Here is a 55,222-nt window from a genome sequence, read left to right on the forward strand (position 1 = left end):
CGTGAATTCTCGTTCGACGTCCTGTCGTCGAACATGATCCAGCGCACCGACGTGTACAAGTCGAGCGTTCCCGAACTGCAGGAAGGCGGCATCCGCGCGACGGTCAACATCATCACCGCCCGGCCGCTCGATGGCCGCAGCGGCTTCCACCTCGCCGCGTCGGCCGGTGGCATCTACGACACGCTGCGCGAGAAGCTCAGCCCCGACCTGTCGGCGGTCACGTCGCTCACCAACGATGCCAAAACGATCGGCATCGTCCTGTCGGGATCGTACACCGACCGCCGCAGCCAACTGGACTATGTGCAGACCGATGGTTGGCTGTTCGGTCCGCAGAACGTCGTCAACGGCAACGCGAATTCGACCGGGCTGACCACCGCCGCGCTCGGCAATACCGGCGCGACGGTCAACGTTCCCCAGAATCTCGCCTTCGCACGTCAGGAGGACCGGCGTCGGCGGATCAATCTGGCCGGGGCGTTGCAGGCGAAGCTCCGCGACCAGCTGTTGCTGACCGTCAACGGGATCTTTTCAAAGTTCGATGTCTTCACCCACCGCAATATCTTCGCGAATTTCTATTCGTCGCCCCATATCGGGTTGCAGGTCGACGAGACCGGCACGGCGACCGGGTTCAACCGCCCCGGACAGTAGTTCCTTGCCGCCAATCCGTTGCTGTCACAGCGGGTGTCGCTGTCGCAGGACGACAATATCGTCAACAACAACGATCGCCGCACCGAAACCTATCCGGTCGGCCGCAACCTGAAATGGAACCCGGCGGACGATGTCGAGGTGCGGTTCGACGCGTCGACGTCGAAGGCGAAACAGCGTAACCCGATCCAGTTCGTCGTTGTCGGGTCGCTGGCACAGACCAGCCCGCGTTTCGACCTGAACAAGGGCGAGGATCTGCCGACCGCGTCCAACTTCGGCAACATCACCGATGCGTCGCTGATGCGGGCACATTATACCGGCGCGGAGAACAACCGGGTCAGCGATCGCAGTTCCGAATTCCACCTCGATACCGACTATCAGATTCAGAACAGCATCCTGAAGACGGTACGGATCGGCATGGCCTATTCGGACCGGACGAAGCAGCGGCGCTTCTTTTACAACTTCGACGGGGGTTGCGCCTATTGCGGCTACGACATTCCGATGGATACGTCGCTGCTATCGCCGTTCAAGCTCGACAACTTCCTGCCCGGCGTATCGGGCAGCCAGAACGTGCCGCAACAATTCTTCACCTATGATCCGAATGCGGTGATCGCGTTCTTGTCGAACCCGACGAACCTCGCCCGGGCGCGTCAGGGGCGGACGGCGGCTGAACAGGCTGCGGAGGCTGCACGGCTGCTGGCATTGCCCGGCGGTCCGTACGGGGTCCGCGAGAACCCCGGCAGCCAGCTGAACGTCAACGAACGGCTGCTCGCGACGTACATTGCCATGTCGTTCGGCGGCGATAACTGGAGCGGCAATGCCGGTGTCCGCGTCGTGCGAACCCAAACGGAGTCGCGCGGCTTCGCGCAGCCGGTCCTCGACATTACCAACACCCGCGGCGACGATACGCTGGTCTTCACCTATGGCGCGTCGACGCTGGTCTCGGTCGGCAACAGCTATGTCAACGCGCTGCCATCGGCCAACATCAAGTTCAATGTCACCGACAAGCTGATCACCCGCGCCGCCTTCTCCTAGACGATGACGCGGCCGACGCTGACCGACCTCGGGGTCGACAATTCGTTCGGCCGCCGCATTTCCGTACCGCAGTCGAGCGGCGGGAACCCGACGCTCGAACCGTTCAAGTCGACGAACTACGACATTTCGGTCGAATATTATCTGAATTCGATCAGTTATGTAAGCGCCGGCGCGTTCTACAAGAAGCTCGATAACTTCCTCGAACTCCAGACGCTGCCGATCCAGCGGTTCGGACGGACGTTCCAGGATACCCGGACACGTACCGGGCAGACCGGCTATATCCGCGGTATCGAAGTCGGGGGCCAGTACACGTTCGACTGGTTGCCGAGCGTGCTGTCGGGCTTCGGTGTCGCTGGCAACTATACCTATGTCGACAGCAAGGCCGAGCGTGACTCCGCGCTGGCCGATTACGACTGCGGCTATAACGGCCTGTCGCCACATTCGGCGAATGGCAGCGTGTTCTTCGAGAAATACGGCATCTCGGCGCGTACATCGTACAACTGGCGATCGGAATATCTCCGCGCGTGTCGTTCGGATCATGGTCGTCCGCGCAATCGTTCGGCCTATGGGCAGCTCGATTTCAACGTCGGCTATGACTTCACGCCGAACGTGCAGGTCTATGTGCAGGGGGTGAATGTCACCAACCAGCGGATCCACGAATGGTCGGCGATCAAGGATCGCTTCCTGCTGCTGCAGGAGACGGGCGCGCGGTATAATTTCGGCGCCCGGGTGAAGTTCTGACGAACGGACACCCGCCGGCCGTTCGTCGGCGGCTGGCGGGTGTCCCGATCGGTCGCCGCGTTACCGCGATCGGTCAGGCATAGGCGTAGGTGCCGCCCGCCTTCAGTGCTGCCTGATAGGCGGGACGCGCGTGGATGCGATCGAGCCAGGCGATGGTGCGGGGGCGGGAAGCGTCGAGGCCAGCGCGGCTGCGCGCGGCTTCGAGGGGGAAGCTCATCATGACGTCGGCGGCGGTCATCTCGTCGCCGGCGAACCATTCGTTCGCGGCGAGATGCGATTCGACATAGTCGAGATGGACGTCGATCATCGGCTGGATCTTCTTCTGCGCGGCCTTGCCCAGCAGCGGCACGCGGCCGAGCACCAGCTTTACCAGCAGCGGCGGCATCAGCGAGCCTTCGGCATAGTGAAGGAAGTGGCGATAATGGAGCGCGGCGCGGCGATGGGCGGGCGTGCCGAGACGGCCATCCGCCTTTTCGACCAGATATTCGACGATCGCGCCAGTTTCGGCGACGACCAGCGGACCGCCGCTGCTGCCGGCATTGCTGTCCTCGATCACCGGCGACTTGCCCAGCGGATGGATGCGGCGCAATTCGGGCGGTGCCAACATCGTCGCCTTGTCCCGCTCATAGCGCTTCACTTCATAGGGAAGCCGCAATTCCTCGAGCAGCCAGAGGACGCGTTGCGAGCGGGAATTTTCGAGGTGGTGGACGACGATCATCGGAACATCCCTGTGTGCGGTCAGCGGCTTGGCCGAACCAATGCCGCATGCCGACGTAGGTTGCACGATAGGGAAACGGGATCGGCGGAAGTTGGCGAAGGTTACACGAAACGAGCCATCGCAGGCCCCGTCCCGTTCAAGAAAAATCGTTTCATTGCAGTCGTTAAGCTACAACGCAAAGTGTATCGGGCGGCACGTTGGCCGCCCGATATTGGCACCGATTACAGGTCGTCGTCACCATCGTCGGCGTCGGGACCGGCCATCATCTCCTCCGCGACCTTTTCGGTGCGCTGGCGGATCGCGGCCTCCAGCTTGTCGCGCAGTTCGGGATGTTCGGTCAGGAAGTTCTTCGCGTTCTCACGCCCCTGCCCGATCCGCACGCTGTCATAGCTGAACCACGCGCCCGATTTCTCGACCAGACCCGCCTTCACACCCAGATCGAGGATCTCGCCGATCTTCGAAATGCCCTGCCCGTACATGATGTCGAATTCGACCTGCTTGAACGGCGGTGCGACCTTGTTCTTCACCACCTTCACGCGGGTGGTGTTGCCGATAATCTCGTCGCGATCCTTGATCTGCCCGGTGCGACGGATGTCGAGGCGGACCGACGCGTAGAATTTCAGCGCGTTGCCGCCGGTGGTCGTCTCCGGGTTGCCGTACATCACGCCGATCTTCATGCGCAGCTGGTTGATGAAGATCACCATGCAGCGCGAGCGGCTGATCGAGCCGGTCAGCTTGCGCAGCGACTGCGACATCAGACGCGCCTGCAGGCCGACATGACTGTCACCCATCTCGCCTTCGATTTCCGCACGCGGGACCAGCGCGGCGACCGAGTCCACCACCAGCACGTCGATCGCGTTCGAGCGGACCAGCGTATCGACAATTTCGAGCGCCTGTTCGCCGGTATCGGGCTGCGACACGATCAGTTCGTCGATGTTGACGCCCAGCTTCTTCGCATAGACCGGATCGAGCGCATGTTCGGCGTCGACAAAGGCAACGGTGCCACCGCCCTTCTGCGCCTCTGCCAGCACATGCAGCGCCAGCGTGGTTTTCCCCGAGCTTTCCGGGCCGTACACTTCGATCACGCGTCCGCGCGGCAGGCCGCCGACGCCGAGCGCGATGTCGAGGCCGAGCGAGCCGGTCGAGATCGCCTCGACCTGCATCGCTTCCTTCTGGCCCAGCTTCATCGCCGAACCCTTGCCGAACGCCCGATCGATCTGCGCCAGCGCGGCGTCGAGCGCCTTTTGCCGTTCGCCCGCCGCCTTGTCGTTTGCCGCCGCCATCTTGCTATCGACCGCCTTCAGATTTGCCGCCATGTCCAGCCTTTCGCGTAGAGCAACCGCGTCGAGGGTTCAACGCGTCTGTTGGATTTGCATGTATTCGTTTTGTTCCCGTTCCGCAATAGGGCGGTGTATCCTTTGCGGGTAGCGGATGACCGGATTTGAGAGAGAAAACGCTCGCTGACGCGAGCGTGCAAGCCTTCGGGCTCGCTTCGCCCCTCTCCCGACCTGCGCTAGCCAGCTTCGCTGGCAAGCTTCGGTATCCCTCTCCCCTTTCCAGGGGAGAGGGCTGGATCAACTGCCATGGCCGATCTGGCCATTGTCGGCGTCGAGGTCGCGCAGGTCGCGACCGCGGGTTTCGCGGCCGAACCACGCGACCAGCATGAGCGACAAGGCGGTCGGGACCATGACCATCAACGACGACGCCCCCATCGACAGTGCGATGCCGGCGATCGTCAGCCCCTGTGCGAGCAGGCCGCCGGCCTTGGTACAGGCGGCGACCCAGCCGGTCGCGCGGCCCCGGACGCGCATCGGGAAACTCTCGGCGGCATAGGGCAGGACGATGGCGATCATGCCGTTGGTGCCGACGATCAGCAGCGCGACCGGCAGAACCGGACTGCCGCTGCCCGCCAGTTCCAGCCGCAACACCAGCAACAGCCCGGCGAGGGTCAGCGCGATCATGACGGCGAGCGACCATTTCGTGCTCCACCGGCTGTAGAGAAAGGCGGCGAGGAAGACGGTGGGAAAGGCGATCAGCGCGCTTTCGGCGAGCAGGCGGCTCGACACGCCGACCGAATATCCCTTCGCGACCAGATCGGCGGGCAGCCACAGCAACAGGCCGAAATTGACGAGGCCCCAGGATAGCGCACAGATGCTCAGCGCGGCGAGCTTGCCGTAGAGCTTGACCCCGGTCAGCGCGGCCGCACGCGGGCCGGTAATCCGGACGGACGCGCGGGTGGCGGTCGCGCCGAAGCGGCGCATCACCGCCTCCGCCTCCTGCACCCGGCCGCGCGCCAGCAGGAACTTGGCGGATTCGGGGATCAGCGCGCCGAGCAGGACCAGCGTCAGCCCGGTCGGCAGGTTGGCCAGCCACAGGATACGCCAGCCGAAGATCGGTTGCAGGATCGCCGAAATACCGCTGGCGGCGAAATAGCCGCCAACCGCGCCCAGCCCGCCAACCAGCACGAGGCTCCAGCCGCGATGGCGGTTGGGCATCATTTCGGCAAGCAGCGCATAGGTGACCGGCAACATGCCGCCTGCCGCCGCGCCCATCATGAAACACATGGCGATGTTCCACGCGAGGCTGGGCATCGCCCCGCAGATCGAGGTGCCGACGAACATCACCGCCGACAACAGGATCGACGCCTTTCGCCCATAGACGTCGGCGATCCAGCCCCACAGCACCGATCCGGTGACGGTGCCGGCGAGCGCGAAGAACGGCACCAGCGACACGGTGCGTTTGGGAACGCCATATTCGGAAATCATGCCGGGCACGGTGAAGCCCAGCGAGGCGGGCTTCATCACGTCGATGACGAGCGCCACGACCAGGACCGCCATCAGGCCCCAATGGGCGGGGCTCAATGCGGCATCCTCGGGCGCGGCGACGACGATGTCGGCAGCCGCGGCGCGCTGGGCGGCGAGGTTGCGCGGGAGCAGGCCATAGGCGGCGACCAGCGTGCCGAGCACGATCAGCACCATGCCACCGATCATCATGCCGTCCATCGGCATACCTGCCAGATGATAGCCCATCGACCGCGCCATCGCGAACATCGGCAGATGCGCGACGACCCCGATCGTCACCGCGACGCAGCCGAGCGCGAACGCCCAGACGGCCTGCCGGTCGGACAATGTACTGTTGATCGAACCCATCGCCTGTCACTCCCCGATGCCGGGGTAGCGGGTGGCGGTCCTGCCGAGAAGGCGGAATTATCGGAGTGGCGGCATCCGGATCAACCGGTCGTGGTTTGCTGCGCCGTGCGGCGTTTGTGGATGTCGCTCAAAGCCTCGGTCTCGGTAAGGTCGACGATGTGGGTGGTGAGCGTGCCCATGCGTCGCTGGATCCGTGTTCCAATGGGCGTGCCGATGGTCGCGCGCACCGTGAAGCGGTCGATGCGATACAGGCCGGGATGGTCGGCGGTGACGCTGAGCGGCACATAGCGACGGTCGGCGACCTGCTTGACGATGCCCGAACGCCATTGGCCGAGACCGGCGTCGCGCAGCACCTCCACGCCCGCGGTACGGCCATCGGGGCGTATCCAGTATCCGACATCGGCAAAGCGGATTTCCGAATCGTGCCACTGGTCCTGATTGCTGGCGAAATTGATGTCGAATACCGGTTCGGAAAAGAGCAGCCGCGGTTGTTCGTCGACCGACTGACGCAACCTGGCAGCCAGCGCGTCGATCGCGCCGTCATCGCCCCTGGTTACGGCGATACGGGCGTCGAGCATCGCGCGCAGGTCGGCCAGCCGCCGGTCATCCGGCCCGGCCAGCGCCACGGCGTCGTCGGCGAGGCGGCGTGCCGTCCGGTAATCGCCGCGTGCCGTGGCCACCAACGCGCGGCGGAAAACGGCACCGGCCGCCATCGCCGGGTGACCGGCGGCAAGCGCCAGCCGCTGGACCATGCGATACGCGTCGTCGGCCGCGTGGCTCTGTCCGATGCCCAGCATCGTGTCGCCGAAGGTCAGCTGCTCGGTCAGGGTCGCGAGGTTGGCAGTACCGAGATGGCGACGCAGGATCAGCAGGTTGTTGCGCGCCGACGCGGTCCATAGTTCGCGGTCGCCCTCATGCTCGGCGACGGTCGCCAGCGTCGCATACAGGCTGGAGACCGGACCGGGCAGCTGCACGGCATGGTCGCGATTGCGCCGGATCGCCGCCTGCAACGTCTTGCGCGCGACGCCGTAGCGGCCGCCGGCAAATTGTTCGACCGACGCCTGGAGCGATGCCTCCACTTCCTCGGCGGGCGAGCAGCTGCGCGCGAGGCAGGCAGCGAGCGCGTCTTCGGCACGGTGGCCGACGACGACGATCTCGTCGGGGGCTGCCGCCGGAGGCTGGGCGATCTGGGCGAGCAGGAGCAGGGCCAATCCGGACATGACCGCAGGCTCGTTCCGGCCCCGCTGCTTGTCAAGCGGCGGTATACGAAATCAGTACGGCTTTCGATCCTGTTGCAACACTGTCATCGCCCTGCGGGCGACCAGTGGAGTCCGTTTGAAAACGCTCGGCTGTGCGTTTCGAACAGCTAGCCGAGGTCGTTCAGCGCCTTTTCGACGGCGTCCATCGTGAACGGTTTCGAGAGGACCGGACGATCGCGGTGCACGGGCTCGATCATGTCGCCCGACCCGCCGGTCGCCAGCACGAACGGGATGCCCGCCGCCGCCAGCCTGTCCGCGACCGGCCAGCTTTTTTCCCCGGCGCGCAAATGCACGTCGAGGATCACCGCATCGATACCGCCGCGATCGACGGCCGCCAGCGCCGACCCGACATTGTCGGCGGTACCGGTGACGGTTCGACCGAGCAGGTCGAGGAAATCCTCGAGCATCATGGCGATCAGGGGTTCATCCTCGACGACGAGGATACGCGCGGGCGAAGTCATACGACGCGGTCCTTAGCGGTCAAAGCGGGAACACCGCAACATGATTCCACGTCCCGTCAGCTATTTGACAACGCATCGCGCGCCGCCGTGGCAAGTTGCTGAACGGAAAACGGCTTCGGTAGAAACGAAACTTGATCCAGATCAATCGATCGGCGCAATTGCTCTTCGGCGTAGCCCGACATGAACAGGATCGGCAAGGTGGGATAGACTTTGCGTACGTGGCCGACCATCGTCGGGCCGTCCATCGTCGGCATGACCACGTCGGAGATGAGCAGATCGATGTGCGGCCGGTCGGCGAGCAGTTCGAGTGCCACCTCGCCATTTTCGGCGGTCATCACGGTATAGCCCTGTCGGGTGAGCGCGCGTTCGGCGATGGCGCGGACCATGTCCTCGTCCTCGACCAGCAGGATCGTGCCCGATCCCCATGCCGGCACGGTTGGTTCGGTCTTGAGCTTCGGATTGGTGCCGAGGCGCGGCGGTTCGGCGGCGGCGGCATGAACCGGCAGGTGGATGACGAAGGTCGCGCCGCGCCCGGCACGCGATTCGGCAAAGATATAGCCGCCCGACTGTTTGATGATGCCATAGACGGTCGACAGGCCGAGGCCGGTCCCCTTGCCCACTTCCTTGGTGGTGAAGAAGGGTTCGAAGATCTTCGACAGGATGTCGGGCGGGATGCCGGTGCCGGTGTCGGACACCTTCATCGTCACATAATCGCCGATCGGCAGGACGTCGTCGTCCATCGCGCGGACTTCCTGCGCGCTGGTCGCCAGCGTTTCGATGGTCAGCACGTTGCGGCTACCGCCCTGCGACAGCATCGCGTCGCGGGCATTGACCGCAAGGTTGACGACGACCTGTTCGAGCTGCCCCGGATCGGCGCGCACCGACCCGAGACCGCGACCGTGGTTGACGACCAGTTGCACCGTCTCCCCCAGCAGCCGCTTGAGCAGGTTCGAGACTTCGGAAATGACGTCGGGCAGCTGCAATACCTGCGGGCGCAGCGTCTGCTGGCGCGAGAAGGCGAGCAGCTGGCGCGTCAGGCTGGCCGCGCGGTTCGAATTGGCGCGGATCTGCTGGATATCGTCATAATCGCTGTCGCCGGGCGAATGGCGCATCAGCATCAGGTCGCAATGCCCGATGATCGCGGTCAGGATGTTGTTGAAATCATGCGCGACGCCGCCGGCGAGCTGGCCGACCGCCTGCATCTTGGTCGCCTGCGCCACCTGCCGCTTCAGCTTGCCCTCCTCGCCCGTATCGCGCAGTGACAGGACGACGGCCGCCTCGCCAAGGCCGCGCGCACCGGCGATGGTCAGCGCGATCGGTTCGTCGGAACGATCGGCCAGCCGTACCGCCATGTCGGCATTGTGCTGCGCACCACCGGCGAACCGGCGGACGGCATCGGCCAGCGCCGCCTTGTCCTCGCGCACCACCAGATCGCCCGGATAGAGCGGCGGCGCGACCGGATTGACGCCGGTCGCGCGGATGAAGGCGTCGTTCATGTGCAGGAAGCGCCCGTCGCGATCGACCAGCGCCATGCCGACCGGCAGCAGCGACACGAGCGCGCGCACCTGCCCCGCCGATCCCGGCGCGGCGATCGGCATCAGCCCGACCGGCGCCTCTTCCTCGTCGAGCAACGCCACCAGCATCGGCCCGGCGGGATCGTCGGTGATCGGGACCTGCACGATGCGCAGCGGATCGCCGCCCAGCCCCTCGCGTTCGAAGCGCACCCGACCGCGATGGTCGGTGACTAGGAACCGCGCGAAATCGCGGCCTTCGATCGCAGCTTCCTCATTGCCCACGGCGCGGGCGCGGAACACGCGGTTGGCGGCGCGGATACGGCCATCGGGGCTTAGCAACGCAAGCATCACCCCGGCGACGCCCAGCCGGTCACCGGCGGTGCCGGCGATCATGGTGCGCATCGTCATCGCCTCGGCAATGACCTGCCCGCCTTCGAACTGCCAGACGAGCATGTTGTCGCCGGCGCGGCTGATGGTCACGTTGAGCGGGGCATCGCCCTGTCGCACCATGGCCCGCGCCTCGCCATCGCGCCATGCCGACCGGGCGGCCCCAGCCAGCGTGTTGGCATCGACCCCGTCGCCCAGCACGCCCGGCGGCGTCGGATATCCGCCGAACATCGTCGCGAACCTGTCATTAGCGCTGACCAGCCGCCCGGCGCGGTCGGTCACCGCCAGCGCGAGCGGACAGGTGGCGGCGATCGCCTGAACCAACGACCAGTCGACGCTCGGCTCGACGGGTTCGCGGGTGTCGGTCCAGTGCAGCACCGCCTGCGCCACGCCGGCCAGCACCACCGCAGCCGCAGCGAAGCCGGCCGCTACGGCCACGCTGCCGATCATCCACAGGACGATGGCACCCGCAACGACCCCGGCGGCAAGCGCGGTGATCAGCGGCAGGACCGGCGACGGGCCAGCGGAAAATTTCGGCAGCATGATTAGGCTGTTGGGGTGGTTGGCCCCCGCACGTCAAGCGTTGTGCGGGTGACAGGGTGTGGCGCGCCGGCCGGATGGCGGCAAACGGAATGTTTGCTAGTGGAAATTCGCGTTCGTCGCAGTTCGGCCCCTCTCCCCTGGATCGGGGAGAGGGATACCGGAGCTTGTCAGCTTGGCTGGCTAGCGCAGGTTGAAGCGGGGCGAGCCTTGCGGCTCGCGCGCTCGCTCAGGCGAGCGGATCCCCTCTCCCAGCTTCACCAGGCCTTTGCTCGCGCAAAGACCAAGTCTGCGCATCCCTCTCCCCTGACGGGGAGAGGAAGCGGGCTTACCAGATGCGGACGCGCTGTTCGGGAGGGAGGAACAGATATTCGCCCGCCGCCGGCTTGTAGCCCGAATACCACGGGTCGAGATTGCGGACGACCCATGCGCGCTGTTCGGACGGGCTGTGCGGATCGGTCAGCAACCGCTGGCGCAGATTCGCCTCGCGGTAGCTGCGCCGCCACACCTGCGCCCAGCCGAGATAGAAACGCTGTTCGGGGGTGAAGCCGTCAATCGCCTTCTGCTCGCCCGGATAGGCATGGGTATAGGCATCCCATGCCGCGGTCAGCCCGGCCAGATCGGCAATATTCTCGCCCAGCGTCAACTCGCCCTTCACATGCATACCGGGCAGCGGTTCATAGGCGTCGTATTGCTTGACCAGCGCGGCGGTGCGCTCGTCGAACCGCTTCACGTCCTCGGCGGTCCACCAGTCGGTCAGGCTGCCGTTGACGTCGTATTTGCGACCCTGATCGTCGAAATGGTGGCTGATCTCGTGCCCGATCACCGCGCCGATCGCGCCGTAATTGACCGCCGGATCGGCGTTCGGGTCGAAGAAGGGCGGCTGCAGGATCGCGGCGGGGAACACGATCTCGTTCATGACCGGGTTCGCGTACGCGTTGACGGTCATCGGCGTCATGAACCATTCCCATTTCTGGATCGGTTTGCCGAGATGCTGGACGTTGTAGCGCTGCTGCCACTGGTTCGCGCGGACCATGTTGCCCAACGCATCGCCCGGCGTGATCGTCAGGTCGCTCATGTCGCGCCACTGGTCGGGATAGCCGATCTTCGGCGTGAACGCGGCCAGCTTGGCCCGTGCCTTCGCCTTGGTCTCGGGCGCCATCCAGTCGAGATTGTCGATCCGGCGGCCCATCGCCTCGGTCACGTTGCGGACCAGTTCGTCCGCCGCCGCCTTGGTCGCGGGCGGGAAGAACTTCGCGACATAGGCCTTGCTGACATCGTCGGCTACCGCGTCCGACGTGAAATCGACCGCGCGCTTCCAACGTTCCTCCTGCTGCGGCGTGCCCGACAGGACGGTGCCGTAGAAGGCAAAATTCTCGGCATCGAACGCCTTGGGCAGCACGCTCGAGAAATTGTCGAGCGAGCGGAGCAGCAACTGGTCCTTCAGCACCGCGATCGGTGCCGCCCCGATCACCTTCGCCATGCCGGTGAAGGCGGTCGGCTGGGCAACGATCACATCGGGCGTGTTCGCGCCGAGATCACGAAAATAGGTCGCGAAGTCGAAGCCGGGCGCCCGCCGCTGCAGGTCGGCGACCGTCATTTTGTTATAGGTCTTGTTCGCGTCGCGGCTTTCGATCCGGGTCCAGTGCGCGCGGGCGATCTTCGTTTCGAAATCGACGACCGCCCTCGCACGGGCGGCGGCATTCGGCTCGCCGGCCAGCGTCAGCACCTTGGCGAGATGGGCCTCATAGGCCTTGCGCGTTTCGACCAGCTTCGCGTCGGTCGACAGATAATAATCGCGGTCGGGCAGACCGATACCGCCCTGCGCGGTCTGCAGCGCATAGACCTGAGGCTGCTTGTCGTCGGGACCGACATAGGCACCGAACGGCCCACCGACGCCGGTCTGCGATGCCTTCGCCGCCAGCGCGGCATAGCCGGCCTTGGACGACAGGCCCTTGATCTCGGTCAGCCACGGCTGGATCGGGGCCAGCCCCTTCGCCTCGATCGCGTCGCTGTCGAGGAAGGTCGCATAGGCGACCCCGATCTTGGAGTTGGGATCGCCCTTCGCGGCATCGAGCAGCTCGCGGGTCCGCGTCTTCGACAGGTCGTCCAGCGCGGTGAACATGCCGTAGCTCGACTTGTCGGCGGGGATCGGCGTGATCTTTTCCCACGTGCCATTCGAGTATTTGTAGAAATTGTCGCCCGGCTTCACCGCGCGGTCCATGCCGGTGACGTCGAAGCCGAAGTCGCCGATCTCGGGCTTAGGTGCCGGCGCGGGCTCGGCCATGGCGGTCGCGGGGGTCGGCGTGGCCGTCTCGACGGGCGGCGTGGTCGCGCAGGCCGACAAAGCGGAAGCCGCGAGCAAGGTGGTCAGGACGAAACTACGCCGCATCGGGAAAGCCTCTTCGTATCGGGTGATACGGTCATGCTGCACCCCGGCATATCGATCGTCAATATCTGGTTTGACCCAAAAGGCCCTCTCGCGTCCTTTCCTTCTCCGTTTGCTTCGAGCGCAGGTTCGAGCTTGTCGAGAACCGTAGTCGAGAGGGGGTTGCCCCAAACACAGGGTTCTCGACGGACGCTTCTCGACAAGCTCGAAGCTGCTCGAACCGAACGGAGATGCTATAGGGAAGCCCGCGCTCCATGCCCCCGCCGCTTCCACTTGGCGGCGATCCACCATCGCCAGCCGAGCGCCGCGATCGCATAGCCGAGCACCGCGCCGATGACCGAACAGACGACCATGCCGAGCGCGGTCGCCGGGCCGACCTCCGCCACCAGCCATTCGAGCCAGCCCGGCGGCGTGGCGACGGCGTCGCCGATCGGCCGCCCCGGCACGACGCGGTCGAGGTGGAGCAGCCATGCCCCGACCTTGTAATAGAGGATAAACAACAGCGGCGTGGTGATCGGGTTGGTGAAGAAGGTGGTCAGCGCCGCCGCGGGCACGTTGGCGCGCAGCGGCAGCGCCAGGACCGCCGAGGCAGGAATCTGGCCCAGCGGGATCAGGATGCCGGTAAACATGCCGAGCGCAACGCCGCGCGGGACCGAGCGGCGGGTGAAGCGCCACAATTCGGGCGCGAGGACACGGTGTGCGACCGGCCGCAGGAAGCGGTTGGCCTCGATCGATTCGCGCGTCGGCAGGTTCGCGCGGACCCAGCGCAACGCACGGCTGCCCAGCCCCCGGTCCTCACCAGCGGGATCAGCCACGGTCGCGGAGCAACCTTCCCTGTTCACGCTTCCAGTCCCGCTCCTTGATGTGCTCGCGCTTGTCGTGGGTCTTGCGCCCCTTGGCCAGTGCCAGTTCGACCTTCGCCCGCCCCTTGCCGTTGAAATACACCGATAGCGCGATCAGCGTCATGCCGTCGCGCGCCACCGCGCCGTGCATCTTGTTTATCTCACGCTCGTGAAGCAGCAGTTTACGCGGGCGACGCGGTTCGTGATTGAAGCGGTTGCCGTGGCTGAATTCGGGGACGTTCGAATTGATCAGCCACACCTGTCCATCGCGGACATCGGCATAGCTTTCGGCAATCGATCCCTCGCCGAAGCGCAGCGCCTTCACCTCGGTACCGGTCAGCGCGATGCCGGCCTCGTACACGGTGTCGATCTCGTAATCGAACCGCGCACGGCGGTTTTCGGCAACGGTCTTTTTCTTGTCGAACAGCTGGGGACGCGGACGGCTCATGCGGGGGACATAGGAGGTCGGGGCGCGCAGGGGAAGCGGACGCTGAAAGATCCTCCCCGCTCCGCGGGGAGGATTCAGGCGTCCAGCGCTTCCCGCACCTTCCTTGCCAGTTCATCGACGTCGAACGGCTTGGGCAGCAACCGCGTGCCCGGATCCAGCACGCCGTTATGCACCACGGCATTGCGGGTATAGCCGGTGGTGTAGAGCACGCGCAGTCCGGGCCGCATCGCCAGCGCCCGGTCGGCCAGTTCGCGGCCGTTCATGCCGGGCATGACCACGTCGGTGAACAGCAACGTCACGCGAATGCCGGTTTCGAGCAGTGCGATCGCCTCCGGTCCGTGCGAGGCGTGATGGACGGTATAGCCCAGATCGCGCAGCACCTCGACCGAGAAGCTGCGGACGCGCGATTCGTCCTCGACCACGAGGATCGATTCATGCGCCGCGCCGCCCCGCACCGGGGCCAGCGCGGTGCGCGCGGTCGGGGTAGGTGCCTCGCCATAGAAGCGCGGCAGATAAAGGCGAACGGTCGTGCCGACATCGGGCTCGCTATAGATGCGGACATGCCCGTGCGACTGACGGACGAAACCGAACACCTGGCTGAGCCCCAGCCCGGTGCCGCGCCCGACCGGTTTGGTGGTGAAGAACGGGTCGAATGCCTTGGCCAGCACCTCGGGCGGCATGCCGGTGCCGGTATCGCTGACCGCGATCAGCACATATTGGCCCGCCGCCATGTCCGCCTCGCGCGCATAATCGTCGCCGACATGGGCGTTGGCGGTCTCGATCGTCAGCCGTCCGCCGTCGGGCATCGCGTCGCGGGCGTTGACGGCAAGATTGACGATCGCATTTTCGAGCTGCCCGCGATCGGCCTCCGCCCGCCACAGGCCGGCACCGAGCACCGTTTCCACCACGATGCGTTCGCCAAGCGTCCGTGCGAGCAGGTCGGTCAGGTCGGCGATCAGGCGGTTGCCCTCGACCGGTTCGGGCGACAGCGGCGACTGACGCGAAAAGGCGAGCAGGCGCTGGGTCAGCGCGGCGGCGCGGGTCGCGCCTTCCTTCGCCGCCTCGACATAGCGGCCGACATCATTGCGGCCGCTGGCCAGCCGCCGGTCGATCATGTCGAGGCCGCCGATGACCACCGCCAGCATGTTGTTGAAATCATGCGCGATGCCGCCGGTCAGCTGGCCCACGGCCTCCATCTTCTGCAACTGGCGGACCTGCGTTTCGGCAGCGGCGCGGGCGGAGGCAGCGTCGTGGAGTTCGGTCGCGACGCGTTCGAGCTGCGCGCCCTGCCGCCCGACCTTCGCCTCCAGCCGCAGCAGCGCATCGGCGCGCTGGATCGTGACCCAGCTGATTTCCGCCACCTCCTGCACCAGCGCGATTTCGCCGGGCAGCCAGTGACGGGGCTCGGCATGGCCGATGATGAGCAGCCCTTCGAGCCGCCCGTCGCGACGCAGCGGTACGGCAAGGCCCGACCTCGCGCTGTAGCTGGCGACGGTATCGGGTTCGAACCGGTTGTCCTGTGCAAACGCGTCGGACACCACCGTCCGGCCGGCGCGCAGCAGCGTCGTGTTGCTGCGTCCCATCCGGTCGATCGAATGATCGCCCCGCAGCGGCGGCAGCGCGCCGTCGTTCCATCCGGCGATATAGCGGACCTGATTTTCGCCGACCCGCGCAAAGCAGACGCGGTGGACGTCGAGCCGTTCGCCGAGCGCGCGGGCGGTGAAACGCATGATCGTATCGGGATCGGTCGCCGCGCGCTGGCGGGCGCTGAGCGACAGGACGAACTCGCGCTCGACCCTGGCCGCCAGCGCCGCCAGTTCGGCCTGTTTGCGGTCGTCGATATCGTAGCTGACGCCGGGGAAATGGGCGGGGCGGCCTTCGTCGTCGAAGCTGCACCGGCCCTGCGCCGAGACCCAGCGGCTGGTCCCGTCGGCGCGCAGCACGCGATATTCGGAGATGAAGGTGCCGTCGCCCGCCGGGTCCATCGCCGCCGCGATCTGCCGTTGCGCATGCGGCAGGTCGTCGGGATGGATGGCGGCGAAGAAGGTGCCGATCGGCGCCCCCGCCTCCGCCTCCGCCGGGTCGACGCCGTAGAGCAAGGCGAAGCGGGAATCGGCGCGGACGATGTCGCCCTGCACGTCCCAGTCCCATGCGCCGATATTGCGGCCCGCCGACAATGCCTGTTGCAGCCGTTCGTCGGCGGCGGCGCGCTCGCGCTCGGCCACGACGCGCGCAGTCGTCTCTCCGGTGACGCAGAGCAGACCCGCGACCCGGCCGTCGTCGTCGAAGACAGGCGAATAGGTGAAGGTCCACCAGCTGTCCTCGGGCTCGCCGGTGCGGGCGAGGTCGAGTTTCATGTCGGTCGCGGTGATATTGCCGCCGGCCATCGTCTTCTCGACCAGCGGCAGCAGTTCGTCCCAGATGTTCGACCAGACGATGTCGAACCGCTCGCCCAGCGTGCCGGCGATGCGAATGCCGAGCAACGGTCGATAGGCATCGTTATAGAAGCAGCGCAGCTCCGGCCCCCACGCGAGGAACATCGGCGTGGGGCAGGACAGCATCATCGCCAGCAGCGAGCGGAGCGACACCGGCCATGATTCGACCGGACCGAGCGGCGTGCTCGACCAGTCGCAAGCGGCGATCTCGCGACCGGTGACGGCTTGCTGCGACAGGTGTCCGTCAGGCATATAACCGACATTTTACGATCGGCGTGGCGCCGCCGCAATACCGTGTATCGAACCCGGACTGCATGTCAGCCGACCAGACCGGCATGGGCCAGCGCGGCATCGACCGCCGCCCGCGACGCCGCCGACGGTGGCGTCATCGGCAGGCGCAGATCGGTCGGAAAGCCCGGACGGACCCGACCCAGCGCGTATTTGACCGGTCCCGGCGAGGCATCGCTGAACAGCGCGGCGTGGATCGGATAGAGCCGATCCTGTATGGTCAGCGCCCGGCCATAATCGCCCGTCGCACACGCGTCCTGAAATTCGGCGCACATCGCCGGCGCGACATTGGCGGTGACCGAGATTGCGCCGACCCCGCCCATTGCCATGAAGGCGAGCGTCATGTCGTCATTGCCCGACAGTTGCGCAAAACCGCTGCCGCAGCGGGCGCGATGTTCGGACACCCGCGCCATCTGTCCGGTAGCGTCCTTGATGCCGACGACGACATCCGGAAATGCCTTCACGATGCGCTCGACTGTCTCGACCGCGATGTCGGTGATGGTGCGACCGGGGACGTTGTAGAGGACGATCGGCAGCCCGCCCCCCTGCGCCAGCACCTCGAAATGGCGGAACACGCCCTCCTGATTGGGGCGGTTGTAATAGGGCGGGACCAGCAGCGCGGCAGCGGCACCCGCTGCCTTGGCGGCATGGATATGGTGCAGCGCGACCGCGGTGTCGTTCGATCCGCAACCGGCGATCACCGGCACGCGCCCTGCGGCCTGATCGACGCAGACGCGCACGACATGGTCATGCTCCTCGATCGTCATCGTCGCCGCTTCGCCGGTGGTGCCGCACGGGACCAGCGCGCTAGACCCGCTTTCCACCTGCCAGTCGACCAGCGCGCGGAACGAGGCTTCGTCGAACGTGCCGTCCGCAAACGGCGTGACGAGCGCCGGGATCGAGCCGGAAAACATGGTGGTTGCGCTCCGTGGACAGGGATTCGAGCCGAAAAGGTGGCGACAGATAGGGCGGGCTTCCATATCATGTCCAGTATGCTGACCACCGTGTTCAAGAGCGCGTTCCTGCTCACCGGCGTCGCGAGCGCCGCCATGGCCACCGGGCTGTTCCAGACCGCTCCGCAGATGCCCCTGCCCGCCAACCCCCTGCCCCGCGCGCAACCGGCCATGCCGGTCGCGCAGCCGATGGTGCAGCCGGTACCTGCACCGGTCCCCTATGATCCGATCCAGCCGGTGCTGTCCGAATGGAAGCGCCTGCAACAATCGGACAATTATCCGTTCGCCGACTATGCCCGGTTCCTGCTGGCGCATCCGGGCTTTCCGGGCGAGACCAGCCGGCGCGCGGCGGCTGAAACGGTGCTGCCCGATGGCGGACAGGATGCGGCGACGGTGCTGCGCTTCTTCGACAAGTTTCCGCCGCGGACGGCCGCCGGACAGTTGCGCTATGCCGAGGCACTGTTGACAACTGCCGAGCAGATGCAAGCCGATCTAAATAACGATTTGCGAACTCTGTCAGATCCTAACAAGTTCAGGATGAGACAGCATTCAACAAACCTCGTAATAGGCGGTACCTTAGATGCGGCATATGAAGCTGCCGAAGCGGCTTGGCGGCGGGGCGTGCTGCGCCCAACGGACGAAACGAAGTTGCTCGCGCGGTTCGCGAAGGGACTGAGGCCCGCCGATCACGATGCGCGAATGGACAGGCTGTTGTGGCAGGGGGCGACGACCGCTGGCCTGCGCCAGATGGCCTATGTTTCGGCGGCGATGCGGCCGACGTTCGACGCGCGCATGGCGTTCCGCACCAATGCCGCCGATGCCAGCGTCCGCGCCGAACAGCCGGGCGTCGATCGCGCCGATCCGGGCTATATCGCCGACCGCGCCAGCTGGCTGCGCGGATCGGGCCAGTCGGGGGCGGCGCGTGCCTATCTGGCGCAGCCGCGCCGGTTGTCGCGAAGCCCGGGCGATGTCGAGGAATGGCTCGAAGTCCTGCTGACCAATGCGCGCGCGGCACAGGCGGACGGCCAATATGATCTCGCCTATCGCATCGCGTCGCAGATCGACGATGCGTTTCCTGCGGGCACGGTCGTCGCCGATGCCGGCTATGGCGAGCGCGACGACTATACCAGCCTTGCGTGGCTGGCCGGCACCGTCGCGCTCCAGCAGCTGAACCGTCCGAGCGATGCGACCGGCATGTTCGCGCGCTATGCCAGCGGATCGCGCACCCCGACCGTACGGACCAAGGGCTATTACTGGGCGGGTCGCGCCGCGGAGGCGGCGGGCAATCGTCCGACCGCCGATCGCTGGTATGCGCAGGCCGCCGATCTGGGCGACCTGTTCTATGGCCAGTTGGCGAGCGAACGGATCGGTCGTCCGCTGCGCGCCCCGCCCGCGACCGCCGTCGCCACGGCGGTGCCGGCCGATCTTCGCACCGCCTATATGAACGGCGAGATCGCGCGGGCCGTCCGCTATCTGGGCCGCACCGGCCAATATGCCGACCAGAGCCTGTTCATCCGCAAGATTGCCGAGGATGCGCGCAGCGACACCGACCATGCACTGGCGGTCGAACTGGCCAAGACGATCGACCGGCCCGATCTGGCGGTGATGGTCGGGCGCAGCGCGCTGCTGAACGGGCATAGCGACTATACGCTGGCGGGCTATCCGTCGGTGCCGGTGGGCGGGCCGCAGCAGGACCAGTTCACGCTGATCCACGCCATCGCCCGACAGGAAAGCCAGTTCGACCGCACCGCCGTCAGCCGCGCCGGCGCGCGCGGGTTGATGCAGTTGATGCCCGGCACCGCGCGCGAGACCGCGACCAAGCTGGGCCTGACCTATAGCCCGACCGCGCTCAACGACCCGGCGTTCAACATGGCGTTGGGGTCGAGCTATATTCAGCGGATGCTCGATTATTACGGCGGCAGCTATCCGCTGGCGATCGCGGCATACAATGCCGGGCCGGGCAATGTGAACAAGTTCCTGCGCGCCAATGGCGACCCGCGCACGCCGGGCGTCGACATGGTCGAATGGATCGAGAAGATTCCGCTGTCCGAAACGCGCGGCTATGTGCAGCGGGTGCTCGAAAACGCCGTCGTCTATGACCTGATCCATACCGACAAGGCGCGGTCGCGCGGGCCGAACAATCTGAGCTGGTATCTGGGGAAGAACCGACCGGGATGAACGAACCGCGTCCGAACTATATCACCCCGGCAGGCTATGCCGTGTTGAAGGCCGAATACGACCAGTTGCTGGGCAGCGAGCGACCGAAGCTGGTCGATGTCATCGCATGGGCCGCGGGCAATGGCGACCGGTCGGAAAATGGCGACTATATCTATGGCCGCAAACGGCTGCGCGAGATCGACCGGCGGCTGGGGTTCCTCGCCAAGCGGATGAAGGCGGCACGGGTCGTCGACCCCGCCGCCCAGACCGAACGCGGGCGGGCCTGGTTCGGGGCGACAGTGGTCATCGGCGACGAGGACGACAACCACCGCACGCTGGAACTGGTCGGCGACGACGAGGCCGATGCCGGCCGTGGGCGGATCGGCTGGAATTCCCCGATGGCCCGCGCCCTGCGCGGCAGCGCGGTCGGCGACGTTCGGACGGTGGTGCTGCCGGCGGGCGCCAAGGAATATGAGGTGATGGCGATCGTCTATCCCTGAGGATGGGCTCCCGCCCCTTCGTCACCCCGGATCAAGTCCGGAGTGACGGGCGAGCGTTCGGCAGGCATGGCGGCGGGCGGATACCTGGGCTAGACCGTCGGGCATGATCTACCTCCCCCACCCCACCGGCAACGTCGCGTTGCTGATCGATGCCGACAATGCCGGTGCCGCCTATCTCGATTCGGTGCTGACGGTGCTGGCCGAGTTCGGCACGGTCAATGTACGCCGCGCCTATGGCAATTGGGAAAAACCGGGGTTGAAGAGCTGGAAGGCGCTGTTGATGCGCCACGGAATCGAGCCGTTCCAGCAGTTCGACATCACCAAGGGCAAGAACGCGACCGACATGCGCATGACCATCGACGCGATGGACCTGCTGTTGCGCGGCCGTATCACCGGTTTTGGGATCATGTCGTCGGACAGCGACTTCATGCCGCTGGCGCAGCGCATCCGGCAGGAAGGGGTACCGGTCTATGGCTTCGGCACCGACCGCACGCCCGAGGGCTTCCGCGAAAGCTGTACCCGGTTCATCGATGTCGGGTCGCTGGATGTCGAGGATGTCGCGAACATGCCGCTGCCGCCGGCCATCGGCGGTGTGCCGGCCGCGGCGGCAACGCCGGCAGCGAAGCCGACCCCCGCCCCGGCGCGCAAGCAGCAGAAGATCGACGCCGCGCTCGTGAAGCTGTTGTCGGACGCCTATGACGCGTCGAAGGTCGACAAGCGCGGCTTTGCCAGCCTGTCGGAAGTCGGGCAGCGCGCCGCCAACCGGTCGAGCTTCGACACGCGCAATTACGGGTTCAAACGCTTGTCCGACCTGATCGAGAAGGTGAAGGCGTTCGAGGTCGAGCGGCGCGATACCGGGGTGTTCGTGAAGCTGGTTTGAGGGGGCTTGCCTCGGTCTATCCGTTTGCTTCCCTGATCCCTCCGCTTGCTTCGAGCAGGTTCGAGCCTGTCGAGAACCGTCCGTCGAGAAGGGGTTCGTACTTACCCTTCCGTTTGTGCTGAGTAGGGACTGAGCGAAGTCGAAGGCCCGTATCGAAGTACCTGCCGCGCACAGTCCTTCGATACGCCATTTCAACAAGCTCAATGGCTACTCAGGACGAACGGTGAAAAGCGTTGAGAGGACTTCTCGACGGATAATTCTCGACTTCGCTCGAACCTGCTCGAAGCAAACGGCGGCAGGCAGGGAAGCCCCTAAACCTTCTCCGGCAACGGCATCGAAAACACTGCCCGCGTCCCCGGCCCAGCCTTCTCGAACGCCAGCGTCCCGCCCAGCTGCCTCGTCAGGCTGGTCACCATCCGCATGCCGAGGCTGGTCGGCCGCGATGCGGTCGGGTCCAGTCCTTCGGGTAGCCCGATACCCTGATCCGCGACCGTCATCGTCAGCGCGCCATCGGCGCACCGCGTTTCGATCCGCACCGGACCGCCACCCTCGCCATAGGCATATTTGACCGCGTTGGTGACCAGTTCGGTCAGCAGCAATCCCAGCGGAATGGCGGTGTCGCCGCTCACCACCAACGGCGCGATGTCGCACTCGATCGCATGGTCGGGGGCCTGTTCGCGCAACTGGTCGACGATGCCGCACAGCAGCCGTTCGAGCGCGACGATGCCGACGCGCTCGCCCTGCCACAACTGATCGTGCGCCTGTCCGATCGCGACGATACGGGCCTGCGCGTCGCCCAGCATCCGCTGCACGCGCGGATCGTCGTCCTCACGCATTTGCAGGTTCAGCATCGCCGACACCATGGCGAGGCTGTTCTTGACCCGGTGCGACGCCTCGCGCGTCAGCAATTCCTGATGCTCGATCGCGGCGCGCAGATTATTCTCCGCCTCCAGCCGTTCGATCGCGACACCGATCAGGTTCGCGAAGCCCTGCATGAAGGCAAGGTCGTCTTCCTCGAACCGCCCGTCCTGCCGGCTATCGACCTCCAGCACGCCGAAGCGCTTGCCATTCGCCTCCACCAGCACGTTGATCGCGCGCTTCACGCCGTGGTCCGCCATGAAGTCAGGGGTACGGAACCGCTTCTCGTCACGCAGATGATTGGAAATCACCGGTTCGCCGGTCTGGAACGCAAAACCGGCCGGCGACCCGAGATCGTCACCTATCTCCGCCCCGCCGACGACGCCCTCGTTCCAGCCCACCCCGGCACGGACGATCAGCCCGCCGCGCGCCGTGTCGTGATGCAGGAACTTCGCGAGCCGCGTCCGCATTCCGTTCGCGGCCAGTTCGACCGCAGCACGGACGATTTCGTCGATATCGCGGCTGCGCAGCGCGACCCCCCCGAACCGGGCGAGAATGCGCTGCTGGTCGAGGCGATACCGGATCGCATCGGCGGGATCGTCCGACCCCGCCCCGTTTTCCTCGACCACCGGCATGCGCTCAGCGGGTCAGTTTCTTGTAGGCGAGACGGGTCGGACGATCGGCCGCATCGCCCATGCGGCGACGCTTGTCGGCCTCATAGGCTTCGAAATTGCCTTCGAACCATTCGACATGGCTGTCGCCTTCGAAGGCGAGGATGTGGGTGCACAGGCGATCGAGGAAGAAGCGATCGTGGCTGATGACCACGGCGCAGCCTGCGAAGCTTTCCAGCGCCTCTTCGAGCGCGCGCAGCGTCTCGACGTCGAGGTCATTGGTCGGTTCGTCGAGCAGCAGGACGTTGCCGCCCTCCTTCAACATCTTGGCGATGTGGACGCGGTTGCGCTCACCGCCCGACAGCTGGCCGACCTTCTTCTGCTGGTCCTGCCCCTTGAAGTTGAACGCGCCGACATAGGCGCGCGTGCCCAGTTCCTGCTTGCCGAAGCGGAACACGTCGAGGCCGTCCGACACTTCCTCCCACACATTCTTGTTGGGGTCGAGATCGTCGCGCGACTGGTCGACATAGCCGAGCTTCACCGTCTGACCGACTTCGATCGTACCGCCATCGGGCTGTTCCTGGCCGGTAATCAGCTTGAACAGCGTCGACTTGCCGGCACCGTTCGGGCCGATCACGCCGACGATCCCGCCCGGCGGCAGGTTGAAGTCGAGATTCTCGAACAGCAGCTTGTCACCATAGGCCTTGGTCAGCCCTTCGGCCTCGATCACCTTGCCACCGAGGCGTTCGGGGATCTGGATCAGGATCTGCGCCTTGCCGACCGCGCGATTCTCCTGATTCTTGACCAGTTCGTCGAAGGCGCGGATGCGGGCCTTGGACTTGGTTTGACGCGCCTTGGGCGTCTGCCGCATCCATGCCAGCTCGTCCTGGATCGCCTTGGCCTTGCCGGCTTCGTCGCGCTCTTCCTGTTCGAGGCGCTTGGCCTTCTTTTCCAGATAGCCCGAGTAGTTGGACTCATAGGTGTAATAGCGCCCGCGATCGAGTTCGAGCACCCAGTTGACGACATTGTCGAGGAAGTAGCGGTCGTGCGTCACGAGGATGACGTTGCCGGTATATTCCTTCAGGTAATTTTCGAGCCATCCGACGCTTTCGGCGTCGAGGTGGTTGGTCGGTTCGTCGAGCAGCAGGATCTGCGGCTTTTCGAGCAGCAGCTTGCACAGCGCGACGCGGCGCTTTTCACCACCCGACAGGTTTTCGACCGACGCGTCGCCCGGCGGGCAGCGCAACGCCTCCATCGCGATTTCGAGCTGGTTGTCGAGGCTCCAGCCGTCGACGGCGTCGATCTTCGCCTGAAGCTCGCCCATTTCCTCCAGCAGCTTGTCGAAATCAGTATCGTCCTGCGGATCGCCCATCTCGGCCGAGATGGCGTTGAAGCGATCGACCAGATCGGCGACCGGGCGCACGCCGTCCTTGACGTTCTCCATCACCGTCTTGGTGTTGTCGAGCTTGGGCTCCTGCGCCAGATAGCCGACCTTGATCCCGTCGGCAGCCCACGCCTCCCCGGTGAACTCGGTGTCCATCCCCGCCATGACCTTCATCAGCGTGGACTTGCCCGCGCCGTTGGGACCGATGATCGCGATCTTCGCGTCGGGCAGGAATTGCAGATGGATGTTGTTCAGCACCGGCTTGTTCGCGCCGGGGAAGGTCTTGGTCAGACCCTTCATCACATAGCTGTACTGTACGGCCATTGCCGAAGGCTCCGTTTCGAATGTCGGGATGGGGTATAAGCGTCTGCCGCGATGTAGCGACGGGCCGGTGACTTGGCAACGCGGGGGCATTCGGGCGAGATGGACCGAACGCCCTTTCCCCACGCCCGCAAGGATTTGCGTTCTTCCAAGCTGACCGTATGGAACGGCGCAGAACCAAAAAGGGGAACTCCATGCGCCGCCTGCTCCTAGCCGCCTTTGCCCTACCCCTTCCCGCCTTCGCCCAGTCGATCGACGTCGCGGCGCTGCGCGATGCCGCGCTGAACGACACCGTCGCATGGGACATTACCGAAGGCCTCACCACCGAGATCGGCCCCCGCCTTGCCGGCACTCCCGACGAGGCACGCGCCCGCGACTGGGCGGTGGCGCGGCTGAAGGCATTGGGGTTCAGCAATGTTCGCATCGAACCCTATCAGATGCCGGTCTGGGTCCGGGGCGAGGAGCGCGCCGCGATCGTCAGCCCCTTCCCCCAGCCGCTGGCCATCACCGCGCTCGGCAATTCGGGAGCGACGCCAGCGAGGGGACTGGAAGCGGAGATCGTCTATTTCCCGACGCTCGACGATCTGAAGGCGGCGCCGGACGGTAGCCTGAAGGGCAAAATCGCGTTCGTCAGCCACGCCATGGCCGCGACGCAGGACGGGTCGAGCTATGGCGCATTCGGCGCGGTCCGCCGCGCCGGCCCGGCGATCGCTGCGCAGAAGGGGGCGGCGGCGATCGTCATCCGCTCGGTCGGCACCGATCATCATCGCAATCCGCATGCCGGCAGCACCAGCTTTCCAGCCGGTACGACGCCCATCCCGGCGGGTGCGCTGTCGGTGCCCGACGCCGAACAGCTCGAACGCGTGCTCAAGCGCGGACAGCCGGTCCGGTTGCGCCTGACGCTGACCCCGCGCCAGATCGGCATGCGCGAATCGGGCAATGTCATCGCAGAGGTTCCGGGCAGCGATCCGGCCGCCGGGATCGTCCTGATCGGCGGGCACCTCGACAGCTGGGATCTCGGCACCGGCGCGATCGACGATGCCGCAGGTCTGGGCATCACCACCGCCGCCGCCAAGCGGATCATGGACGCCGGCCGCCCGCTCCGCACGATCCGGGTCGTGTGGTTCGGCGCGGAGGAAGTGGGCGGCGTCGGCGGTGCGGCTTATGCCAAAGCGCATGCCGGTGACCGCCATGTCGTGGCCGCGGAAAGCGATTTCGGGGCCGACCGGATCTGGAAGTTCGACGTCGCCCTGCCCCCCGAATCGGCCGCGATCGGAGACCGTCTGGCGACGGCGCTCGCGCCGCTTGGCATCACGCGAGGAACCGCCGTGGCCGGGGACGGAACCGACATCGGACCGACGCTGGCGCAAAATGTTGCCGCCGTCGATCTGGCCCAATCGGGGCTGCGCTATTTCGACCTGCACCACACGCCGGACGACACGCTGGACAAGGTAGACCCCGAACAATTGCGTCAAAACGTAGCGGCATGGACGGCGATGCTGGCAGTCGTTACGAACGCGCCGGAGCCGATCGGACCGTTTCGTCGCAAGTGACCACCGGTTCGCCATTGGTCGCAAAGCCCCATTCTTGCCACAATTGGCGATTGACGGCGGCGTGGAAGGCGCTATTGCGGCAACTTCGCGACGGCGGTGACGCCGGCCTTTCGCGAAATGGATTTCTCTGGGAGTTACCCTTATGAAGAAGATCATGCTCGTCGCCGCCGCAGCCGGCCTCCTCTCGGTCGCCGCTTGCAAGAACACCCCGACCGACAACGCCGCGGACGCAGCGTCGGACAACCTGGAAATGCTGGCCGACAACCTCGAAGCGCAGGCTGAGAACACGTCGAACGAAGCCGTTGCCGCCGACCTGATGAACGCTTCGGAAAACGCCGAAGACGCGTCGGACGCGATCGAGAATTCGGCCGAGCTGAACGGCATGTAATCCATGTTCCCGCGCCCTTCGGGGCACGGGAAACCGGATTTCGGAAAGGGCGCCCCGGCAACGGCGGCGCCCTTTTTCGTGTGCGTGGAATCGTTACGCCGCCGATCCCACGATGGCGCGATTGAGGCATCATTGCGGCTTACTCGTTGTCGGCTTCCAACGGGCCGGACCCGTCGTGGATGGCGGGGTACCTACCGATGGATCGCAACCTACTCCAAATAGGTGACAGGCGGCGGCAGCGGATCGCGCTATGGTTTGGGCCGTAGGCGGGAGGCAATCGATGACCGGACATGCGGGCAATTTGGGGAACTGGATCCTGCCGATGGCGGCGATCTTGCTGTCGGCATCCCCCGCCCTCGCGCAACCGGCACCCGGGATCGCCATGCCGCCTGAAATCGGTGCGGCCTATGGCCGGTTGGGCAAGGCGATGATGGCGCATGACGCCGCCGGGGTCAGGACCGTCTGGGCCGAGGATTTCGTGGTCAACGCGCCGAACAACGCCGTCCTGCGTCGTGAGGAAGTGATCGCGGTGATGGCACAGGACCTGATCGACTATCGCGATTTTCGCAAACATATCACGCTGATCGACCGCAAGCCCGAGGTCACCGTGGTGATGGGCTATGATACCATGGTCCCGATCAAGGGACCGGGTGCCGGCAAGCAGGTGTTGCGCCCGTTCACCGATGTCTGGGCGAAGCGCAGCGGCAGCTGGCAGCTCATCGCCCGGCAGGCAACGATCGCCGCAACGCAGTAAGCCGGCACCGGCTCGTCGTCGCCACTTCGGGAGGTCTCATGCCCTATCGCCACGCGCACCGATGGCTGATCCTGTTGTTTCCGATGATCGCCCTCGCCTTCTGGCCCGGCTATTTCGGACGATTGGGGACCGCACCGTTCGCGCTGCATGCGCACGGCATCACCGCGACCGCATGGCTGGCGCTGCTGACCATGCAAAGCTGGTCGATTGCGACCGGCCGCATCACGTGGCACCGGGCAAGCGGCCTCGCCACGTTCGTCGTCCTGCCGCGGTTCGCTGCGGCAGGTCCGCTCGCGCTGCACAGCATGGCATCGTCGTGGCGGACCGATGCCGATCCATTCCACCCCGCCTATGGCGCCCGGTTGGCGATCGCCGACCTGATCGCCGGAGCGGCCGTGATCGCGATGGTCGCCTATGCGCTCTGGCAGCGGCGTCGGGTGGCGGTGCATGCGTCGGCGATGCTTGCAACGGCGCTGCTGGTGCTGCCGCCGATCCTCGGGCGGTTGCTGCCGGCGGTCCCCGGCTATCCGAGCGGCGGCGTGGCGGGGTTCGACGGATTTCACCTGTCGTTCGAACTTGCCAACCTCCTTACGCTGCTGATCGCGATCGTCCTTGCGATGCGCAGGGAGGCGCGCGGTGTCGGCTTCGCCTTTGCCGCGATCGCAACCGCCGCGCAGATGATCGCGTTCGAGACGATCGGCGATACCGCCGCGTGGCATCGTTGCGTGATGCTGCTGACCGACATGCCGCCGGGGCTGCTGGCAGTCGCCGCGATGGTGGCGAGCGGGGCGCTGCTATGGTCGGCATGGCATCTGGTCCCGCCCCGTACCATAGTGCAGCAAGACGTTGCTCCTGCCGGTCTTTAGCGATCGATGATGCGCTCCCGTCACCGTCCGCCATCCTGCGCAACGGGGTGGTAAGGTCGGACGGAACAAGCTCGGGCGGCGGTGACGCGTGACAAAGACGATGCCGCAGCATTCGCGCAGCTTGACCGGGAGGCGTACGCGACCGACGTAGCGCGTATGACCGATCCACGCGCTGCGATACTGGACCTTCTCGCGCAGCGCGCGGCAGGCGCGACGATCTGCCCAAGCGAAGTGGCACGTGCGCTGTCGCCGGAGGACTGGCGCAGTATGATGCCGTCGGTCCACACGGCGGTCGACGGGCTGGTCCGCGACGGATCGGTGCGGCTGAGCTGGAAGGGGAAGCCATTGGCGACGCGGGCGGGACCGTACCGGATCGGCCGTTTCGACGACGATTGAGGTCAACTCCCCTCCCACACCGGTCGGCAGTGCGCTACCCTGCGGACATGGCGAAGAAGAAGCGCTACCTGACCGCGACGATGGCCGACGGCTATGTGAAGACGATCGGCCCCACCGCCGCGCCGTTCACGCATTACTGGCGTATCGTCGCGCACCTGCGCGACGGAAAGACCGAGGTCTTCTGGGGACACGCCACCTCCGTCCGGGAAGCGGCGAGCAAGAAGGCGCTGACCGAACAGGCCGCGCGGCGGCACGGCTGGAGGGGCTTCGATTTCGAGATCGCCGAGCTTACCGAACATTGATGCGCTGCGTCCGGCGGGCGGCTGATTGTGGCCGATCGGACGTTCGTGATCGCCGGTCGCATCGGGCACCGAGCGGCGCTAAAGCGGAACGATCCCGGGCAGCTTGCCTGCCGACGCGCCTCGAAGGATGCCGATCATCTTCCTCGTCTTCCTGATACCCGCGATCTACGTCGCGTCTCGCACCCTCTGGCCGCTGGCGTTGTCGCTCTGGAGCAAGATCGTCGTGGCGCTGCTCCTGCTCGTCATATCGCAATATCACCTCTGGAGCAGGCTGTCCTCGGGTTCGGTCTTCGCACCCGAGTTCCCGCGCCCGGTCGTCATCCTCTTCAACTGGGCGTTCGGGGCGCTGGTACTGCTGTGGCTGGTTCAGATCTTGCTCGATCTCGGGCTGCTGGCAACGGCAGTCGTCCGGTTGCAAAGCGTCAGGCTGCCGGATGCGGCGCGATATGGCGCGACCGGTCTGGCGGTGGTGGCCAGCGCGATCGGCGTCGCCAATGCGGTGCGGGTCCCGCCGATCCGGGACGTCGACGTGCAGGTCGCGGGTCTGCCGCCGCAATTCGAAGGATATCGCATCCTTCAATTGACCGATCTTCACATCAGCAAGCTGTTCCCCGGCGCCTGGGCAAGCGCCGTCGTGGCGCGCGCCAACGCGGCGAGCAGCGACGTGATCGTCGTCACCGGCGATTTCATCGATGGCTCGGTCGATATGCGACGCAAGGATGTCGAGCCGCTTCGCGCGCTTCGGGCTCCTGATGGCGTCTGGGCGATCCCGGGCAATCACGAATATTTCTTCGACTATGGCGTATGGATGCGGCACCTGACCGCGCTCGGTTTCCGGATGCTGCCCAATGCCCATATGGTCATCCGGCGCGGCGGCGCGGAACTGGTCGTCGCCGGCGTGACCGATCTGTCCGCCCCAAGCGTGGGTGAGGCAGGCCCGGACCTCGGTCTGGCGCTGCGCGGCGCACCGACCGATGCGCCGATCGTCCTTCTCGATCATCAACCGCGGCAAGCGCCGGACGCCGCCGCAAAGGGTGTGTCGCTCCAACTGTCCGGCCACACGCATGGCGGCATGATCGTGGGTATGGATCGGCTCGTCGCCCGCGCAAACGGCGGTTTCGTCGCGGGCCGCTATCAGGTTGGTGACATGACCCTGTACGTCAGCAATGGCACGGGGCTGTGGCCGGGGTTCGCGCTCCGCCTCGGCGTGCCATCGGAGATGACCCGCTTCACCTTGCGGGCCAAGACGTAACGGGCTGATGCAGCCATCAAGATTGATGGTAGCGCCCGATCACCATCATCAACACCGCATGACCATGTCGCTGGCCGTTGCGCGAGGCATGGCCCTCAAGGCCAAAGGCTATCGCACCGGCCCGTTCCAGACCGAAATCGTCAACGTCCCCCTCCAGCGTGCATTACCTGCCGCCGTTCTCCCGGCTTGGCGGCTCTGATCGATCACTGCCCGAACGTGCCGCCTTGAGTTCGGCGCGGGAGCAGCCGTCCTTCGAATATCGGGCAGACAAGGCGTTGTTGCTGCCGCTCGATCTACATCCGCTCCTGCGGTGATGGATGGCGCGCGCTGAGCCACATGCGGTTCGATGTCGCGATGAGCGAGCGGCGGGCGGGCATGGTCGTCGAGGCGGACCGCACGAGCATGCGGTATCACGAGTTGACCGATCTGATCCTCGAGCGTGGCAAGCCGAACATGATGGTCAGCGCCAACGAGACCGAATGACCACACTCGTCACTTGGCTACGCTACCCTGGTCGCTGTGGCAGCCCGCAGATGACGCGCGAAAACGGCTTGCGCCGCTGGCAGAAGCGGGGGGGGGTCAAGCGAACCACCGACCGCGAGCACGCATGGCCGGTCGCATCGAACACCATCGGCCAGGACTTCACCACGACAGCACCCGACCGGAAATGAAGCGTGGGCCTCTCCTGCACCTAAACGCGGGCGGGGGTAGCCGATCACGGTTTTACAACCCGGTGCAGCGCCATCCCGCGCTCGACTACATCAGCCTGGCGCAATGCAAACCAACCGTACCGAACGGAGCAAATACCTCACCACGCAAGCGGGGCAGGTCCACCTAGACCTTGATCCCGTCGAGCGGCATCTTGAGCAGGCGTGGTCGCGTTGCGGCGATGTGCAGAATCAGTTCGCCGAACAGACCATTGGCCCATGCGAACCAGTCGCGGCTGAACTTGGCGGCATCGTCCTTTTCAAACGCCTCGTGCATGAAGCCGGTGCCGGCGTGGGTCCGCTTGAGCGTGGCGAGGCATTGCAGGATGGTCGCGTCGTCGGTCGTGCTGAGCGCACGCACGATCAGCGACATCGGCCAGATATAGTTCACCCCCTGATGCGGTCCACCAATCCCCTCGCCCGCCGTGCCCTTGAAGAACCATGGGTTCGCCTCGCTCCACGCGGCCTTCGCGGTACGCTGCCACCGCGCGTCGTCGGCGGGAACGCAACCGAGCCAGGCAAGGCTCGACAGCGACGGCACATTGGCGTCGTCCATGAAGATCGCGTTGCCATAGCCGTCAACCTCATAGGCCCAGACGTCGCTTCCATCGGCCAGCCGCATGATACCATGCTGTGCGGTCGCGGTGGCTACTTCGTCGGCCAGTCGAACGGCGTCGTCCGCCAGCGCAGTGTCGCGACGGGCTTCGTTGGCGACCTGCGCCATTTCGCGCAGCGTCGTCACCGCAAACAGGTTGGCTGGCACGAACAGCGAATATTGGCAGGCATCGTCCGACGGGCGGAAACCCGAATGGATCATGCCGTTCTTGCGCGTCGGCGTGCCATAGCCGGCGAGCAACGTCTCGGTCGGCTGGCGGCTGGCGCGCTGGAATTTATACGGACCAGGGCCGTCCTTGCGCTGCTGTTCGCGGAAGGTACGGACGATCGCGCGCATCGCATCGGCCCATTGCATGTCGAACGGCGCGGCATCGCGAGTCGCACGCCAATAGCCGTGGGACAGCCGCATCGAATAGCAGAGCGAATCGATCTCCCATTTCCGCTCGGCGACGCCGGGTCGCATCTCGGTATCGTCCGCCTTGGCCCAGGATAGCGCAGTCGGCGCGCTCGGGTCTTCCATGAAGGCGTTGGCATAGGGATCGATCAGAACACTGCGCGCATGGCGGGCGATCAGTCCGCGGAACAGTTCGCGCAGCTTCGCATCCTGCCGGGCGAGATGCAGATAGGATTTTACCTGCGCAGCGGAATCGCGCAGCCACAGGCACGGAATGTCGCCGGTAATGACGAAGCTGTCGGGTTTGCCGTCGACCGTCGCCATCCGCACCGTGGTGTCGAGCGTGTTCGGATAGCAATTGGCGAACAGCCACGCGACTTCCGGATCGGCGATCATCCGGCTGACCCGCGCAATTTCCTGTTCGACCGCGCTGCTGACGAAGCGACGGTCGGCGGGCGCGGGACGCTTGCTCGGGAAGCGAGCGCCCGTTCCCTGCCCCGCCGCGACCGGTGCGATCCCGGCGCTTGCGAGGCCGGCACCCAGCAGCGCACCCCGCACCATCAGATTACGTCGGTCGGTCGGCATCACGGTCCTTTCATAAGCATCACGGGACCGTTGCCCTGCAATGGCCGCCGAGGAAAGCCTGATGCGACGGCTTCGCCTCGTCAGGAACAAGGAGGCGGTCCGATCGTGCCGGTCCGGCGCGTTGCGTCGCCATCTTCGCCATGTCACAACCGCGTCATCCCGTTGCCCCGGAGGTTCGATGCGTTCGTTCTTGCTTGCCCCCTGCCTGACCTTCGCCGCATCGGCGCTGGCCCAGACGGCACCCGCCCCCATCTCGATCGAGACGGTCAAGGAAGCGACGCGCGTCCTGTCGTCGGACGCCTTCGAAGGCCGCGCGCCGGGCACGCCGGGCGAGGAAAAGACGCTCGCCTATCTGGCGCAGCAATTCGCCAAGGCGGGGCTGAAACCGGGCAACAAGGGCAGCTGGTTCCAGGACGTGCCGCTGGTCGAGATCACCAGCCGCAACGTTTCCCCGCTGACCTTCACCGGTGCCGGCAGCCCGATTGCGCTCAACTATGGCCCCGACATGGTCGTCGGCACCTATCGCGTGACGCCGAAATCGACGGTCGCGAACAGCGACGTCGTGTTCGTCGGCTATGGCATCAACGCCCCTGAAAAGGGGTGGAACGACTATGCCGGCACCGATGTGCGCGGCAAGACGGTACTGATCCTCATCAACGATCCCGATTATGCCAGCCAGACGCTGAACGGCCCATTCGGCGGCAAAGCGATGACCTATTACGGACGCTGGACCTACAAGTTCGAGGAGGCGGCGCGGCAGGGTGCGGCGGCGGCGATCATCATTCACGACACCGTCCCCGCCGCCTATGGCTGGAACGTCGTCCAGTCGAGCTGGACCGGCCCGCAACAGGTGGCCGACGCCGCGAACAACCATATGGACCAGAGCGAGGCGATCGGGTGGATACAGTTGGCTGCCGCCAAGCAACTGATCGGTGCGGCGGGCAGGAATTACGATCAACTCGTCGCTGCCGCGCAGACCGAGGGCTTTCGCGCCGTGCCGCTGACGGGCGTGAAGGCGAGCGTGTCGTTCGACAATCAGGTCCGGCGTCACGCATCCAAAAACGTGGTCGGCATCCTGCCGGGCACCAAGCGTCCCGACGAAATCGTGCTGTTCACCGGCCATTGGGACCATCTCGGCCGGTGTGAGGCAGCACCCGATGGCGACGATATCTGCAACGGCGCGATCGACAATGCGACCGGCACCGCGGCGCTGATCGGGCTGGCCGAGGCCAATGCGAAGGCGGGGGCGACCGAACGCAGCCAAGTATATCTGGCGGTGACCGGCGAGGAATCGGGCCTGCTCGGATCGGCCTATTATGGCGACCATCCGATCTATCCGCTCGCGATGACGGTCGGCGGGATCAACATGGACGCATTGTCGGTGGCTGGGCTGGCACGCAACATCGTGGTCGTCGGCAAGGGCAAGTCGGAACTCGACACCTATCTGGACCGCGCGCTGACCGCGCAGGGCCGGGTGGCGGAGGCCGATCCGATGCCGCAGAACGGCTATTACTATCGCTCCGACCATTTCAGTCTCGCTAAGCATGGCGTGCCGATGCTCTATCTCGATTCGGGCGACGATCTGGTGACCGGTGGCAAGGCGGCGGGAGAGGCTGCGGCCAGGGACTATACCGACAAGCGCTATCACGGACCGAAGGACGAATATGATCCGAACTGGAACTGGGCGGGTGTCGCGCAGGATCTGAACCTGTTCTATACGATCGGGCGCGAGTTAGCGAACACGACCGCATGGCCCAATTGGGTAGCCGGCGACGAGTTCCGCGCCATTCGCGATCGCAGTCGCAGCGGCAAATGAGCGCCCGAACGCGCTGAGATCGCGTACCATGCTGCTTTGGCGGGACCATCGCGATCCGCCGAACGGTTCGGCGGGCGTGCGGCGGTGGACGGAGCGACGCGGCCCCGCCGCCACGGCCAATTCCGACTATCGTCGATCGATCGATGGAGCCTAGCCCGCGCCCCGGCGTTCCGCTTGCGCAACGACCAATTCCGGCACAATCGCCGGCCGTAATCAGTAAGGCAGTACAGCATGGCAATTGTTCAACAGCGCGTGGAATCCGGTGGGTTCGTCATGTTCCTTGCGCTGGTGACCATCGGATTGACGATGGTCGTATCGAGTTTTGCCAGCGCGCTGCTGTGGGCCGCACTGGCGGCGCTTCTGTTCCAGCCGCTGTTCCAGCGCCTGTTGTTGTGGCGGCCGGGGCAGCGCAATCTGGTTGCGGCGCTGACGCTGCTGATCATCACCGTCGCCGTCGTGATTCCGGCGGTCATCATCGCCGGCATGGTCATGGATCAAGCGGCGGGCGTCTATACCCAGTTGCGCAGCGGCCAGATCAATTTCGCGACGTATTTCGAGCAGGTGCACAGCGCCCTGCCGCTGCGGGTCCAGCATGCGATCGACAATGCCGGCTTCGGCAGTTTGGAACGGGCACAGTCCCGCATTTCGCAGGCGATCGGCGCGAGCGCCAGCGTGCTTGCCCGCAGCGCCTTGTCGATCGGCGCGAATGCCGCTGCGTTCCTGCTGGCATTCGGCGTCGGACTGTACGTGACCTTCTTCCTGTTGCGCGACGGGGACCGGATCGGACCGGCGGTGGTTCGGTCGCTGCCGCTGGAGCGCGACGTCGCGTGGCGGCTGGCCAACAAGTTCGACGCCGTCGTCCGCGCGACGGTCAAGGGGTCTGGCGTCGTCGCTCTGGTGCAGGGCGCGCTGGGCGCGATCACCTTCTGGATCGTTGGCTTGCCTGCTGCCTTGCTATGGGGCCTCGTGATGGCGATCGCCGCGCTGCTGCCGGCGGTCGGACCGGCGATCATCTGGACCCCGGTCGCGATCTATCTGCTGGCGACCGGTGCCATCTGGCAGGGGGTGGTCGTGATCGCATCGGGTGTGCTGGTGATCGGCCTCGCCGACAATATCCTGCGGCCGCTGCTGGTCGGGCGCGATACCGGCATTCCCGACTGGCTGGTGCTGGTGACGACGCTGGGCGGTATCGATCTGCTGGGGTTGAGCGGGATCGTCGTCGGTCCGCTGGCAGGTGCGCTGTTCATCACCGCATGGAGTATCCTGACCGAGCAACGTGCGGCGCAGGCCGACGCCGAGGAAGAGAAATCAACGGCATAGCTTGTAACGGCGGTCGGGTCCGGTCATCCTGCGGCGATCGTTGTCGGAGAGCAAAGCCATGGAAATCGGCCGTCGCGAACTGATCCTTTCCGCCGCCGCCCTGTCGATCGCCCCCGGTTGCGCGTCGTTCGGTCAGCCAGGCCGCAAGCTTGGCTATGCCATCGTCGGTCTGGGAGGATATGGGCTGGGGCGGATCATCCCCGAATTCAAGAATTGCGAGCATAGCCGCCTTGTCGCCGTGGTCAGCGGCGACCGGGCGAAGGCCGAACGGGTGGCGACCGAATACGGACTTCCCGCCAGCGCCATCTATTCCTACCAGAATTACGACCGTATCCGCGACAACCCGGATATCGACATCGTCTATGTCTGCCTGCCCAATGCGATGCACGCCGAATACTCAATCCGCGCGTCGCAGGCGGGCAAGCATGTCCTGTGCGAAAAGCCGATGGCGGTATCGGTCGCCGAATGCGAAGCGATGATCGCCGCCGCGCGCAAGGCGAACCGCAAGCTGATGATCGGCTATCGCAGCCATTTCGAACCGCATAACCGCGAAGCGATGCGGCTGGCCCGCAGCGGCGCAGTCGGCCGGACGCGCTATGTGCGGTCCGAACATGGCTTCAATTTCGGCGACCCCGCGGCATGGCGGCTGAAGCGCGCATTGTCGGGCGGCGGGTCGCTGATGGATATCGGCATCTATGCGTTGCAGGCGGTACGCTACATGACTGGTGAAGAGCCGATCGCCGTAACGGCGCGCGAATCGACCGACCGCCGCGACCCGCGCTTCCGGGAGGTCGAGGACATGATCGATTTTACGCTCGACTTCCCTTCCGGGGCGATCGGCAGTTGCCAGTCGATGTACAGCGCCAACCGCAACCAGATCCTGCTGATGGGCGAGAAGGGCCGGATCGAGATGGAGCCGGCGACGGGCTATAGCGGGCAGCGGCTCTGGGTGGGCGGCGATCGCGAGCGGCAGGTGACCCCGCCGCCGGGGCCTGGCAAGAACCAGTTCGCCGCGCAGCTCGATCACCTGTCGCAATGTGCGATCGGCGGCCGCGAACCGATCGTGTCGGGGGAGGAAGGGTTGCGCGATATGCGGATCATCGAGGCGATCTATCGATCCGCGCGCGAAGGGCGAACGATCCGGCTGGAACCAAGGACATGATGCTTGCCGCGTTCGCGCTGTTGCTCGCTGCACAGGCGACGGACCCGACCAGTTTCGCGAGCGATGCGATCATCGCCGCCGAGGTCGAAGCAATGGGCAAGGCGATGAAGCCCGATCAGGGCTTTGCCTGGAAACCGCTGGTCCGCGATGGCGATCGGGTCGCGGCACTGGAATATTGGAAGGCGCCGGGACGCCCGGCAGTCCATCCCGATCAGGCCGAATATGCGATCGTGATCGCCGGTGCGGGTACGCTGCGATCGGGTGGCACGATGGTCGGCGGTCGACAGACCCAGACGGGCCTGATCGAGGGCGACCACATCGTCGGCGCTACCGAGCGCCAACTCAAGCCCGGTGACGTGATGCTGATCCCGGCGGGCGTGCCCCACTGGTTCGGGATCACCGGCGACCGACTGGTCCTGTTGGGGACCAAGTTGCCGACGAAGTGAGCGGGCAGGCGCGGTGCCCCTGCCCGCCCGACCCAATCAGAACTTCACACCGGCGCGGGCATAGAGATACCGCCCGTTGAACCCGAACGGCGAGAAGCTGGAATAAGGAATGAAGTAGTTGTTGATCGCCGTCGCGCCGAGGATCGGGTTGCGCGTCGGATAGACGTCGAACAGGTTGTTCGCGCCGATCGCCAGTTCGAACTGACCCGGCGTCGCGCGGATTTCCAAGTCGGTCAGCCACTTGGGGGCCAGTTCGACGTCGGTCGCGGCCGCTCCGCCCGGCGACAGGGTGTTGCCGAAGCGGTTGGTCCGCGCGGTCACGCCGAAGATGCCCTGCGACCAGTCGAGACCGGCATTGACCTTCGACCGCGGCTGTCCGTCGGTCAGGCGCAGCGATTCCTGCCGTCCGAACAGGGTGACACCGGGGATCGCCGACAGCGTCGAGCGATCGGTGATGTCGGTCTGGTTATAGTTGTAGCCGGCGGTCAGCGTGACGCTGCCGATGCCGAGGTCGGGCACACGGTAGGTGCCGACGACTTCGACGCCCTGCGTCCGGGTGTCGATGCCGTTGATGAAGAACCGCGCCGAGGTGATGTCCTGAATCCCGGCACCCCGCAGCACCGCGACGACCGCCGCCCCCTGAAGATTTTCGGACAGGATGACCCGGTCGTCGATCTTGATGTTGTAATAGTCGGCGGTCAGCGTCAGCCCGCGGATCGGCGACAGGGTCAGGCCGCCGCCGATATTGAGCGACTTTTCGGCCTTCAACTGGCGCGAACCGAGCGCGCGGGCGACCGGGTCGCCGACGCGGAACGTCCCGATCTCCACCAGCGTCCCGCCGATATTCTGCGTGGCGAACGACGAGAAGAACTGCTGCGCAAGGCTCGGCGCGCGGAAGCCGGTCGAGATCGACCCGCGCAGGGCCGCCCATTCGACGGGTGCGAAGCGCGCGGCGAGCTTGCCGTTCACCGTATCGCCGAAATCGCTGAAATGTTCGTACCGGCCTGCGGCGACGACATTGAACGCATCGCTGACCTTGCCGTCGAGTTCGACATAGCCGGCAAAGCTGTCGCGCGACGCGTCGACCGCAGTAGTCGGCGAGAAGCCGGGGAACCCCTGCGACCCAGCAGCGGCACCATTGCTGAACGCGAACGGCCCGGCGGCGTAACTTTGGAGTTCACCGGCGACGATCTTGTAGTTCTCGTTGCGATATTCGCCGCCCAGCGCCAGCGAGAGTTGCGACAGGAAGCCGACGGCGATGTCACGTTGCAGGTCGAGGTTTACGGTCTGCTGCCCGAACCGGGTCCCGCCGGCATTGAACGCCCGTTGCGATTGCGGGCCGAACGACGCGTTATAGCTGTTCTCGATCCGGAAATCGAAGCTGTTGGTGCCATAGACATAGGACAGATCATAGTTGAACCCGGCCACATCCCCCTTCACGCCCAGCGCGCCGGAGAAATCCTCCATCTGGCTGGTGATGAGCGGCAGGAAGCCATCGGCGTAGAAGGGCGTGCAGACCGTGCCGGTGAAGGTGCAGTTGCGCAGATCCTGGATATTGCCGTTGGCATCGCGTCCCGAGGCGCGGCGATAGAAGGCGGCGCTTTCGCCGTCGCGAACGCCGTAGCTGCCGAAGATATAGAGTTCGGACGTCGCACCGATATCGACGCCGCCGTTCAGGAAGAAGTTGAAATCGGTGGTCTTCGCATCGCCATAGCGGTGGTTGACGCGGTCGTAGCTGAATTCGCGCGGATCGACGCCGCCGGTCGACAGCAGCGGATAGTTGCGGCGTGGGTCATAGCCGGCGCGGTCGGTGGGTTCGCGGTCGCGATATTCGCCGGTCAGGTTCAGATAGGCGGTCTCGCCCATCGGCAGGCCCATGTTCGCGGCGAAGGTCACGGTGCGCCCGTCGCGCACTTCGCGGTCACGCCCGGTCTCTTCGAGCACATAGGTGCCGTCGGCGCGAACCTGCGGCTGACCGTTCGATTGCCGCGCGATTCCCGATACCTCGGCAACGCCCTCCATCTGCGAGATATACTTGCCATAGGTCATGGTCGCGCGACCGCCTTCGCGGCGCTTGAGCTGGACGTTGATGACGCCGGCGATCGCGTCCGAACCATATTGCGACGAGGCCCCGTCGCGCAGCACGTCGATCCGTTCGATCGCGAGGCTGGGGATGGTGTTCAGATCGACCGCCGACGATCCGCGCCCGACCGACCCGTTGGCGTTCAGCAGCGAGGTGGTGTGGCGACGCTTGCCGTTGACCAGCACCAGCGTCTGATCGGGCGACAGGCCGCGCAGCGTCGCCGGACGGACCACGTCGGTGCCGTCGGTGATCGACGGTTGCGGGAAGTTGAAAGACGGGACCAGCTGGTTCAGCAGCTTGTTGGTTTCGGTATAGCCCGCATTGACCAGCGCATCGCCGGTAATGACGTCGACCGGCACCGGGCTTTCCGCGACGGTGCGGCCCTGTGCACGGGTGCCTACGACGACGATCTCTTCGCCGGAGGGTACATCAGCGGCGGGCGGCGGCGCATCGGCAACCTGCGCGAAGGCCGGCATGATAGTCATCGCCGTCGACAAAAACAAGGCGGTAAAAACCCTTTTACGCATGAAAATATTCTCCTGAGCCGGCGTTTAGGGCTATTTGTTACGCGACCTAGTTCGACCCGGAAATTTTCTGGCGCAAGCCTACTCCATATGGCGTAATACGATTGTCACGTCGCTGTTGCCGCGCCGCAACATCGGTTTCGCAGGCGAATCGTCGGTTCGGCATTGACACGGACGGATCGCTTGCCTAGTCACGATCCACTTGCCGTGTGGGGTATCTCCACGCGGACATATTGTATTTGGGAAAGAAGCAAGGGCCATGTTCGCAATCGTGCGCACGGGCGGCAAGCAGTATCGCGTTGCCGCAGGAGACAAGATCGTCGTCGAGAAGCTCGATGGCGAAGCTGGCAGCAACGTGACGCTCGGCGACGTGCTCCTTGCCGGCGAAGGTTCGGAACTGAAGTCGGTCGAAGGGCTGACGGTTTCGGCGGAAATCATCGCGCAGGCGAAGGGTGAAAAGGTCATCGTCTTCAAGAAGCGCCGCCGGCACAACTACCGTCGCAAGAACGGTCATCGCCAGCAGCACACCATTCTGAAGATCACCGCGATCGGCGACCAGCGCGCCGACGAAACCGCCGCCGCCTGAGCGCATACGAGGAGTTTGAACCATGGCACATAAAAAAGCAGGCGGTTCGTCGCGTAACGGTCGTGATTCGGCCGGCCGTCGCCTTGGCGTGAAGAAGTTCGGTGGCCAGGAAGTGGTCGCGGGCAACATCATCGTGCGCCAGCGCGGCACGAAGTTCTATCCGGGCGTGAACGTCGGCATGGGCAAGGATCATACCCTGTTCGCACTGGTCGATGGCCGCGTGGCGTTCAAGGAAGGCAAGCTCGGCCGCAAATTTGCGTATGTCGAGATGCCGGCGCTGGCCGCAGAATAACGGGCTACCAACCGGGTCGCCCACCAGGGTGACCCGGGTTCCGGCAACGGAACCAGCCAACAAGAGGGAGGCGGGTCACCCCGGCTCCCTTTTTTAGTGCTCTCTCCGGCCCCTGCCCGCTTCCCCGCGGAGGCGCGGCGCATTGGAGAGACGCCGATGTTCGCCCGTACCGAACGCCTGACCCTGCGCCCCGGCTGGATCGAGGACGCCCCCGCGCTTGCCGCCGCGATCGGCCACGACGCGGTCGTGCGCAATCTGTCGCGTGCGCCTTGGCCGTACACGCTGGCCGATGCCGAGGCGTTCGTGGCCGGATGGCAGGGCGATCCCGGTCCGAACTTCCTGATCTTCGCTCATGATGGTGGCTGCTGCGACCTGATCGGCGGGGTCGGGATCGGTCCGCTCGGCGATGTTCCGTACATGATGGGATATTGGCTGACGCCGTCGGCATGGGGACGCGGCTATGCGGTCGAGGCGGGACGTGCCGCGCTCGACGTCGCGGCGACGCTGGGCATCGGGCGGGTCGTTGCCGGGCATTATGTCGACAATCCGGCGTCGGGCGCGGTGCTGCGGCGGCTCGGCTTCGTCGCGACGGGCACGCGTAGTTCGATCCATGCGCGCGCACGCGGCGTCGATGTCGAGACGATCGACTATGCGATCGATCTGGCCGAGCGGCGACAGGATCGACGGCTGGCAGCCTGAACCGGCGGAACGCTCGCATCGTCCGGCTGGTTGAGGGCGGACGGCGCTGTTGCCGCAGGAGAGGACGCCCGCGATGATCGATCCCGACACGCCCGAACAGGAAGAAATGGAAGAGGTACAGGAAGAAGCCGCCGAGGAACGCGAGGAAGAGGGCGGCTATCAGTGATTGGTCGGTCGGGGCGCGGCATCCTGCCCGCCTCGATCATCCGTCGAGCAGGTCGAGATAACCGACGACGTCATTGCTCGTCTGCAGGTACAGACCAACCTGTATTTCCTCCGGCTCGCGCGCCGCTGCGGCCATCGCTTCAGCGAGCGTGCCGTACAGGATGGTCGTCGCCACGCCGCCTTCATCGTCGAGGTGATAGAGGCGGACCGCCGCTTCTTCCGATACCGTTCGCATCAGTCTGTCCTGCCCCGGCGGTGTCGCCGGGGCAAGTGGTCAGGCGCGCGCCAGCCGGGCCGCTTCGAATTCGCTGTCGACCAATCCGATCAGTTCGCGGTCGTCGTGGTTCCACGGATGGAAGCCCGGCAGGAAGAAGGCGAGGTACATGCCGAGTACCTTGCGCGCCATGCCGGGTCGACCAAAGGCATAGGCGAACAACCGCCATTTCAAGCCCGCGCCCCGGAACCCGTCCTGCGCCAGCAGATCGAGCATTCCCGCCGAGCGTCCGCGAAAGAATTTAACGGTCACGATCAGCATCACCAGCGCCTTGACCCGCCAGCGGTTGAATCGGGTCCAATGCCGCGTGGCGTGGAGCCACGTGTCATAGGCGACGCCCTTGTGCTCGATCTCCTCAATCGCATGCCAGCGCCACAGATCGGCGGCAGCCTGATCGCCGCCGGCGAGATGCGCGGGGTTGGCGACCAGTTCGTGGGCGAGGATCGCGGTGAAGTGCTCGAGGCACATCGTCGCCGCCAGATTGGCGATCGGCGGCCTGCCGCGGGTGATCGCCAGTTCATGGTCGACTCGTGCCTCCAGCCGCGACGCGTCATACCCTTGGTCGGCGACGTGGCGGTTGAACGCGAGATGCTCGCGGGTATGGATCGCTTCCTGCTTCACGAAAGCGCGGATCTCGGCGGCGAGGCGCGGCGGCACGTCGTCGCGATACTGGCGGACACTGTCGATGAAGAACCCCTCCCCCTTCGGAAAGGTCACCGACAGCGCATTGTAGAAGGCGGTGGCGATCGGATCGTCGTTCAGCCACCACCGGCGATACCCGGCCTCGCGCCCGAAGCGCAGGTCGCGCGGAGTGATGGTCAGATCATCGGGAGTCTTTGCTTTCGCCACGGTTCTGCTCCAACTGATGCCATGCCAGATGCTGACTACTTACAGATATGTCAATAGCGCGTCGTCGCCTGTCGCCCGAGGCGTCGCGCGACGCGGCGCTCGATGCCGCCCGTGACCTGTTGATCGAGGCCGGGCCGCTGGCGGTGACGCTGAAGGCGGTCGCAACGCGGATCGGACGGACGCACGCGAACCTGCTTCACCATTTCGGTTCGGCATCGGGGCTGCAAAAGGCGCTGGCGGAGCGGATGGCGACGACGATCACCGCGACGATCGGCGCGGCAGTGCTTCGCGCACGGGACGGCGATCATGATCCGCGCGAGGTGGTCGACCTGACCTTCGACGCATTCGACCGGGAGGGTGCCGGCGCGCTGGCGAGCTGGATGATCCTGTCGGGCAATGACGACGCGCTCGACCCGATCCTCGATGCGATCCACGCGCTGGTCGACCGGCTGGGCAGCGAACAGGCGCTGAGCGGCATGCCGCTGGCGGAGGAGACGCTGCAACTGGTGCTGATGGCGCTGGGCGATGCCTTGCTGGGCGGGGCGATGGCCAAGGCGTTGCGATTGCCGCGCGACAAGGCGCGCGACCTGGCGGTGCGCAGCCTGATGGCGGTGCGGGCAGGCAGTTGATACCGGTCCGCCCGGCAACGGCGAGCGACGCGGCGGCGATCGCGGACATCCTCGTGCCCATCGTCCGGGCGGGGGAGACCTATGCCCTCGACCGCGACAGGACGTCGGAACAGATACTCGCCTACTGGCACGCGCCGGGCAACAGCGTGTTCGTCGCCGAGGTCGATGGCGAGGTGCTTGGCAGCTATTATTGTCGGGCGAACCATGCCGGCGGCGGGCGGCATGTTGCCAATTGCGGCTATGCGACCCACGCCGGAGCGACCGGGCGCGGCATTGCGCGCGCGATGGCGGTCCATTCGCTGGAATATGCGCAGGCGGCCGGGTTTCGGGCAATGCAGTTCAACTTCGTGGTCGCGAGCAACGTCCGTGCGGTTCGGCTGTGGCGGTCGCTGGGCTTCGAACAGGTCGGGTGCCTGCCCGGCGCGTTCGAGCATCCGACCCTGGGCGAGGTCGATGCGCTGGTGCTGTACCGGCGACTTCGACCATAGCCCCTTCCCCCTTGCAGCGAGTCCGACTAAGCGGACGACATGCATTTTCTCGATCAAGCCAAGATCTTCGTCCGGTCGGGCGGGGGCGGCCCCGGCGCCGTCAGTTTTCGCCGTGAAAAATTCATGGAATATGGCGGCCCCGACGGCGGCAATGGCGGCAAGGGCGGCGACATCATTTTCGAAGCGGTCCCCGGGCTGAACACGTTGATCGACTTCCGCTATACCCAGCATTTCCGCGCACCGCGCGGATCGGGCGGATCGGGTTCGAACCGGACCGGTCCAGGCGGGCGCGATCTGGTCATCCGGGTTCCCATCGGTACGCAGGTGCTGGCAGAGGACAAGGAAACCGTCCTCGCCGACTTCACCCGCGCCGGCCAGCGCGAGGTGTTCCTGCGCGGCGGTGACGGCGGGCGCGGCAATGCCAGCTACAAGACGTCGACCAACCGCGCGCCGCGCCAGCACGGCACCGGCTGGCCGGGCGACGAGGCGTGGGTCTGGCTGCGGCTGAAGCTGCTCGCCGATGCCGGGCTGGTCGGGCTGCCCAATGCCGGCAAATCGACCTTCATCAACGCGGTGACCAACGCGAACGCGAAGGTCGGCGACTATGCGTTCACCACCACCCGGCCGCAGCTGGGCGTGGTCAGCCACAAGCAGCGCGAGTTCGTGATCGCCGACATCCCCGGCCTGATCGAAGGGGCTGCGGAAGGTGCCGGGATCGGCGACCGGTTCCTGGGGCATATCGAGCGGTGCCGGGTGCTGCTGCACCTGATCGACAGCCATGTCGACGATCCGGTCGCGGCGTACCGGATCGTGCGCGGCGAACTGGAAAATTACGGCGCGGACCTTGCCGACAAGCCCGAGGTGATCGCGCTGAACAAGGCCGATCTGCTCGACGAGGAACTGACGGCGGCGCTGATCGCCGAACTGGAAGCCGAAAGCGGTGCCAAGGTGCTACCGCTGTCGGGCGCGACCGGACAGGGGCTGGAGGCCGTGCTCGACCGGCTGATCGAGGCGATCGGGCCGAGCGAGATGCACGCGCAGGATACGGGCGACGATGAGGAACCGGCCGAATGGTCGCCGATCTAGGTCCCTCCCCGGTCGATGGGGCGGCGGGGGTGCCGCGTACCGCAGCCGGTGCGGAACAGGACATTCCCCTCCACCAGCCTGCGGCTGGTCCCCGTCGGCGTGCCGGGGAGGATGTATTCTCTCCGCAGAATTGCCCCCGCCTGATCGTGAAGGTCGGGTCGGCGTTGCTGGTTGCGTCGGACGGACAGCCGCGGCGGGACTGGCTGGCATCGTTGGTGGCGGATATCGCCGCGCGGGTCGCGGCCGGACAGCAGGTCGTGATCGTGTCGTCGGGCGCGATCGCCCTTGGCGCGCGGCGGCTGGGGCTGCCCAAGGGCGGTCGCGCCAGTCTGGAGGACGCGCAGGCGGCCGCCGCGACCGGGCAGATCGCACTGTCGAGCATCTGGGCCGAGCTGCTCGCCAGCCATGGGCTGACGGCGGCGCAATTGCTGGTGACGCTCGACGATCTGGAGGATCGCCGCCGCTATCTGAACGTCTCGGCGACGCTCGGGCGGTTGCTGACGCTGGGCGTGGTGCCGGTCGTCAATGAAAATGACAGCGTCGCGACAGAGGAAATCCGGTTCGGCGACAATGACCGGCTGGCGGCGCGCGTCGGCGCGGCGGCGCGCGCGAACGGCGTCGTGCTGCTGTCCGACATCGACGGCCTGTATGATTCGAACCCGCACAGCAATCCGGACGCCAGGCTGGTCCCGCACGTCGCGCAGATCGATGCGGCGATCATGGGCATGGCCGACGGTAAATCGTCATCGGGCATGGGATCGGGCGGGATGGTGTCGAAGGTGGAGGCGGCACGCATCGCGACCGCCGCCGGGGCGAACCTCGCCATCGCCAGCGGCCGGATCGACCATCCGCTGGCCACGTTCGGAGAGACGGGCCACGGTACGATCTTCGCCACCGCCGGCAATGCGCCGGCGCGCAAGGCATGGTTGTCGGGCGGGCTGACCGATCGCGGGGCGATCCGAATCGATGCCGGCGCGGCCCGGGCGCTTGCGACCGGGCGCAGCCTGCTGGCGGCCGGCGCGGTCGGTGTCGAGGGTGATTTCGTCCGAGGCGACCTGATCCGCATCGTCGACGCCGACGACCGCACCATCGCGCGCGGGCTGGTCGAATATGACGCCAGCGAAGTCGTCCGCATCGTCGGCCGACGCAGCGACGAACTGACCGATCTGCTCGGCTATGCCCCGCGATCGGCGCTGGTCCATCGCAACCATATGGCCCTGCTGTGAAGACGATGGCGCTGACCGGCGGGACCGGTTTCGTCGGGCGTCGCGTGATCGCGCAGGCCATCGGCCAGGGCTGGCACGTCCGCGCGCTGACCCGCCGGGCCCAGCCTGCCGAGCCGAACGTCAGCTGGGTACGCGGCGCGCTCGACAAGCCCGCCAGCCTGACCGAACTGGTCGCGCAGGCCGATGTCGTCGTCCATGTCGCCGGCGTGGTGAGCGCGCCCGATGTGGCCGGCTTCACCGCCGGCAATGTCGCGGGCGCGCGGGCGATGCTGGATGCGGCGCAGGCGGGCGATGTCCGGCGGTTCGTCCACGTCTCCTCGCTGTCGGCACGCGAACCGCAGCTTTCGACCTACGGCGCATCGAAACGGGCTGGCGAGGACCTGATCGCGGCCAGCGATCGCGACTGGACGATCGTGCGGCCGACCGGGGTGTACGGGCCGGGCGATATGGAGATGCGGGACATGTTCCGCATGGCGCAGAAGGGGCTGGCGCTGCTGCCCCCGCAGGGTCGGGTCGCGCTGGTCGCGGTCGACGACCTCGCTCGGTTGCTGCTGGCGCTGGCCGACACCGATGGTCCGCGTGCGATTCTGGAGGTCGATGACGGCAATCCGATGAGCCATGCCGAGCTTGCCCGGATGATCGGCGACGCCGTCGGTCAACGGGTGCTGCCGATGCATCTGCCGGCCGGGCTGTTGCGACTGGGCGCCAGGCTCGACCAGACCTTGCGCGGATCGGCAGCCAAGCTGACCGAGGATCGGGCGCGCTATCTGGTGCATCCCGACTGGACCGCCGACCCCGCACGGCGTCCCCCCGCCTCCCTGTGGGAACCGCGCATCGCGACGGCTCGCGGGCTTGCCGACACCGCGGCATGGTATCGCGCGCACGGTCTGCTATAGCCCCGGCCAGACCCGTATTTTGGAAAGACCCGCATGAGCGACCGTGCTGCCACCCTTGCCGCCATCACCGGCCTGATCGACCCGTTCAACAAGAAGGGCGTCGCGCTGACCGAGGCGACGACCTTTGCCGGCGATCTCGAATGGGACAGCCTGACCGTGATGGACTTCGTTGCGGCGGTGGAGGACGAATTCGACATCGTCATCACGATGAACATGCAGGCCGATATCGAAACCGTCGGCCAGCTGGCCGATGCCGTCGAAAAGCTCAAGACCGCCTGATCGCCCCGCCCGGCCCCGAAAGACCGAACCGATGACCGAAGCCGCCGCCACCGCCCACGCCCCGTCCGAGTCGCCCGAAACGGTGGCACCCGAACGCGACCTGATGAGCAAGTTCGATCCGCTGATCGCCGAACGCGAGGCGCTGCTTGCCACCGGGGTGCGCGATCCGTTCGCGATCGTGATGGACAAGGTGACGTCGCCGACCCAGGCGGTGATCCGCGGCAAGGACACGATCCTGCTCGGTACCTATAATTACATGGGCATGACCTTCGACCCCGACGTGATCGCGGCGGGCAAGAAGGCGTTCGACGATTTCGGATCGGGCACGACCGGCAGCCGGGTGTTGAACGGCACCTACGACCCACACAAGGATTGCGAAGCGGCGCTGCGCGAATTCTATGGCACCGACCACGCCATGGTCTTTTCGACCGGCTATCAGGCCAATCTGGGCATCATCTCGACGCTGGCCGGCAAGGGCGAATATATCATCCTCGACGCCGACAGCCATGCGTCGATCTATGACGGCTGCTCGCTCGGCAATGCGGAAATCGTGCGGTTCCGCCACAATTCGGTCGAGGATCTCGACCGGCGGCTGGGTCGATTGCCCAGGGAACCGGGCAAGCTGGTCGTGCTGGAAGGGGTGTATTCCATGCTCGGCGATATCGCGCCGCTGCCTGAAATGGTGGCGGTCGCGAAGAAGCACGGATGCATGGTGCTGGTCGACGAAGCGCACGGCATGGGCTTTTTTGGCCCCAACGGGCGCGGCGTGTATGAGGAACAGGGCGTCGAGAAGGACGTCGATTTCGTCGTCGGCACTTTTTCGAAATCGGTCGGTACCGTCGGCGGTTTCTGCGTGTCGAACCATCCCAAGTTCGACGTGATGCGGCTGGTGTGCCGCCCCTATGTGTTCACCGCGTCGCTGCCGCCCTCGGTCGTCGCGACCGCCGCCACGTCGATCCGCAAGCTGATGCATGCCGGCGACAAGCGCGCGCATCTGTGGCGCAATTCGAAGCGGCTGCATGGCGGCCTCAAGGATCTCGGCTTCAAGCTCGGCACCGATACGCCGCAATCGGCGATCATCGCGGTGATCCTTGAGGATCAACGCCAAGCGGTGGCGATGTGGCAGGCGCTGCTCGACGGCGGGCTGTACGTCAACATGGCCCGCCCGCCCGCGACGCCGGCGGGTACGTTCCTGCTACGTTGCTCGCTGTGTGCCGAACATAGCGCCGAGCAGGTCGAGACGATTCTGGGGATGTTCGAGGCAGCCGGTAAGGCGGTCGGGGCGCTCTAAATCCTCCAAGGTACGGGGAGGATTTGTGGGGGCTAGCTTCCCTCCGCACCTTCGCTATAGCCTGACCCCATGCCATCGATCGATCGCTACATGGCCCGGCTGATCGCGGTGCCGCTATTCTCCACGCTGCTGATTTCGGCGATGCTGCTCGTCCTCGACCGGATGTTGCGGCTGTTCGATTTCGTTGCGGCGGAGGGCGGCCCGGTCAGCGTCGTGTGGCGGATGCTGGCGAACCTGCTGCCCGAATATCTGGGGCTCGGCATCCCGATCGGGTTGATGCTGGGCATCCTGCTCGCCTTTCGCAAACTGGCCACGTCGTCCGAACTGGATGTGATGCTCGGCGTGGGCATGAGCTATTGGCGGCTGCTCCGCGTCCCCTTTATCTACGCCACGATATTGGCGGCGGCGAACCTCGCCATTGTCGGCTATGTCCAGCCGCTGGCGCGCTATAATTACGAAGCGCTGCGCTTCGAACTGCGCACGGGCGCGCTCGGTGCGTCGATCAAGGTCGGCGAATTCACCAAACTTGGCGAGCGGATGACACTGCGTATCGAGGAAAGCCGCGACTCCGGTGCCGATCTGCGCGGCATCTTCGTGCAGGCCAGCCGCCCCGACGGCCAATGGCTTGGCGTGACCGCCGAACGGGGCCAGTTCCTGCGCACCGACGATCCCAACACGATCATCTTTCGCCTGACCAACGGCACGCTGATCCACAACGCCCCCGACTTCCGCGTCCCCCGCACGCTGACCTTCACCGCGCACGACCTGCCGATCGATTTGCCCAAGTTCGGTAACTTCCGTCCACGTGGCGGTCGCGACCTCGAACAGACGCTGCCGCAGCTTGCCATCACCGGCCATGATCCGAAGGTCAGCGAGGAGGATCGCGACGCCGCGCGCGCCAATTTCCACTTCCGGCTGGCGGAGGTCGCGACGATGTTCCTGCTGCCGATGCTGGCGCTGGCGCTGGGCGTACCGCCCAAAAGGTCGTCATCCGCGCTTGGCGTGTTCCTGTCGATCGTGATGATCGTGACCTATCACAAGATCAACGAATATGGCGAAGCGGTCGGCGGGCTCGGCCGGATCGATCCGATCATCGCGCTGTGGGTGCCGTTCCTGCTGTTTGCGGCACTGGTGTTCCGCCTGTACTGGGTGATCGCGCGCGTACCGGGCGGTGAACCGATCGGCGGTCTGGAACGGGGTGCCGCCAAGATCGGCAAGTTCATCGGCCGCTACCTGCCCGGCCGGCGCAAGGCCGTCGCCTGATGCGCGCTATCTTTCCCTCGACCACCGTCGCGATCTATATGGCGCGGCTGTTCCTGATCCGCACCTTTGCGATCCTGTTTGCGCTGGTGCTGGTGCTGCAGGCGCTCGACCTGCTTTCGGAGAGTGGCAAGATCCTTGCCCAGCCGGGTAACGGACAGGCCGAGATCCTTCGCTACGTTTCGCTACGCGCACCGCAGATCGTTGCGCGGTTCCTGCCCTTTTCGGTCCTGCTCGGTACGATCCTGACGCTGACCCAGCTAAACCAGAATAGCGAGATCATCAGCCTGAAAGCGGCGGGCCTGTCGGCGCATCAGGTCCTTGCCCCGCTGATCGTCGCCAGCTTCGGCGTCGCCGCGCTGTCGTTCGTATTTAACGAACGGGTGGTGGCCCGGGCGACGGCAACGCTGACCGTGTGGGACGATGTCGATTACGGACCGATGCCGGTCGATCGCGGCGACCGCACCAACGTCTGGGTTCGGGACGGCAATAATTTGATCCAGGTGGCGCGCGTGACCGGGCGCGGCGAACAGACCCGCCTGCGCGGGATCACCGTCTATAACCGCGAAGGCTCGTCGCTGCGCGAACTGGTCACCGCCAGCAGCGGCTGGCGCGAAAACGGCGCGTGGCGGATCGAGAATGCGGAACGCTTCACGGTCGTGACCGGAATACGCGAACGGCTGGGCACGTTGCGGATCGCCGGTGGCGTGCGCCCGGACCAGTTCACGCTCCAGAATGTCGACCCCGACGGCTTGTCCTTCACCCAGTTATCGCGCGCGATCGACGATCTGGTCGAGGCCGGCCGCCCGACCAAGGCGCTCGAAGGCGCGCTGTGGCACAAGCTGTCCGGGCCGTTATCGGCGGTGCTGATGCCGTTGCTCGCCGCGGTCGCCGCGTTCGGCGTCGCGCGTTCGGGAAAATTGTTCGTGCGCGCAGTCATTGGCATGGCGCTCGGCTTTACCTATTTCGTGGCTGACAATTTTGCGTTGGCGATGGGCAACCTTGGCGCCTATCCGCCGTTCCTTGCCGCATGGGCACCGTTTCTGCTGTTCTTCCTGATCGGTGAGGCGGTGCTGATACGAACCGAGGAATGACGCAGGATCGTCGTACTTTGGCCGCAAATCATCCCCAGATGCGGACGATGCGCGGTTGCGCACGATAGGTGAATGAGTTGAGGAAGTTGGCCCGATGAACGCGATCACCGAGAAGCAGGGCTTCTGGAAGAAGTCGCACCATCTCGACAAGATGACCTTCAGGGAACTTGTCGGCGCGTATTTTCAGTATCCGGCGATCATCGCGTATATCGCCCTGTCGTTCGTCGCGATCGGCCTGTTCGCCTGGTCGCCTGCGCCGCTGGTGCCGACGCTGGTGTCGGTCGGCGTCGCGATCGTTGCCTATCCGCTCGTCTGGTACGTGTTGCACCGGTGGGTGCTGCATTCCAACTGGATGTTCAAGATCTCGCCGCTGGCCGCGACGTGGAAGCGGATCCATTACGATCACCATCAGGACCCCAATCACCTTGAGGTGCTGTTCGGTGCTCTGCACACGACCCTGCCCGCGATCGCAGTTGCGACCGCGCCGATCGGCTATCTGATCGGCGGGTTCGGCGGTTCGATGGCGGCACTGGCAACCGGTCTGTTGACGACCTGCTTCTACGAATTCTGCCATTGCATCCAGCATCTGGCCTACAAGCCGAAGAACAAGCTGCTGATCGCATGGAAGCGCAAGCATATGGCGCATCACTTTCATGACGAGCACGGCAATTTCGGCATCACCAACTTCTTTTGGGACAAGGTTTTCGGGACGCATTACGAACGGTCGGAGCGCCCGGAAAAGAGCGCGACGGTCTTTAACCTCGGCTATACCGAGGATGTCGCGAAGAAATATCCCAAGGTGGCCGAATTATCGGGTGGTGTCGCCAAGGGGCATCCCCGCTATCGCGGATGACCGATTTGTCATTTGAAGTTTGACACGGGGCGGCGCATTGCCGCCCCGCTGCGTTTTGGGGGAAACCATGTCGATCACCATCCGTCCGGTCGTTACCGCTACCGATCGCAAGGCGTTCATCGCGCTGCCCTATCGGCTCTATGCCAACGACCCGCACTGGGTGCCGCCGCTGAAGAGCGAGGTCGCGGCGACGATCGATCCCAAGAAGAACGGCTGGTTCAGCCATGCCGAGGGACAGTTGTTCGTCGCCGAACGCGACGCCAGGGTCGTCGGGCGCGTGTCGGCACATATCGACACGTTGGCGCTGACCATGCCGGCGGACAAGGGATTTGGCCCCGGTGTCGGCTTTTGGGGAATGTTCGAGGCCGAGGACGAGGCGACGGCCAAAGTGCTGATCGCGCAGGCCGAGCAGTGGCTGCGGGACAAGGGCATGACCCGGGCGATCGGTCCGTGCGCGCTGTCGATCTGGGAAGAGCCGGGCTTGCTGATCAAGGGGTACGACCACAGCCCGACCGTGCTGATGGGCCATCACCTGCCGCAATATCGGGGCTGGATCGAGAATGCCGGCTATGCGCCGGTGAAGCAGCTGGTGACGTATGAGCTGGACATCACCGGGGATTTTCCGCCGATCGTCCAGCGCATCGTCGCGGCCGGGGAAAAGAACGACCGTATCCGCATCCGGCGCGTCAACAAGGCGAAGTTCGCCGACGAGGCGACGATCATCCTGCGGATCCTGAACGATGCGTGGTCGGACAATTGGGGCTTCGTCCCGCTGACCCAGCCGGAGGTCGACGATGTCGGCAAGAAGCTGAAGCCGCTGGTGTTCGAGGACCTGATCCGGATCGCCGAACTGGATGGTGAACCGGTCGCGTTCATGATCACCCTGCCCGACATGAACGAGCCGCTCAAACCCATGGGCGGATCGCTGTTGCCGTTCAACTGGCTGAAACTGCTGCTATGGCTGCGCGCGCCAAAGGCACGGACGATGCGCGTGCCGTTGATGGGGGTGGTCAAGCGGTTGCAGGCATCGCGCATGGCGAGCCAGCTGGCCTTCATGATGATCGAGTATATCCGCCGCGATGCAGTGGCCAAGTTCGGTGCGACCCGCGGTGAGATCGGTTGGGTGCTCGACGACAATCAGGGCATGAACGCGATTGCCACGACCATCGATAGCAAGATCAACCGCGTCTACCAGATGTACGAACGCACCCTTTGATGATGACAGCCGCCGGGCACCCCGCCCCGGCGGCGATCGTCATCGATCATCCGCGTGCCAGTACCAGTACCGGATCGAAGCCGCGGGCGCGCCATTCGTCACGCGTCCGGCAGATCTTGCCCCGTTGCCGCGATCCCTCCCGACGGTCGACAATGCAGTAGCGCTTGACGCGTGGCGTGGTGACGACCGGGCTCGTCGCCTGCGTTGCTGGTTCGGCGACCGGCGCAGTTGCGGTGAACAGCGCCGCGATCAGTGTTGCGATCATCATGCTCGTTCCTCCCGTTCGGTACGATCAGCGGCCAGCCAGCGCGGCGTCGAGATCGACACCCATCGCCGTCCAGTCCTTGCGGGTCTTGCAGACACGCGGCGTGATGCGCGAACCGGTGCGTTCGGTCCGGAAGCAATAGCGGGCGTTCGGGGCGGCCTTGTACCCGACCGCAGCGGGACCGGCGGCCAGCGTGACGGTTAGCGGCAGGGCCGACATGGCGGCGCTGCTGACGACGGGGCTCGGCGCGGCGGCGGGCGCAGCTTCAGGCTCGGCGGCAAAGGCCGAGGTGCTGGCAACCAGGCCGAGAATGATCGAAGTGGCGAAGCGAATGGCGGTCATGATGCTGTCTCCCTGTGCGTTCCGGCGCGTTGCCGGACATGCCAGTTACTCTGCAGCGACCGTGCCAGTTTTAATAATCACTGTTTTTCAGATATTTAGCAAATGACTACAGTTGTAGATGTGGTATTTGCCACCAAAACGCAGGAATTTTTACCATCGGTTGGGATGGTATCCTCCGGATCGATCGGCGCGCTTCAAAACCGGCGCGATATCCCGCTGTAGAGGCGCAGTCCGGGCGTATCGGCGTCCAGTCCGGCGACCCCGCCGGCGTCGATCGCGAAGTCGGGCGACACCTGCCACGCAATCGATAGCGCAAGGCGGTGCTCCGTCGTTTCGTCATCGTGCGACAATTGACCTTCGGCGGTGAGCTGGCAGCGATCGGACAGCGTGATGCCGAGACCGATCGTCGCTGTCGCTGCGATCCTATGGCCCGGTGCCTCCTCCCGTGGCGTCCACGCCAGTTCGGGTGAGAATTGCAGGTTGAGCGTCTTGCTGAGGTCATAGGAGATCGGGGCCACCATGGCCGCGCCCCAGCCATCCTGTCCGATCGGCGCGCGGCCGACAGGCACGGTGATCGAGGGTTGCAACCCGTAGGACAGGCCCTTGCCATCCGGATTGCGCAACGCGATCCGCGCACCGATTTCCACGTCGCCGCTCCGTGTCGTTCGCCCGCCGCTGGTTCGATCGCGCTCGATGCCGAGCGGCGTCCAGTTCAGTTGCGCCTCGATCCGGTCGGTCAGCCCGAGCCGGAACAGGGTATCGCCGAACAGCACGGTGTCGGTGTCGTTACCACGCTCCCAATCCGCCAGCGCGGCCTCGACCGCGACCCGGCCGGGATCGAGCACGCAAGCCGACTGGCCAAGGCTGGGGCGTGTCGAGCAGTAATCACGGGCCGAAGCACTGCCGATCGCAAGATACGCCGCCGCGACCAGCGCGCCCGTACGGATCATCAACGCAGCCGCACCCAGGTCGGCGCATGGTCGCTGGCCTTTTCGCGGCCACGATACGCCTTGTCGACGCCGGCATCGACCATGCGGTCGGCGGCGATGGGGCTGAGCAACAGATGATCGATGCGGAACCCCGCGTCGCGTTGCCATGATCCGGCCTGATAGTCCCAGAAGGTCCAGACACCCCCGTTGGGAAACCGCGTGCGCAGCGAGTCGGTCCATCCCTGTGCCAGCAACGCCCGGTAACCGGCCCGTGACTCCGGCTGCATCAGCGCGTCGCTCTGCATCGCACGGACCGAGAAGGTATCGTCGTCATTAGGAATGACGTTGTAGTCACCTGCCAGCACCACGGCGCGCTCCTCGGCCAGCAATGCCGCCGCCCGATCGCGCAGGCGATCGATCCAGCGTAGCTTATAGTCGAACTTCGGACCCGGTTGCGGATTGCCGTTGGGCAGATAGATCGAGGCGACGATCAGGCCGTCGACCTCGGCTTCGAGATACCGGCTATGGTCGTCCTCCGGCTCGCCGGACAGGCCGCGCTGCCGCTCGACGGGATCGGCACCGCGCGCCAGAACGGCGACGCCGTTGAACCCCTTCTGCCCGTGCCAGAGCGCGCCATAACCGGCGGCGCGAATATCGGCTTCGGGAAAGGTTTCGTCGCTCGACTTCAGTTCCTGAAGACAGACGATGTCCGGCTGTTCCTCGTCCAGATATTCGAGCAACCGGGGCAGACGAGCCTTGATACCGTTGACGTTGTAGCTGACGATCCGCACGTCAGACCGCAAAGCTGGTGCCGCAACCGCAGCCCGA

57 protein-coding genes (2 of these 57 cut by a window edge) are annotated in these 55,222 nt (G+C 65.5%); 35 read left to right on the top strand and 22 right to left on the bottom strand.

The features are described 5' to 3' along the window. The 4 genes in view from ASE90_RS10520 to ASE90_RS10535 are tightly spaced (at most 18 nt apart) and all read left to right on the top strand, a layout consistent with a single transcriptional unit that may run on beyond the window. A protein-coding gene (locus tag ASE90_RS10520; protein ID WP_082449718.1) for a TonB-dependent receptor plug domain-containing protein crosses the window boundary here: on the top strand, positions 1–37 show its 3' portion. 443 nt of this gene lie to the left of the window's left edge; the window shows 37 of its 480 coding nt (coding positions 444–480); the start codon falls outside the window, past its left edge; it ends in the stop codon at positions 35–37. Next, the gene (locus ASE90_RS10525) at positions 34–645 is read left to right on the top strand and encodes a hypothetical protein (RefSeq protein ID WP_055999848.1); all 612 of its coding nucleotides are present in this window, start codon (positions 34–36) and stop codon (positions 643–645) included. The genes ASE90_RS10520 and ASE90_RS10525 overlap by 4 nt, the downstream gene beginning before the upstream one ends. Positions 646–663: 18 nt before the next feature. Continuing rightward, positions 664–1,677 (top strand): hypothetical protein, encoded by a 1,014-nt coding sequence (locus ASE90_RS10530; protein ID WP_156361528.1) that lies wholly within the window; start codon positions 664–666, stop codon positions 1,675–1,677. A 3-nt stretch (positions 1,678–1,680) separates the two neighbouring features. After that, positions 1,681–2,418: a TonB-dependent receptor domain-containing protein gene (locus ASE90_RS10535; protein WP_055999854.1), complete on the top strand. Its 738-nt coding sequence runs from the start codon at positions 1,681–1,683 to the stop codon at positions 2,416–2,418. Positions 2,419–2,491: 73 nt separating this feature from the next. On the opposite strand, the gene ASE90_RS10540 is transcribed toward ASE90_RS10535, so the two are convergent. The 11 genes from ASE90_RS10540 to dapA all read right to left on the bottom strand — a co-directional run bounded on the left by ASE90_RS10540 (position 2,492) and on the right by dapA (position 17,762). Then, complete coding sequence (locus ASE90_RS10540) at positions 2,492–3,136, bottom strand: glutathione S-transferase family protein (RefSeq protein WP_055999857.1); 645 nt, start codon at positions 3,134–3,136, stop codon at positions 2,492–2,494. A gap of 221 nt (positions 3,137–3,357) precedes the next feature. Then, the gene (gene recA, locus ASE90_RS10545; RefSeq protein ID WP_200910860.1) at positions 3,358–4,452 is read right to left on the bottom strand and encodes a recombinase RecA; all 1,095 of its coding nucleotides are present in this window, start codon (positions 4,450–4,452) and stop codon (positions 3,358–3,360) included. A 258-nt stretch (positions 4,453–4,710) separates the two neighbouring features. After that, positions 4,711–6,285: an MFS transporter gene (locus ASE90_RS10550; RefSeq protein WP_055999860.1), complete on the bottom strand. Its 1,575-nt coding sequence runs from the start codon at positions 6,283–6,285 to the stop codon at positions 4,711–4,713. Positions 6,286–6,365: 80 nt separating this feature from the next. Next, the gene (locus tag ASE90_RS10555; protein ID WP_055999862.1) at positions 6,366–7,505 is read right to left on the bottom strand and encodes a hypothetical protein; all 1,140 of its coding nucleotides are present in this window, start codon (positions 7,503–7,505) and stop codon (positions 6,366–6,368) included. A 146-nt stretch (positions 7,506–7,651) separates the two neighbouring features. After that, complete coding sequence (locus ASE90_RS10560; RefSeq protein ID WP_055999865.1) at positions 7,652–8,005, bottom strand: response regulator; 354 nt, start codon at positions 8,003–8,005, stop codon at positions 7,652–7,654. A gap of 56 nt (positions 8,006–8,061) precedes the next feature. Then, positions 8,062–10,449, bottom strand: coding sequence for a response regulator (locus tag ASE90_RS10565; protein ID WP_055999868.1), 2,388 nt, complete (start codon positions 10,447–10,449; stop codon positions 8,062–8,064). 325 nt (positions 10,450–10,774) lie between these two features. Beyond that, a complete protein-coding gene (locus ASE90_RS10570) occupies positions 10,775–12,838 on the bottom strand; it encodes a M13 family metallopeptidase (RefSeq protein ID WP_055999871.1) in 2,064 nt (687 codons plus the stop codon). Positions 12,839–13,068: 230 nt separating this feature from the next. Then, complete coding sequence (locus ASE90_RS10575) at positions 13,069–13,650, bottom strand: DUF2062 domain-containing protein (RefSeq protein WP_082449719.1); 582 nt, start codon at positions 13,648–13,650, stop codon at positions 13,069–13,071. Continuing rightward, positions 13,643–14,125: an SsrA-binding protein SmpB gene (smpB, locus tag ASE90_RS10580; protein WP_055759935.1), complete on the bottom strand. Its 483-nt coding sequence runs from the start codon at positions 14,123–14,125 to the stop codon at positions 13,643–13,645. Before smpB ends, ASE90_RS10575 begins: the two co-directional genes overlap by 8 nt. A 74-nt stretch (positions 14,126–14,199) precedes the next feature. Beyond that, the gene (locus ASE90_RS10585; RefSeq protein ID WP_055999874.1) at positions 14,200–16,812 is read right to left on the bottom strand and encodes an ATP-binding protein; all 2,613 of its coding nucleotides are present in this window, start codon (positions 16,810–16,812) and stop codon (positions 14,200–14,202) included. Between the two features lie 65 nt (positions 16,813–16,877). Then, positions 16,878–17,762 (bottom strand): 4-hydroxy-tetrahydrodipicolinate synthase, encoded by an 885-nt coding sequence (gene dapA, locus ASE90_RS10590; protein WP_055999877.1) that lies wholly within the window; start codon positions 17,760–17,762, stop codon positions 16,878–16,880. A 69-nt stretch (positions 17,763–17,831) separates the two neighbouring features. Between dapA and ASE90_RS10595 the strand changes: the two genes are divergently transcribed. The 3 genes from ASE90_RS10595 to ASE90_RS10605 all read left to right on the top strand — a co-directional run bounded on the left by ASE90_RS10595 (position 17,832) and on the right by ASE90_RS10605 (position 21,338). Continuing rightward, positions 17,832–19,979, top strand: a complete 2,148-nt coding sequence (locus ASE90_RS10595; RefSeq protein WP_235531754.1) for a lytic transglycosylase domain-containing protein — start codon at positions 17,832–17,834, stop codon at positions 19,977–19,979. Continuing rightward, positions 19,976–20,458 (top strand): transcription elongation factor GreB, encoded by a 483-nt coding sequence (gene greB, locus ASE90_RS10600; protein ID WP_055999882.1) that lies wholly within the window; start codon positions 19,976–19,978, stop codon positions 20,456–20,458. The genes ASE90_RS10595 and greB overlap by 4 nt, the downstream gene beginning before the upstream one ends. 103 nt (positions 20,459–20,561) lie before the next feature. After that, on the top strand, positions 20,562–21,338 hold the full coding sequence (locus tag ASE90_RS10605) for an NYN domain-containing protein (RefSeq protein ID WP_055999885.1): 777 nt from the start codon (positions 20,562–20,564) through the stop codon (positions 21,336–21,338). Between the two features lie 311 nt (positions 21,339–21,649). On the opposite strand, the gene ASE90_RS10610 is transcribed toward ASE90_RS10605, so the two are convergent. Together ASE90_RS10610 and ettA are read right to left on the bottom strand one after the other, a co-directional pair. After that, complete coding sequence (locus ASE90_RS10610) at positions 21,650–22,831, bottom strand: sensor histidine kinase (RefSeq protein ID WP_055999893.1); 1,182 nt, start codon at positions 22,829–22,831, stop codon at positions 21,650–21,652. 4 nt (positions 22,832–22,835) lie between these two features. Further along, positions 22,836–24,515: an energy-dependent translational throttle protein EttA gene (gene ettA / locus ASE90_RS10615; RefSeq protein WP_055999897.1), complete on the bottom strand. Its 1,680-nt coding sequence runs from the start codon at positions 24,513–24,515 to the stop codon at positions 22,836–22,838. 191 nt (positions 24,516–24,706) lie between these two features. Between ettA and ASE90_RS10620 the strand changes: the two genes are divergently transcribed. The 10 genes from ASE90_RS10620 (at position 24,707) to ASE90_RS19710 (ending at position 30,694) form a co-directional block, all read left to right on the top strand. Next, a complete protein-coding gene (locus ASE90_RS10620) occupies positions 24,707–26,065 on the top strand; it encodes a M28 family peptidase (RefSeq protein WP_055999900.1) in 1,359 nt (452 codons plus the stop codon). Positions 26,066–26,207: 142 nt separating this feature from the next. Then, on the top strand, positions 26,208–26,453 hold the full coding sequence (locus tag ASE90_RS10625) for a hypothetical protein (RefSeq protein WP_055999903.1): 246 nt from the start codon (positions 26,208–26,210) through the stop codon (positions 26,451–26,453). Between the two features lie 280 nt (positions 26,454–26,733). Then, on the top strand, positions 26,734–27,207 hold the full coding sequence (locus ASE90_RS10630) for a nuclear transport factor 2 family protein (RefSeq protein WP_055999906.1): 474 nt from the start codon (positions 26,734–26,736) through the stop codon (positions 27,205–27,207). A 38-nt stretch (positions 27,208–27,245) separates the two neighbouring features. Further along, entirely contained in the window at positions 27,246–28,073 is an 828-nt protein-coding gene (locus ASE90_RS10635) for a hypothetical protein (protein WP_055999909.1), read from the top strand. A 156-nt stretch (positions 28,074–28,229) separates the two neighbouring features. Beyond that, positions 28,230–28,469 (top strand): DUF3253 domain-containing protein, encoded by a 240-nt coding sequence (locus tag ASE90_RS10640; protein ID WP_056000202.1) that lies wholly within the window; start codon positions 28,230–28,232, stop codon positions 28,467–28,469. A gap of 47 nt (positions 28,470–28,516) precedes the next feature. Beyond that, a complete protein-coding gene (locus ASE90_RS10645; protein ID WP_056000205.1) occupies positions 28,517–28,771 on the top strand; it encodes a hypothetical protein in 255 nt (84 codons plus the stop codon). Positions 28,772–28,898: 127 nt separating this feature from the next. Next, positions 28,899–30,023 carry a metallophosphoesterase gene (locus ASE90_RS10650; protein ID WP_055999912.1) on the top strand — a complete coding sequence of 375 codons (1,125 nt, stop codon included), beginning with the start codon at positions 28,899–28,901 and terminating at the stop codon, positions 30,021–30,023. A 58-nt stretch (positions 30,024–30,081) separates the two neighbouring features. Further along, positions 30,082–30,222 carry a hypothetical protein gene (locus tag ASE90_RS19700; protein WP_156361529.1) on the top strand — a complete coding sequence of 47 codons (141 nt, stop codon included), beginning with the start codon at positions 30,082–30,084 and terminating at the stop codon, positions 30,220–30,222. 137 nt (positions 30,223–30,359) lie between these two features. Further along, positions 30,360–30,506, top strand: a complete 147-nt coding sequence (locus ASE90_RS19705; protein WP_156361530.1) for a hypothetical protein — start codon at positions 30,360–30,362, stop codon at positions 30,504–30,506. Next, a complete protein-coding gene (locus ASE90_RS19710) occupies positions 30,503–30,694 on the top strand; it encodes a hypothetical protein (protein ID WP_156361531.1) in 192 nt (63 codons plus the stop codon). The genes ASE90_RS19705 and ASE90_RS19710 overlap by 4 nt, the downstream gene beginning before the upstream one ends. 163 nt (positions 30,695–30,857) lie before the next feature. Here the strand turns inward: ASE90_RS19710 and ASE90_RS10655 are convergent, their stop codons facing one another. Beyond that, positions 30,858–32,324: a glycoside hydrolase family 125 protein gene (locus tag ASE90_RS10655; protein ID WP_156361532.1), complete on the bottom strand. Its 1,467-nt coding sequence runs from the start codon at positions 32,322–32,324 to the stop codon at positions 30,858–30,860. Between the two features lie 178 nt (positions 32,325–32,502). On the opposite strand from ASE90_RS10655, the gene ASE90_RS10660 reads away from it, so the two are divergent. The 4 genes from ASE90_RS10660 to ASE90_RS10675 all read left to right on the top strand — a co-directional run bounded on the left by ASE90_RS10660 (position 32,503) and on the right by ASE90_RS10675 (position 37,068). Further along, positions 32,503–34,140: a M28 family peptidase gene (locus ASE90_RS10660; protein WP_055999915.1), complete on the top strand. Its 1,638-nt coding sequence runs from the start codon at positions 32,503–32,505 to the stop codon at positions 34,138–34,140. A 231-nt stretch (positions 34,141–34,371) separates the two neighbouring features. Beyond that, positions 34,372–35,460: an AI-2E family transporter gene (locus ASE90_RS10665; protein ID WP_055999917.1), complete on the top strand. Its 1,089-nt coding sequence runs from the start codon at positions 34,372–34,374 to the stop codon at positions 35,458–35,460. Between the two features lie 58 nt (positions 35,461–35,518). Then, positions 35,519–36,622: a Gfo/Idh/MocA family protein gene (locus ASE90_RS10670; RefSeq protein ID WP_055999920.1), complete on the top strand. Its 1,104-nt coding sequence runs from the start codon at positions 35,519–35,521 to the stop codon at positions 36,620–36,622. Next, complete coding sequence (locus ASE90_RS10675) at positions 36,619–37,068, top strand: cupin domain-containing protein (protein ID WP_082449721.1); 450 nt, start codon at positions 36,619–36,621, stop codon at positions 37,066–37,068. Before ASE90_RS10670 ends, ASE90_RS10675 begins: the two co-directional genes overlap by 4 nt. 36 nt (positions 37,069–37,104) lie before the next feature. Here the strand turns inward: ASE90_RS10675 and ASE90_RS10680 are convergent, their stop codons facing one another. Then, positions 37,105–39,636, bottom strand: coding sequence for a TonB-dependent receptor plug domain-containing protein (locus ASE90_RS10680; protein WP_200910861.1), 2,532 nt, complete (start codon positions 39,634–39,636; stop codon positions 37,105–37,107). 298 nt (positions 39,637–39,934) lie between these two features. Here ASE90_RS10680 and rplU point away from each other — a divergent pair, with 298 nt between their 5' ends. The 3 genes from rplU (at position 39,935) to ASE90_RS10695 (ending at position 41,252) form a co-directional block, all read left to right on the top strand. After that, complete coding sequence (rplU, locus tag ASE90_RS10685) at positions 39,935–40,261, top strand: 50S ribosomal protein L21 (RefSeq protein ID WP_055999926.1); 327 nt, start codon at positions 39,935–39,937, stop codon at positions 40,259–40,261. Between the two features lie 22 nt (positions 40,262–40,283). Further along, on the top strand, positions 40,284–40,553 hold the full coding sequence (gene rpmA / locus ASE90_RS10690) for a 50S ribosomal protein L27 (RefSeq protein WP_055999929.1): 270 nt from the start codon (positions 40,284–40,286) through the stop codon (positions 40,551–40,553). 156 nt (positions 40,554–40,709) lie between these two features. Continuing rightward, positions 40,710–41,252, top strand: a complete 543-nt coding sequence (locus ASE90_RS10695) for a GNAT family N-acetyltransferase (protein ID WP_200910862.1) — start codon at positions 40,710–40,712, stop codon at positions 41,250–41,252. 202 nt (positions 41,253–41,454) lie between these two features. Here the strand turns inward: ASE90_RS10695 and ASE90_RS10700 are convergent, their stop codons facing one another. Then, positions 41,455–41,652 (bottom strand): hypothetical protein, encoded by a 198-nt coding sequence (locus ASE90_RS10700; protein WP_055999932.1) that lies wholly within the window; start codon positions 41,650–41,652, stop codon positions 41,455–41,457. 39 nt (positions 41,653–41,691) lie between these two features. Next, entirely contained in the window at positions 41,692–42,540 is an 849-nt protein-coding gene (locus tag ASE90_RS10705; RefSeq protein ID WP_055999934.1) for a metal-dependent hydrolase, read from the bottom strand. 47 nt (positions 42,541–42,587) lie between these two features. Here ASE90_RS10705 and ASE90_RS10710 point away from each other — a divergent pair, with 47 nt between their 5' ends. The 11 genes from ASE90_RS10710 (at position 42,588) to ASE90_RS10760 (ending at position 52,858) form a co-directional block, all read left to right on the top strand. Continuing rightward, the gene (locus ASE90_RS10710) at positions 42,588–43,169 is read left to right on the top strand and encodes a TetR/AcrR family transcriptional regulator (RefSeq protein WP_055999937.1); all 582 of its coding nucleotides are present in this window, start codon (positions 42,588–42,590) and stop codon (positions 43,167–43,169) included. Then, positions 43,169–43,657, top strand: coding sequence for a GNAT family N-acetyltransferase (locus ASE90_RS10715; protein ID WP_056000214.1), 489 nt, complete (start codon positions 43,169–43,171; stop codon positions 43,655–43,657). The genes ASE90_RS10710 and ASE90_RS10715 overlap by 1 nt, the downstream gene beginning before the upstream one ends. Before the next feature lie 39 nt (positions 43,658–43,696). After that, positions 43,697–44,743 carry a GTPase ObgE gene (gene obgE, locus ASE90_RS10720; RefSeq protein WP_055999940.1) on the top strand — a complete coding sequence of 349 codons (1,047 nt, stop codon included), beginning with the start codon at positions 43,697–43,699 and terminating at the stop codon, positions 44,741–44,743. Then, the gene (proB, locus tag ASE90_RS10725) at positions 44,728–45,969 is read left to right on the top strand and encodes a glutamate 5-kinase (protein ID WP_082449723.1); all 1,242 of its coding nucleotides are present in this window, start codon (positions 44,728–44,730) and stop codon (positions 45,967–45,969) included. Before obgE ends, proB begins: the two co-directional genes overlap by 16 nt. A 5-nt stretch (positions 45,970–45,974) precedes the next feature. Beyond that, the gene (locus ASE90_RS10730; RefSeq protein ID WP_056000220.1) at positions 45,975–46,865 is read left to right on the top strand and encodes an SDR family oxidoreductase; all 891 of its coding nucleotides are present in this window, start codon (positions 45,975–45,977) and stop codon (positions 46,863–46,865) included. A gap of 33 nt (positions 46,866–46,898) precedes the next feature. After that, positions 46,899–47,144: an acyl carrier protein gene (locus tag ASE90_RS10735; protein ID WP_055999942.1), complete on the top strand. Its 246-nt coding sequence runs from the start codon at positions 46,899–46,901 to the stop codon at positions 47,142–47,144. Between the two features lie 31 nt (positions 47,145–47,175). After that, positions 47,176–48,435, top strand: coding sequence for a serine palmitoyltransferase (spt, locus tag ASE90_RS10740; protein ID WP_082449724.1), 1,260 nt, complete (start codon positions 47,176–47,178; stop codon positions 48,433–48,435). A gap of 69 nt (positions 48,436–48,504) precedes the next feature. Continuing rightward, positions 48,505–49,698 carry an LPS export ABC transporter permease LptF gene (gene lptF / locus ASE90_RS10745; RefSeq protein ID WP_200910863.1) on the top strand — a complete coding sequence of 398 codons (1,194 nt, stop codon included), beginning with the start codon at positions 48,505–48,507 and terminating at the stop codon, positions 49,696–49,698. Continuing rightward, positions 49,698–50,789 (top strand): LPS export ABC transporter permease LptG, encoded by a 1,092-nt coding sequence (gene lptG / locus ASE90_RS10750; protein WP_055999945.1) that lies wholly within the window; start codon positions 49,698–49,700, stop codon positions 50,787–50,789. The genes lptF and lptG overlap by 1 nt, the downstream gene beginning before the upstream one ends. A gap of 94 nt (positions 50,790–50,883) precedes the next feature. Continuing rightward, positions 50,884–51,642: a sterol desaturase family protein gene (locus ASE90_RS10755; protein WP_055999951.1), complete on the top strand. Its 759-nt coding sequence runs from the start codon at positions 50,884–50,886 to the stop codon at positions 51,640–51,642. 67 nt (positions 51,643–51,709) lie between these two features. After that, entirely contained in the window at positions 51,710–52,858 is a 1,149-nt protein-coding gene (locus ASE90_RS10760) for a hypothetical protein (RefSeq protein WP_055999954.1), read from the top strand. 46 nt (positions 52,859–52,904) lie between these two features. Here the strand turns inward: ASE90_RS10760 and ASE90_RS10765 are convergent, their stop codons facing one another. The 5 genes from ASE90_RS10765 to ASE90_RS10785 all read right to left on the bottom strand — a co-directional run. Beyond that, entirely contained in the window at positions 52,905–53,126 is a 222-nt protein-coding gene (locus ASE90_RS10765) for a hypothetical protein (RefSeq protein ID WP_055999957.1), read from the bottom strand. Positions 53,127–53,150: 24 nt separating this feature from the next. Further along, positions 53,151–53,465 carry a hypothetical protein gene (locus ASE90_RS10770; RefSeq protein ID WP_055999960.1) on the bottom strand — a complete coding sequence of 105 codons (315 nt, stop codon included), beginning with the start codon at positions 53,463–53,465 and terminating at the stop codon, positions 53,151–53,153. Between the two features lie 194 nt (positions 53,466–53,659). After that, the gene (locus tag ASE90_RS10775) at positions 53,660–54,415 is read right to left on the bottom strand and encodes a transporter (protein WP_055999963.1); all 756 of its coding nucleotides are present in this window, start codon (positions 54,413–54,415) and stop codon (positions 53,660–53,662) included. Then, a complete protein-coding gene (gene xth / locus ASE90_RS10780) occupies positions 54,415–55,185 on the bottom strand; it encodes an exodeoxyribonuclease III (RefSeq protein ID WP_055999966.1) in 771 nt (256 codons plus the stop codon). Before xth ends, ASE90_RS10775 begins: the two co-directional genes overlap by 1 nt. Position 55,186: 1 nt before the next feature. Further along, positions 55,187–55,222: the 3' portion of a HesB/IscA family protein gene (locus ASE90_RS10785; RefSeq protein ID WP_055999969.1), read on the bottom strand. The gene runs 300 nt beyond the window's last position; only the last 36 of its 336 coding nucleotides appear in the window; the start codon falls outside the window, past its right edge; it ends in the stop codon at positions 55,187–55,189.

Origin of the sequence: Sphingomonas sp. Leaf67 (genome assembly GCF_001421965.1) — a bacterium.
Classification (GTDB): domain Bacteria; phylum Pseudomonadota; class Alphaproteobacteria; order Sphingomonadales; family Sphingomonadaceae; genus Sphingomonas.

Excerpts from the sequence above, each read along its gene's own strand:
- ASE90_RS10525 (WP_055999848.1), top strand. The coding sequence starts at position 34 with ATGATCCAGCGCACCGACGTGTACAAGTCGAGCGTTCCCGAACTGCAG.
- ASE90_RS10535 (WP_055999854.1), top strand. The coding sequence starts at position 1,681 with ATGACGCGGCCGACGCTGACCGACCTCGGGGTCGACAATTCGTTCGGC.
- ASE90_RS10540 (WP_055999857.1), bottom strand. The coding sequence starts at position 3,136 with ATGATCGTCGTCCACCACCTCGAAAATTCCCGCTCGCAACGCGTCCTC.
- recA (WP_200910860.1), bottom strand. The coding sequence starts at position 4,452 with ATGGCGGCAAATCTGAAGGCGGTCGATAGCAAGATGGCGGCGGCAAAC.
- ASE90_RS10550 (WP_055999860.1), bottom strand. The coding sequence starts at position 6,285 with ATGGGTTCGATCAACAGTACATTGTCCGACCGGCAGGCCGTCTGGGCG.
- ASE90_RS10555 (WP_055999862.1), bottom strand. The coding sequence starts at position 7,505 with ATGTCCGGATTGGCCCTGCTCCTGCTCGCCCAGATCGCCCAGCCTCCG.
- ASE90_RS10560 (WP_055999865.1), bottom strand. The coding sequence starts at position 8,005 with ATGACTTCGCCCGCGCGTATCCTCGTCGTCGAGGATGAACCCCTGATC.
- ASE90_RS10565 (WP_055999868.1), bottom strand. The coding sequence starts at position 10,449 with ATGCTGCCGAAATTTTCCGCTGGCCCGTCGCCGGTCCTGCCGCTGATC.
- ASE90_RS10570 (WP_055999871.1), bottom strand. The coding sequence starts at position 12,838 with ATGCGGCGTAGTTTCGTCCTGACCACCTTGCTCGCGGCTTCCGCTTTG.
- smpB (WP_055759935.1), bottom strand. The coding sequence starts at position 14,125 with ATGAGCCGTCCGCGTCCCCAGCTGTTCGACAAGAAAAAGACCGTTGCC.
- ASE90_RS10585 (WP_055999874.1), bottom strand. The coding sequence starts at position 16,812 with ATGCCTGACGGACACCTGTCGCAGCAAGCCGTCACCGGTCGCGAGATC.
- dapA (WP_055999877.1), bottom strand. The coding sequence starts at position 17,762 with ATGTTTTCCGGCTCGATCCCGGCGCTCGTCACGCCGTTTGCGGACGGC.
- ASE90_RS10595 (WP_235531754.1), top strand. The coding sequence starts at position 17,832 with ATGTCCAGTATGCTGACCACCGTGTTCAAGAGCGCGTTCCTGCTCACC.
- greB (WP_055999882.1), top strand. The coding sequence starts at position 19,976 with ATGAACGAACCGCGTCCGAACTATATCACCCCGGCAGGCTATGCCGTG.
- ASE90_RS10605 (WP_055999885.1), top strand. The coding sequence starts at position 20,562 with ATGATCTACCTCCCCCACCCCACCGGCAACGTCGCGTTGCTGATCGAT.
- ASE90_RS10610 (WP_055999893.1), bottom strand. The coding sequence starts at position 22,831 with ATGCCGGTGGTCGAGGAAAACGGGGCGGGGTCGGACGATCCCGCCGAT.
- ettA (WP_055999897.1), bottom strand. The coding sequence starts at position 24,515 with ATGGCCGTACAGTACAGCTATGTGATGAAGGGTCTGACCAAGACCTTC.
- ASE90_RS10620 (WP_055999900.1), top strand. The coding sequence starts at position 24,707 with ATGCGCCGCCTGCTCCTAGCCGCCTTTGCCCTACCCCTTCCCGCCTTC.
- ASE90_RS10625 (WP_055999903.1), top strand. The coding sequence starts at position 26,208 with ATGAAGAAGATCATGCTCGTCGCCGCCGCAGCCGGCCTCCTCTCGGTC.
- ASE90_RS10630 (WP_055999906.1), top strand. The coding sequence starts at position 26,734 with ATGACCGGACATGCGGGCAATTTGGGGAACTGGATCCTGCCGATGGCG.
- ASE90_RS10635 (WP_055999909.1), top strand. The coding sequence starts at position 27,246 with ATGCCCTATCGCCACGCGCACCGATGGCTGATCCTGTTGTTTCCGATG.
- ASE90_RS10640 (WP_056000202.1), top strand. The coding sequence starts at position 28,230 with ATGACCGATCCACGCGCTGCGATACTGGACCTTCTCGCGCAGCGCGCG.
- ASE90_RS10645 (WP_056000205.1), top strand. The coding sequence starts at position 28,517 with ATGGCGAAGAAGAAGCGCTACCTGACCGCGACGATGGCCGACGGCTAT.
- ASE90_RS10650 (WP_055999912.1), top strand. The coding sequence starts at position 28,899 with ATGCCGATCATCTTCCTCGTCTTCCTGATACCCGCGATCTACGTCGCG.
- ASE90_RS19700 (WP_156361529.1), top strand. The coding sequence starts at position 30,082 with ATGACCATGTCGCTGGCCGTTGCGCGAGGCATGGCCCTCAAGGCCAAA.
- ASE90_RS19705 (WP_156361530.1), top strand. The coding sequence starts at position 30,360 with ATGCGGTTCGATGTCGCGATGAGCGAGCGGCGGGCGGGCATGGTCGTC.
- ASE90_RS19710 (WP_156361531.1), top strand. The coding sequence starts at position 30,503 with ATGACCACACTCGTCACTTGGCTACGCTACCCTGGTCGCTGTGGCAGC.
- ASE90_RS10655 (WP_156361532.1), bottom strand. The coding sequence starts at position 32,324 with ATGCCGACCGACCGACGTAATCTGATGGTGCGGGGTGCGCTGCTGGGT.
- ASE90_RS10660 (WP_055999915.1), top strand. The coding sequence starts at position 32,503 with ATGCGTTCGTTCTTGCTTGCCCCCTGCCTGACCTTCGCCGCATCGGCG.
- ASE90_RS10665 (WP_055999917.1), top strand. The coding sequence starts at position 34,372 with ATGGCAATTGTTCAACAGCGCGTGGAATCCGGTGGGTTCGTCATGTTC.
- ASE90_RS10670 (WP_055999920.1), top strand. The coding sequence starts at position 35,519 with ATGGAAATCGGCCGTCGCGAACTGATCCTTTCCGCCGCCGCCCTGTCG.
- ASE90_RS10675 (WP_082449721.1), top strand. The coding sequence starts at position 36,619 with ATGATGCTTGCCGCGTTCGCGCTGTTGCTCGCTGCACAGGCGACGGAC.
- ASE90_RS10680 (WP_200910861.1), bottom strand. The coding sequence starts at position 39,636 with ATGACTATCATGCCGGCCTTCGCGCAGGTTGCCGATGCGCCGCCGCCC.
- rplU (WP_055999926.1), top strand. The coding sequence starts at position 39,935 with ATGTTCGCAATCGTGCGCACGGGCGGCAAGCAGTATCGCGTTGCCGCA.
- rpmA (WP_055999929.1), top strand. The coding sequence starts at position 40,284 with ATGGCACATAAAAAAGCAGGCGGTTCGTCGCGTAACGGTCGTGATTCG.
- ASE90_RS10695 (WP_200910862.1), top strand. The coding sequence starts at position 40,710 with ATGTTCGCCCGTACCGAACGCCTGACCCTGCGCCCCGGCTGGATCGAG.
- ASE90_RS10700 (WP_055999932.1), bottom strand. The coding sequence starts at position 41,652 with ATGCGAACGGTATCGGAAGAAGCGGCGGTCCGCCTCTATCACCTCGAC.
- ASE90_RS10710 (WP_055999937.1), top strand. The coding sequence starts at position 42,588 with ATGTCAATAGCGCGTCGTCGCCTGTCGCCCGAGGCGTCGCGCGACGCG.
- obgE (WP_055999940.1), top strand. The coding sequence starts at position 43,697 with ATGCATTTTCTCGATCAAGCCAAGATCTTCGTCCGGTCGGGCGGGGGC.
- proB (WP_082449723.1), top strand. The coding sequence starts at position 44,728 with ATGGTCGCCGATCTAGGTCCCTCCCCGGTCGATGGGGCGGCGGGGGTG.
- ASE90_RS10730 (WP_056000220.1), top strand. The coding sequence starts at position 45,975 with ATGGCGCTGACCGGCGGGACCGGTTTCGTCGGGCGTCGCGTGATCGCG.
- ASE90_RS10735 (WP_055999942.1), top strand. The coding sequence starts at position 46,899 with ATGAGCGACCGTGCTGCCACCCTTGCCGCCATCACCGGCCTGATCGAC.
- spt (WP_082449724.1), top strand. The coding sequence starts at position 47,176 with ATGACCGAAGCCGCCGCCACCGCCCACGCCCCGTCCGAGTCGCCCGAA.
- lptF (WP_200910863.1), top strand. The coding sequence starts at position 48,505 with ATGCCATCGATCGATCGCTACATGGCCCGGCTGATCGCGGTGCCGCTA.
- lptG (WP_055999945.1), top strand. The coding sequence starts at position 49,698 with ATGCGCGCTATCTTTCCCTCGACCACCGTCGCGATCTATATGGCGCGG.
- ASE90_RS10755 (WP_055999951.1), top strand. The coding sequence starts at position 50,884 with ATGAACGCGATCACCGAGAAGCAGGGCTTCTGGAAGAAGTCGCACCAT.
- ASE90_RS10760 (WP_055999954.1), top strand. The coding sequence starts at position 51,710 with ATGTCGATCACCATCCGTCCGGTCGTTACCGCTACCGATCGCAAGGCG.
- ASE90_RS10765 (WP_055999957.1), bottom strand. The coding sequence starts at position 53,126 with ATGATGATCGCAACACTGATCGCGGCGCTGTTCACCGCAACTGCGCCG.
- ASE90_RS10770 (WP_055999960.1), bottom strand. The coding sequence starts at position 53,465 with ATGACCGCCATTCGCTTCGCCACTTCGATCATTCTCGGCCTGGTTGCC.
- ASE90_RS10775 (WP_055999963.1), bottom strand. The coding sequence starts at position 54,415 with ATGATCCGTACGGGCGCGCTGGTCGCGGCGGCGTATCTTGCGATCGGC.